At 67.3% G+C, this 57,671-nt stretch carries 54 protein-coding genes (1 of these 54 running past the window's edge); 15 read left to right on the top strand and 39 right to left on the bottom strand.

What is annotated here, in order from left to right:
- The 5 genes from NA11_RS25050 to NA11_RS25030 form a co-directional block, all read right to left on the bottom strand.
- Positions 1 to 720: the 5' end (the start) of a serine/threonine-protein kinase gene (locus tag NA11_RS25050; protein WP_069164434.1), read on the bottom strand. 852 nt of this gene lie to the left of the window's left edge; 720 of the gene's 1,572 nt are visible here — the first part of the coding sequence; it begins with the start codon at positions 718 to 720; its stop codon lies off the left edge, out of view.
- 156 nt (positions 721 to 876) lie between these two features.
- A complete protein-coding gene (locus NA11_RS25045; protein ID WP_069164433.1) occupies positions 877 to 2,625 on the bottom strand; it encodes a penicillin-binding transpeptidase domain-containing protein in 1,749 nt (582 codons plus the stop codon).
- Between the two features lie 54 nt (positions 2,626 to 2,679).
- The gene (locus NA11_RS25040) at positions 2,680 to 3,564 is read right to left on the bottom strand and encodes an arylamine N-acetyltransferase family protein (protein WP_069164432.1); all 885 of its coding nucleotides are present in this window, start codon (positions 3,562 to 3,564) and stop codon (positions 2,680 to 2,682) included.
- A 69-nt stretch (positions 3,565 to 3,633) separates the two neighbouring features.
- Positions 3,634 to 4,626 (bottom strand): alpha/beta hydrolase family protein, encoded by a 993-nt coding sequence (locus NA11_RS25035; RefSeq protein WP_069164431.1) that lies wholly within the window; start codon positions 4,624 to 4,626, stop codon positions 3,634 to 3,636.
- Between the two features lie 25 nt (positions 4,627 to 4,651).
- Positions 4,652 to 5,878, bottom strand: a complete 1,227-nt coding sequence (locus NA11_RS25030) for an MFS transporter (protein WP_084655042.1) — start codon at positions 5,876 to 5,878, stop codon at positions 4,652 to 4,654.
- A gap of 103 nt (positions 5,879 to 5,981) precedes the next feature.
- Between NA11_RS25030 and NA11_RS25025 the strand changes: the two genes are divergently transcribed.
- Positions 5,982 to 6,335, top strand: a complete 354-nt coding sequence (locus NA11_RS25025) for an ArsR/SmtB family transcription factor (protein ID WP_069164430.1) — start codon at positions 5,982 to 5,984, stop codon at positions 6,333 to 6,335.
- Positions 6,336 to 6,446: 111 nt separating this feature from the next.
- Positions 6,447 to 6,932, top strand: coding sequence for a tellurite resistance TerB family protein (locus tag NA11_RS25020; RefSeq protein WP_245746155.1), 486 nt, complete (start codon positions 6,447 to 6,449; stop codon positions 6,930 to 6,932).
- A gap of 37 nt (positions 6,933 to 6,969) precedes the next feature.
- On the opposite strand, the gene NA11_RS25015 is transcribed toward NA11_RS25020, so the two are convergent.
- From NA11_RS25015 to NA11_RS24980, 8 genes are all read right to left on the bottom strand, one after another.
- Positions 6,970 to 8,187, bottom strand: coding sequence for an MFS transporter (locus NA11_RS25015; RefSeq protein ID WP_069164429.1), 1,218 nt, complete (start codon positions 8,185 to 8,187; stop codon positions 6,970 to 6,972).
- Positions 8,188 to 8,249: 62 nt separating this feature from the next.
- Complete coding sequence (locus NA11_RS25010) at positions 8,250 to 9,029, bottom strand: SDR family NAD(P)-dependent oxidoreductase (protein ID WP_069164428.1); 780 nt, start codon at positions 9,027 to 9,029, stop codon at positions 8,250 to 8,252.
- A gap of 32 nt (positions 9,030 to 9,061) precedes the next feature.
- Positions 9,062 to 9,943, bottom strand: coding sequence for a TIGR03619 family F420-dependent LLM class oxidoreductase (locus NA11_RS25005; RefSeq protein WP_069164427.1), 882 nt, complete (start codon positions 9,941 to 9,943; stop codon positions 9,062 to 9,064).
- Between the two features lie 27 nt (positions 9,944 to 9,970).
- Positions 9,971 to 10,552, bottom strand: a complete 582-nt coding sequence (locus NA11_RS25000) for a VOC family protein (RefSeq protein WP_069164426.1) — start codon at positions 10,550 to 10,552, stop codon at positions 9,971 to 9,973.
- A complete protein-coding gene (locus NA11_RS45805) occupies positions 10,549 to 10,794 on the bottom strand; it encodes a cupin domain-containing protein (protein ID WP_167837722.1) in 246 nt (81 codons plus the stop codon). Before NA11_RS45805 ends, NA11_RS25000 begins: the two co-directional genes overlap by 4 nt.
- 173 nt (positions 10,795 to 10,967) lie before the next feature.
- Entirely contained in the window at positions 10,968 to 11,720 is a 753-nt protein-coding gene (locus NA11_RS24990) for a cupin domain-containing protein (RefSeq protein ID WP_069164424.1), read from the bottom strand.
- Between the two features lie 70 nt (positions 11,721 to 11,790).
- Positions 11,791 to 13,134: a glycosyltransferase gene (locus NA11_RS24985; RefSeq protein ID WP_069164423.1), complete on the bottom strand. Its 1,344-nt coding sequence runs from the start codon at positions 13,132 to 13,134 to the stop codon at positions 11,791 to 11,793.
- Positions 13,135 to 13,189: 55 nt separating this feature from the next.
- A complete protein-coding gene (locus NA11_RS24980; RefSeq protein ID WP_245746154.1) occupies positions 13,190 to 14,329 on the bottom strand; it encodes a sedoheptulose 7-phosphate cyclase in 1,140 nt (379 codons plus the stop codon).
- Positions 14,330 to 14,847: 518 nt separating this feature from the next.
- On the opposite strand from NA11_RS24980, the gene NA11_RS24975 reads away from it, so the two are divergent.
- Positions 14,848 to 16,026 carry a winged helix DNA-binding domain-containing protein gene (locus NA11_RS24975; RefSeq protein ID WP_069164421.1) on the top strand — a complete coding sequence of 393 codons (1,179 nt, stop codon included), beginning with the start codon at positions 14,848 to 14,850 and terminating at the stop codon, positions 16,024 to 16,026.
- Between the two features lie 9 nt (positions 16,027 to 16,035).
- Here NA11_RS24975 and nadC read toward each other — a convergent pair whose 3' ends face one another.
- From nadC to nadA, 3 genes are all read right to left on the bottom strand, one after another.
- Positions 16,036 to 16,896 (bottom strand): carboxylating nicotinate-nucleotide diphosphorylase, encoded by an 861-nt coding sequence (gene nadC / locus NA11_RS24970; RefSeq protein ID WP_069164420.1) that lies wholly within the window; start codon positions 16,894 to 16,896, stop codon positions 16,036 to 16,038.
- Between the two features lie 145 nt (positions 16,897 to 17,041).
- Positions 17,042 to 18,601, bottom strand: a complete 1,560-nt coding sequence (locus NA11_RS24965; RefSeq protein WP_069164419.1) for an L-aspartate oxidase — start codon at positions 18,599 to 18,601, stop codon at positions 17,042 to 17,044.
- 260 nt (positions 18,602 to 18,861) lie between these two features.
- Positions 18,862 to 19,923: a quinolinate synthase NadA gene (gene nadA, locus NA11_RS24960; protein WP_069164418.1), complete on the bottom strand. Its 1,062-nt coding sequence runs from the start codon at positions 19,921 to 19,923 to the stop codon at positions 18,862 to 18,864.
- Between the two features lie 89 nt (positions 19,924 to 20,012).
- Between nadA and NA11_RS24955 the strand changes: the two genes are divergently transcribed.
- Positions 20,013 to 20,774, top strand: coding sequence for an NUDIX hydrolase (locus NA11_RS24955; RefSeq protein ID WP_069164417.1), 762 nt, complete (start codon positions 20,013 to 20,015; stop codon positions 20,772 to 20,774).
- A 5-nt stretch (positions 20,775 to 20,779) separates the two neighbouring features.
- Here the strand turns inward: NA11_RS24955 and NA11_RS24950 are convergent, their stop codons facing one another.
- The 7 genes from NA11_RS24950 to bioB form a co-directional block, all read right to left on the bottom strand.
- Positions 20,780 to 20,965: a hypothetical protein gene (locus NA11_RS24950; protein ID WP_069164416.1), complete on the bottom strand. Its 186-nt coding sequence runs from the start codon at positions 20,963 to 20,965 to the stop codon at positions 20,780 to 20,782.
- A 125-nt stretch (positions 20,966 to 21,090) separates the two neighbouring features.
- The gene (locus NA11_RS24945; RefSeq protein WP_069164415.1) at positions 21,091 to 22,212 is read right to left on the bottom strand and encodes an MAB_1171c family putative transporter; all 1,122 of its coding nucleotides are present in this window, start codon (positions 22,210 to 22,212) and stop codon (positions 21,091 to 21,093) included.
- A 1-nt stretch (position 22,213) separates the two neighbouring features.
- Positions 22,214 to 22,717, bottom strand: coding sequence for a CUE domain-containing protein (locus NA11_RS24940; RefSeq protein ID WP_245746153.1), 504 nt, complete (start codon positions 22,715 to 22,717; stop codon positions 22,214 to 22,216).
- Between the two features lie 92 nt (positions 22,718 to 22,809).
- Complete coding sequence (locus NA11_RS24935) at positions 22,810 to 23,343, bottom strand: DUF1353 domain-containing protein (RefSeq protein ID WP_069164414.1); 534 nt, start codon at positions 23,341 to 23,343, stop codon at positions 22,810 to 22,812.
- A gap of 93 nt (positions 23,344 to 23,436) precedes the next feature.
- Positions 23,437 to 24,117, bottom strand: a complete 681-nt coding sequence (locus tag NA11_RS24930) for a DUF2567 domain-containing protein (protein ID WP_069164413.1) — start codon at positions 24,115 to 24,117, stop codon at positions 23,437 to 23,439.
- On the bottom strand, positions 24,117 to 24,344 hold the full coding sequence (gene bsaP / locus NA11_RS24925) for a biotin synthase auxiliary protein BsaP (RefSeq protein WP_069164412.1): 228 nt from the start codon (positions 24,342 to 24,344) through the stop codon (positions 24,117 to 24,119). Before bsaP ends, NA11_RS24930 begins: the two co-directional genes overlap by 1 nt.
- Positions 24,345 to 24,431: 87 nt before the next feature.
- Positions 24,432 to 25,457, bottom strand: coding sequence for a biotin synthase BioB (gene bioB, locus NA11_RS24920; RefSeq protein ID WP_069164473.1), 1,026 nt, complete (start codon positions 25,455 to 25,457; stop codon positions 24,432 to 24,434).
- Between the two features lie 157 nt (positions 25,458 to 25,614).
- On the opposite strand from bioB, the gene NA11_RS24915 reads away from it, so the two are divergent.
- Complete coding sequence (locus tag NA11_RS24915; RefSeq protein ID WP_069164411.1) at positions 25,615 to 26,199, top strand: TetR/AcrR family transcriptional regulator C-terminal domain-containing protein; 585 nt, start codon at positions 25,615 to 25,617, stop codon at positions 26,197 to 26,199.
- A 110-nt stretch (positions 26,200 to 26,309) separates the two neighbouring features.
- On the opposite strand, the gene NA11_RS24910 is transcribed toward NA11_RS24915, so the two are convergent.
- From NA11_RS24910 to NA11_RS24885, 6 genes are all read right to left on the bottom strand, one after another.
- Positions 26,310 to 27,527: an MFS transporter gene (locus tag NA11_RS24910; RefSeq protein WP_245746152.1), complete on the bottom strand. Its 1,218-nt coding sequence runs from the start codon at positions 27,525 to 27,527 to the stop codon at positions 26,310 to 26,312.
- 193 nt (positions 27,528 to 27,720) lie between these two features.
- Positions 27,721 to 29,070, bottom strand: a complete 1,350-nt coding sequence (locus NA11_RS24905) for an LLM class flavin-dependent oxidoreductase (RefSeq protein ID WP_069164410.1) — start codon at positions 29,068 to 29,070, stop codon at positions 27,721 to 27,723.
- Entirely contained in the window at positions 29,067 to 29,846 is a 780-nt protein-coding gene (locus NA11_RS24900) for an ABC transporter ATP-binding protein (RefSeq protein WP_174567726.1), read from the bottom strand. Before NA11_RS24900 ends, NA11_RS24905 begins: the two co-directional genes overlap by 4 nt.
- The gene (locus tag NA11_RS24895) at positions 29,822 to 30,682 is read right to left on the bottom strand and encodes an ABC transporter permease (protein ID WP_069164408.1); all 861 of its coding nucleotides are present in this window, start codon (positions 30,680 to 30,682) and stop codon (positions 29,822 to 29,824) included. The genes NA11_RS24900 and NA11_RS24895 overlap by 25 nt, the downstream gene beginning before the upstream one ends.
- Positions 30,682 to 31,776, bottom strand: a complete 1,095-nt coding sequence (locus NA11_RS24890; RefSeq protein WP_069164407.1) for an ABC transporter substrate-binding protein — start codon at positions 31,774 to 31,776, stop codon at positions 30,682 to 30,684. The genes NA11_RS24895 and NA11_RS24890 overlap by 1 nt, the downstream gene beginning before the upstream one ends.
- A 75-nt stretch (positions 31,777 to 31,851) precedes the next feature.
- Positions 31,852 to 33,021, bottom strand: coding sequence for an alpha/beta fold hydrolase (locus NA11_RS24885; protein ID WP_069164471.1), 1,170 nt, complete (start codon positions 33,019 to 33,021; stop codon positions 31,852 to 31,854).
- A 222-nt stretch (positions 33,022 to 33,243) separates the two neighbouring features.
- Here NA11_RS24885 and NA11_RS24880 point away from each other — a divergent pair, with 222 nt between their 5' ends.
- Genes NA11_RS24880 through NA11_RS24870 form a run of 3 tightly spaced genes read left to right on the top strand, consistent with a single transcriptional unit; the run spans position 33,244 to position 36,157 of the window.
- Positions 33,244 to 34,275 carry a FecCD family ABC transporter permease gene (locus NA11_RS24880; protein WP_069164406.1) on the top strand — a complete coding sequence of 344 codons (1,032 nt, stop codon included), beginning with the start codon at positions 33,244 to 33,246 and terminating at the stop codon, positions 34,273 to 34,275.
- Positions 34,272 to 35,099, top strand: coding sequence for an ABC transporter ATP-binding protein (locus NA11_RS24875; protein WP_245746151.1), 828 nt, complete (start codon positions 34,272 to 34,274; stop codon positions 35,097 to 35,099). The genes NA11_RS24880 and NA11_RS24875 overlap by 4 nt, the downstream gene beginning before the upstream one ends.
- 32 nt (positions 35,100 to 35,131) lie before the next feature.
- Positions 35,132 to 36,157, top strand: a complete 1,026-nt coding sequence (locus tag NA11_RS24870; protein ID WP_174567725.1) for an ABC transporter substrate-binding protein — start codon at positions 35,132 to 35,134, stop codon at positions 36,155 to 36,157.
- 3 nt (positions 36,158 to 36,160) lie between these two features.
- Here NA11_RS24870 and NA11_RS24865 read toward each other — a convergent pair whose 3' ends face one another.
- From NA11_RS24865 to NA11_RS24850, 4 genes are all read right to left on the bottom strand, one after another.
- Entirely contained in the window at positions 36,161 to 36,628 is a 468-nt protein-coding gene (locus tag NA11_RS24865; RefSeq protein ID WP_069164404.1) for an SRPBCC family protein, read from the bottom strand.
- Positions 36,629 to 36,690: 62 nt separating this feature from the next.
- Positions 36,691 to 37,365 (bottom strand): dethiobiotin synthase, encoded by a 675-nt coding sequence (bioD, locus tag NA11_RS24860; protein WP_069164403.1) that lies wholly within the window; start codon positions 37,363 to 37,365, stop codon positions 36,691 to 36,693.
- Positions 37,366 to 37,439: 74 nt separating this feature from the next.
- Positions 37,440 to 38,609 (bottom strand): 8-amino-7-oxononanoate synthase, encoded by a 1,170-nt coding sequence (locus NA11_RS24855; RefSeq protein WP_069164402.1) that lies wholly within the window; start codon positions 38,607 to 38,609, stop codon positions 37,440 to 37,442.
- 45 nt (positions 38,610 to 38,654) lie between these two features.
- The gene (locus tag NA11_RS24850) at positions 38,655 to 39,932 is read right to left on the bottom strand and encodes an adenosylmethionine--8-amino-7-oxononanoate transaminase (protein WP_069164401.1); all 1,278 of its coding nucleotides are present in this window, start codon (positions 39,930 to 39,932) and stop codon (positions 38,655 to 38,657) included.
- A gap of 162 nt (positions 39,933 to 40,094) precedes the next feature.
- On the opposite strand from NA11_RS24850, the gene NA11_RS24845 reads away from it, so the two are divergent.
- The gene (locus NA11_RS24845; protein WP_069164400.1) at positions 40,095 to 41,039 is read left to right on the top strand and encodes a bifunctional helix-turn-helix transcriptional regulator/GNAT family N-acetyltransferase; all 945 of its coding nucleotides are present in this window, start codon (positions 40,095 to 40,097) and stop codon (positions 41,037 to 41,039) included.
- On the opposite strand, the gene NA11_RS24840 is transcribed toward NA11_RS24845, so the two are convergent.
- Positions 41,019 to 41,498 carry a MarR family winged helix-turn-helix transcriptional regulator gene (locus tag NA11_RS24840; protein WP_069164399.1) on the bottom strand — a complete coding sequence of 160 codons (480 nt, stop codon included), beginning with the start codon at positions 41,496 to 41,498 and terminating at the stop codon, positions 41,019 to 41,021. The genes NA11_RS24845 and NA11_RS24840 overlap by 21 nt on opposite strands.
- Before the next feature lie 30 nt (positions 41,499 to 41,528).
- On the opposite strand from NA11_RS24840, the gene NA11_RS24835 reads away from it, so the two are divergent.
- The 3 genes from NA11_RS24835 (at position 41,529) to treY (ending at position 46,779) form a co-directional block, all read left to right on the top strand.
- Complete coding sequence (locus NA11_RS24835) at positions 41,529 to 42,077, top strand: cupin domain-containing protein (protein WP_069164398.1); 549 nt, start codon at positions 41,529 to 41,531, stop codon at positions 42,075 to 42,077.
- Between the two features lie 59 nt (positions 42,078 to 42,136).
- A complete protein-coding gene (glgX, locus tag NA11_RS24830; protein ID WP_069164397.1) occupies positions 42,137 to 44,257 on the top strand; it encodes a glycogen debranching protein GlgX in 2,121 nt (706 codons plus the stop codon).
- 137 nt (positions 44,258 to 44,394) lie between these two features.
- A complete protein-coding gene (gene treY / locus NA11_RS24825) occupies positions 44,395 to 46,779 on the top strand; it encodes a malto-oligosyltrehalose synthase (RefSeq protein WP_069164469.1) in 2,385 nt (794 codons plus the stop codon).
- Here treY and NA11_RS24820 read toward each other — a convergent pair.
- Both NA11_RS24820 and NA11_RS24815 read right to left on the bottom strand, forming a co-directional pair.
- Positions 46,765 to 47,907: a T6SS phospholipase effector Tle1-like catalytic domain-containing protein gene (locus tag NA11_RS24820; RefSeq protein WP_069164396.1), complete on the bottom strand. Its 1,143-nt coding sequence runs from the start codon at positions 47,905 to 47,907 to the stop codon at positions 46,765 to 46,767. The two genes, treY and NA11_RS24820, sit on opposite strands and share 15 nt — an antisense overlap.
- 138 nt (positions 47,908 to 48,045) lie before the next feature.
- The gene (locus NA11_RS24815) at positions 48,046 to 48,660 is read right to left on the bottom strand and encodes an MspA family porin (RefSeq protein ID WP_245746149.1); all 615 of its coding nucleotides are present in this window, start codon (positions 48,658 to 48,660) and stop codon (positions 48,046 to 48,048) included.
- Between the two features lie 152 nt (positions 48,661 to 48,812).
- On the opposite strand from NA11_RS24815, the gene NA11_RS24810 reads away from it, so the two are divergent.
- Positions 48,813 to 51,509, top strand: coding sequence for a helix-turn-helix transcriptional regulator (locus NA11_RS24810; RefSeq protein ID WP_069164467.1), 2,697 nt, complete (start codon positions 48,813 to 48,815; stop codon positions 51,507 to 51,509).
- Positions 51,510 to 51,764: 255 nt separating this feature from the next.
- Here the strand turns inward: NA11_RS24810 and NA11_RS24805 are convergent, their stop codons facing one another.
- A complete protein-coding gene (locus NA11_RS24805) occupies positions 51,765 to 51,989 on the bottom strand; it encodes a hypothetical protein (RefSeq protein WP_069164395.1) in 225 nt (74 codons plus the stop codon).
- An 88-nt stretch (positions 51,990 to 52,077) separates the two neighbouring features.
- Between NA11_RS24805 and NA11_RS24800 the strand changes: the two genes are divergently transcribed.
- Together NA11_RS24800 and ilvA are read left to right on the top strand one after the other, a co-directional pair.
- Positions 52,078 to 52,512, top strand: coding sequence for a nitroreductase family deazaflavin-dependent oxidoreductase (locus NA11_RS24800; protein ID WP_069164394.1), 435 nt, complete (start codon positions 52,078 to 52,080; stop codon positions 52,510 to 52,512).
- 153 nt (positions 52,513 to 52,665) lie between these two features.
- On the top strand, positions 52,666 to 54,021 hold the full coding sequence (ilvA, locus tag NA11_RS24795) for a threonine ammonia-lyase IlvA (protein ID WP_069164393.1): 1,356 nt from the start codon (positions 52,666 to 52,668) through the stop codon (positions 54,019 to 54,021).
- 231 nt (positions 54,022 to 54,252) lie between these two features.
- Here ilvA and NA11_RS24790 read toward each other — a convergent pair whose 3' ends face one another.
- Together NA11_RS24790 and treZ are read right to left on the bottom strand one after the other, a co-directional pair.
- A complete protein-coding gene (locus tag NA11_RS24790; RefSeq protein ID WP_069164392.1) occupies positions 54,253 to 55,500 on the bottom strand; it encodes a serine hydrolase domain-containing protein in 1,248 nt (415 codons plus the stop codon).
- Between the two features lie 160 nt (positions 55,501 to 55,660).
- On the bottom strand, positions 55,661 to 57,385 hold the full coding sequence (gene treZ / locus NA11_RS24785; RefSeq protein ID WP_141717810.1) for a malto-oligosyltrehalose trehalohydrolase: 1,725 nt from the start codon (positions 57,383 to 57,385) through the stop codon (positions 55,661 to 55,663).
- Positions 57,386 to 57,671: the final 286 nt, after the last annotated feature.

Here is a 57,671-nt window from a genome sequence, read left to right as displayed (position 1 = left end):
CAGGAAATCCGTTGCCGGACCGGCGTTTCGCGGCTCGCTCACCTGGCCGTTGGCGGCCGCGTAGAGCACCGCGAGCGGGTTGGCGTTCGCACCGTAGGGCGGCTCGCCTTCCAACGCATGGAAAAGGGTTGCGCCCAAGGCGAATACGTCCGAGGCTGGGGTCGGGTCGGCGCCGCGGGCCATCTCGGGAGCGAGGTAGGCGGCGGTACCGCAGATCAAGCCGGTCTCGGTGAGGGTGGCATCCCCTGCGGCGCGCGAGATACCGAAATCGGTGATCTTCACGGTGCCGTGGTCGTCGAGCAGAATGTTGCCCGGCTTGACGTCGCGGTGCACGATGCCCGCCTGGTGCGCGGCGATCAGCGCGGACGCGACCTGCTCACCGATCCGCGCGACCTGGGTCAGCGGCAGCACGCCCTGCGCCGAAAGCACGCCGGCCAGGCTCTTGGATTTCAGGTACTCCATCACCAGACACGGGTCGCCCATGTGCTCAGTGATGTCGAAGACGACGATCGCGTTGGGGTGCTGGAATCGAGCGGCGTTGCGCGCCTCGCGAATCGCGCGCTGCCGCACCACGTCCCGCTCGGCCTCCGGCAGGCTCGGCTTGATATGGATCTGCTTGACGGCCACCGACCGCTGCAGGCGCTCGTCGATCGCACGCCAAACAACGCCTGTGCCGCCGCTACCAATCCGCTCGACCAGGCGGTAATGCTCCGCGATCAACTGACCGGTATCGATGGCGCCTACTCCGAACCTTCTCGAAATCGTGACATCCCGCATATTGCTTACAGACGCGGTCCGGGGACGAGTGTAGCTGGCCTTAGAACTTCCGTACGCGCCAGCACGGGCATATTCTCCGCCCAGATGGCCGCGGCGACGCTAGCGCACTGCGCGCAGCATCCGTCCGGCCGCCTCGACCGCAGGGCCGGAACTGTTCGCGTCGTTGACGAAAACGGCAAACGCCAGGTCACCGGCGATGCCGACGAACCAGCCGTGCGCGTGCTTGTCGTCGATGAATTCGGCGGTGCCGGTCTTGCCGAGCAAACCGGGAATATCACGCAACTGGGTCGCGGTTCCGTTGGTCACCGTCTCCCGCATCATGGCCTTGACCTGGTCGGCAACGGTGGCTGGCAGCGGCGTCGGCGTCCGATCCGGGGTGCCTGGCATGCCCTTGACGATCGCCGGATTCGGCACCGAGCCGCGCGCGATGGACGCCGCGACCAGCGCCATACCGAACGGCGTCGCCGTCACCTGGCCCTGGCCGATCGCCCATTCCACCCGCTGGGCGGGTGTCTCGGCGGGCGGCACCTTGCCGGTCACGGTGGTCAGGCCGGGTGTGACGTAGTCGACGCCGAGGCCGAGCTGTGCGGCGGCATTCGTCAGCGCGTCGGCGGGCAGTTTCACCGCGAGCGCGCCCATGGTGGTGTTGCAGGATCGGGCGAACGCGGTGTGCAGCGGCACCTGACCGAGATCGAAGTTGTTGTCGTTGGGAATCTTGCGGCCCTCGATGTTCGCTTCACCGGGGCACGGCAGCACCGTGTCGGGCGTGACCGTGCCTGCCTGCAGCGCGGCGGAAACGGTGACCGTTTTGAAGGTGGAGCCGGGCGGATAGAGACCGGTGAGCGCGATCGGGCCTTGCAGGTCGGCGGCGTTGTTCTGTGCCATCGCAACAACATTCCCGGTCGACGGCTGCAACGCGACGATCGTCGCCGGCTGGGTGATCGGCGCGAGCGCCGCCTCGGCCGCGTGCTGCAGATCGATGTCGAGGGTGGTCGTGAGGTCGGTGGTCGGCTTCGGATCCTGGCCGCCGACCCGCTGGGTGCCGTCCGGGGTCTGCGCGCGCACCGCCCAGCCCGCGTTCGCGTCGGCGTTCTGCTGCCACAGCTCGGTGAGCCCCGAAAGAGTCGGCGCGGCAAGGGTTTTGTCGGTGACGAGCAAGCGTGTCTGCGGGGCGAGGGTGACGCCTGCGATGGCCGCGAGCTGCGTCTGGATCGGCGCGAGATCGGCGTCGCGCAGGCCGATCGGCCTGATCGGCTTGCCTTGCGCCGCAGCGAGTTCGCTCTGCAGCGAGGCCGCGGTGATGCTGGGGTCGACCGGCCCGAGCAGCGCGGCGAGCGCCGCGGTGTCGGCGCCTGGACTCACGTCGACCAGCGTGACCACCTGCTGGGTCATCAGGTCACCGCCGCTGGCGTCGAGGATGCGGGCAGGCTGCGGGTACACCGGGCTGTAGGTCAGCGGGCCCGCGCCGAGGCCGGGCGCGACCGTGTCCGGATTCCACTTCACCTTCCAGCCGCCGTTGTCGCTCGCAGTGCCGGTGGTGGTGTAGGTCCACTCGGATTTGCCGTCCTTGCCGAGCTTCCAGGTGGCGGCCAACGTGAAGGTGTCCTTCTCGATCGAGCGCACGTCGAAGCGCACCTCCTTGCCGAGCCCGTCGTAGAGCTTGCCAAGGACGGCCGAGGCCAGCGCCGGATTGTCGGTGAGCGCGGCGGCCGCGGCGACATCGTCGCGGTTCAGCGCGTCGGCGAACTGGCCTGCGACCGTGTCGGGCTGGTCGGGGCCGGAGGAGCAGGCGGCGAGCACGAGCGCGGGTGCGGCGAACAGGACGAGGTACTTCCGGTGGGTACGCACCCAGCCGACTGTAATGGTGCCGCGACCATGCGTGCCGCGGCACCGCCGAGCCGTTTAGCTGGGACTGACGAGATTGTTATGCCGCCATGCCCCGTCGACGAGGGTCGCCGCGTCGGTCGCGTCGAGGTCGATATCGAACGTCTCGGCCAGGATCTTCGGCAGGTCGGGCAGTTCGATCTCGCGGACCTCGCTGGTGCCGTCCGGACGCTCCTCGGTCAGCGTGGTTCCGTCGAGCGTCAGATGCAGATCCGGCAGGAACCGCTGCGCGTAGGGCCGGGCGGTGAACGGCGAGCGCGGCGAGGTGGAGACGAAGTGGTTGCCGACCGCGAAGTCGATGCGGTACTGCGGGTTCGTCGTGAAGGTGTAGCGCTCGATCCAGCCTTCCTTGCCGAACTGATGCAGCACCCACAGGTCGTTGTCCAGCTCACCGACCGTGTGCTCCAGCCGGAACCGCCACGCGCCGAGCGCGAATTCGCCGAGGCCGGTGGTCAATTCGAACGGCGCGAGCGGGCCGGAGCCGAAGCCGACGTCGCACAACCACACTCGGTCGTCGTCCTCGGTCGTCACGCGCAGCAGTGCGTGGGTGGCCGGTCGCAAGCCGGACTCTGCACCCATGCTCACTCGCCCGCTCAATGCGGTGATGCCGAAGCCGAGCCGCTCGAGCACAGCCGCGAACAAGCCGACGTTCTCGTAGCAGTAGCCGCCGCGACGACGGCGAACCAGCTTGTCCTGCAACGTTTCCAGGTCGAGCAGGATGGGCCTGCCGAGGATGATCTCCAGGTTCTCGAACGGGATCGACGTGGTGTGCAGGTACACCAGCCGGTGCAGCGTCGCCACGGTCGGCGCACGGTCACCGTCGAACCCGATGCGCGTCAGATACGCGTCCAGGTCCACCTCCGCGCCGTTCCAGTGGTACGCAGGATCCGTCGGCTTCCCCATCTCACCCTCACTTCATCACTCGGTTGCCTCCAACAACTCGCCGGGCACGCACCGTGTTCCCGGCGCCGGTCAGGCCGCGCATTTGGCGTTCGGCGACGCAGGCGGGGCAGTGACGACGCCGCGGGCGACGTCGACCAGGTAGTCGCGATCCGGTCCGTCGGCCGGTTCGGTGCCGAGCAGCAGCCGCTCGACCACGCAGCCGCCCTCGAAGAAGGCCGGGCCGACGCTGTGGTCGCCGGGGACTACAGCGCCGTTCAGGTCGCGGCCGGTGACGATGGTGTACATCGAGGTCGGCTTGCCCGCAGCGAGCAGCCCTGCGCGCATCTCCAAGGTGGTCGGGTACGGGACGACGTCGTCGCTGGTTCCGTGGATGAGGAACGCGCGCCGCACGTCCATCCGGTTGGCCAGCAACGCGGGCGAGCGTTCTAGATACGCCAGCGGGCACACCACCGGCGAGCAACCGCCCGCGTCGCGTTCGATCTGTGCAGGCAGTTTCGGATCGATGATCGACGATCCGAGCCACATCGTGAAATCGTCTGCGGGACCGTAATTGTCGACCCAGTAGTCGAACAGTCCGCGCGGCCCGTGTGCCACCGCGAGCCCGCTCATGATCCCGCCCTGACTCCAGCCCCACAGCACCGTGCGCGCGATCGAGGGATGCTCGCCGCGATACCACCGGGTCGACTCGACGATGTCACGCCACCCGGCCCACAGATTCCATTCGCCGGTGCGCCACACGCTGGTGTCCGAACGCAGATCCATCGAAAGCACGGGCGTCCCGGTGCGCAGCGAGATGGAGGTCAGATACCCCGCATAGTCGGAGGACGCACCATCGTGCCCGTGCACCGCGACAAGCAACGACACGGGCGTGAGATCGCCTGGCGCACACCGGTACGGCTCGTACACCCGCCCTGTCGCCTCCTCACCGTCGACGGTCAGCGACACCGGCCGGACCTCGACCTGTGGCATGCACTCCGCCACAGCGCGTGGCACGACAGCGCTGGTCGCCGCCGACGCGGCCAGCAGACCCCAGATCACGAGCAGTACGCATGCACGCCTCATCGTCGAATAATGACACGCACGTCGGCTATGCCCGCGCGGTCGCCTGCCCGCCCGGCGCGCGTCGTACGACCAGGACGCCACCGGTGATCGCGGCGGCGATCACGACCACCGCGAATGTCGTTGCCCCGCCGGTCATGCCGATGGCATCACTGAGAAAGCCGGTGCTCAGCGGCAAGAGGGCGGCCGGGAGGTATCCGCCGACGTTCTGGGCGGCGTTCGCCTCGGCGAGCCGGTCGGCGGGCACGCTCGCACTGATCGCGGTCAGGCCGCCGAGTTGCCCGAGGCCCTGGCCGATGCCAGCAAGGACCGCGGCGGCCGCGAAGATCGGGAGCGACGACAGCGACAGCGACAGCAGCAAAGTCAGCATGCTCGCGACCGTCGCGCCTGCACCGCCGAGCAGGACGGCACGCACCCGCAGCCGCCGGACGGCGAACTGAATTCCGGTGGCGCCCAGGAACATCGCGAACACCAGTGCGCCCGCGAGCATGCGGTTCGTGGTGCCAAGCACCTGCGCAAGCAGCGAGGGGCCGAGTGAAAGCACGAACGAGGTCCCGGTGATTCCCGGCGCGAACACCGCGATACCGAGCAGCACAGCCGTCCGCCCGCCGGGCGCTACCGCGGGAACCCTGATCCACGGCCCGCGACCACCGGCGCCTGCGGGCAGGTCGAGTCGGGCGACAACCACGAAAGCCGAAGCGAGCACCACGATCTCGACGACGAAGATGGTCACCGTCGGGCCCGGCGCGGTCTCCGCCAGGATGCCGGCGAGCAGCGGCCCGAATCCGGCGCCGAGCACCATCGCCGCCGACGCGGCCAAGGCCGCAAGCCTTTTCCGCTCGGATCCGCCGATGTCGGTCACCGCCGCCATGCCCGCGGACACCGTCGCGCCCACCGCGATGCCGGTGAGCAGCCGCGCCACCGCGAGCACCGCGACCGAACCCGCGGTGGCGAACAGCACGCACGCGAACATCGCCAAGCCGATCGCGGGCAACAGCACCGGCTTGCGGCCGACCCGGTCCGACACCACGCCCGCGACGAGGAGCGCGCCGAGCAATCCTGCGATGTAGCTGGCAAAGATCGCCGTGAGCACACCCGAGGAGAAGCCGAGTTCGCGCTGCCACACCACATACAGCGGCGTCACCGCGTTGGACAGCACGAAAACCGCGAGCACCGGCCAGGCGGCCAACCACACGATGCCGTTCTTCGGCCGATCCGTGGTCGCGGGCCCCTCCTTCGCAATGAGCGTCGCCATACCATCCTCCTAGTTCGACTTTTCTCGTACTGATACGAACGAAGTCGAACTTAGCATCTAGTACGATAAAATACGTACTGAGCAGTCGAGCCAAGGAGACCCGATGCCATCGGCCACCCGCGCGGCGGACACCGCGGCGCCGGACACCCGCCTTCCCGAACCGGACCGCGCCGACCTGCGGCTCGACCACGTGCTCGCGGCGCTCAGCGATCCACTGCGGCTCACCATGATTCAGAAGCTCCTGCTGGAATCCCCCGACACCGACCGCTCGTGCGGCTGGTTCGGCATCGACCGCCCGAAATCCACGCTCACCCACCACTTCCGGGTGCTGCGTGAAGCGGGCGTGACCAGACAGCAGCGCTACGGGCTCGAGCGCCGCAGCAAGGTCCGCATCGACGACCTCGATGCCCGCTTCCCCGGGCTGCTCGACCTGGTCCGCGACTGGCCAGGGGCCTGATATCGAACCTGTTGCCGCCGAGACTGTTCGGCGTTCGGTCTGCTACCGTCCGGATATTCGTCCTAGTTCGGGTGCCGCGTGCCTGCCCGAACCTTGCTCCGGGAGTCGGTCATGGCCTTCTTGCGCCGCCTGATGTCCAACGCCACCTTGATCAGCACGCTGGTGGAGAACGCGCCGAAGTGGCAGGCGCAGTTGCAGGCCAAGAAGAACGATCTGCGCGGCGGTTCCTTCCGCGACGCGAGCATGGGCATCTGCGCGCTGGTCGCGGCGGCCGACGGCAGCATCGACCAGGCCGAACGGATGAAGGTGGCCAACCTCATCGCCGCCGATCAAGTGCTGCAGAACTTTCCGACCGACGAGTTGCGCGCCCTGTTCGACGACAACTGCAACCGCCTGACCAGCGACCCCGCCTTCGGCCGCGCGTATGTCCTACAGCAGATCGGCAAGGCCGCGAAGAAGCCGACCGAGGCGAACGCGGTCATCCAGATCGGCATCATGATCGGCAGCGCGGACGGCACCTTCGATCAAGCCGAAATCGCCGCCGTCCGCGAGGCCTGCCAGACACTCCGGCTGAACCCGCAGGACTTCGGGCTCTGATCCTTCGATCGGCCGGCCGCACCGTGCGGATCTCGTTCTAGGCGTACGCATGCCGGAAGCGCATTATTCCGGCGAGGGTGCAGGCGGACACCACCAACATCACCATCGGCAGCCAGAACAGTGACGCGCCGACGATGGCGGCGCCGATCGCCGAACCCGCGGCGATGCCGATCTGGAAACACGTGACGTAGACCGCCGAGGCGCGCTCCTGCACGTCCTTTGCGGACCGGATGATCGCCGACTGAAATATCGGAGCTACCGCGGCGGTCGCACCACCCCAAGCGATCATGGCGAGGGTGAGCATGGCGTAACGCACCATGAGGGGTAGGTCGAGCCACCCGAGAAGAAGCCCCAGTGCCGCAAGGCAATAGACCCCGACCATGGCGAATGCCGATCCTTGTGGGCTGGCGTCGTTGTATCGACCGAACAGAACTGTGGCCGCGGCGCCGGCGATGCCGAAGATCGCCAGAAATATCGCGACCGAATCAGCATTTCCCACCACCCGGAAGACGATCAGCGAAAAGTACGTGTACGCCACGAAGTGCGCGGCGACCAGTGTCAAGGTGAAGAAGCAGATGATCCCGGCTCGCACCCATTGATATCGGACGTCGGATCGGCAGTCTTGTGCACGGACTGTGGCATCGACATCGTCAGCGCCGTCACGGATATCGCCAGGAAGCGAGAAATAGAGCCCGACCGTGGTCGCAATCGTGCCGATCGCAAGGATGACGGCGGTCGTGTGCCAGCCGACCATATTGCTGAGCGCAGTGCTCGCGGGAACGCCGACGATAGTGGCGAGCGATACTCCAGCGAAGACAATGGAGGTAGCGAGCCCGATTCTTTCCCGCGGAATGGTCGCGGTGGCAACAGGTATCACCAGCGACCAGAACAGCCCATGAGTCGCGGCCGCCAGCACCCGACTGCCGACCATCTGGTTGTAATCAATCGCCACGGCGGCAAGAAACTCGGAAGCTATCAGGAACCCCAAGGCAAGAAGCATTGCCTGCTTGCGAGATATCCGCGATGCCAATGCAACCGCCGGAAAAGTAGCGGCGGCAGCCACAATCGCGTACCCACTGACAAGCAGCCCGATCTTGGACTCGGAGACCTGCAGATCCGCCGCAATGGTCGGAATGATCCCCACCGGGTACAACTCGAATGTGACGTACATGAACGTAGCGAAGGCAAGCAGCCCCAACTGCGCCCACGTGCGGAGACTGAAAACAGTCGCGACCGCTTCTTTGTAACTGTTCACCAATGACGCTTTCGGATAGATCCAGGATCGTGTCGAATATTGTTGACGGCGTGGCCGTCTGGTCACGTCATCGTCATCCCACCGCTGACATGAACGGTCTGCCCAGTGATGTCGGCAGCCTCCCGTGAACCCAGGTAGGCCACAGCGGCGGCGATGCGATCCGCGGCCTGAAACCTGCCCAGCGGGATGGATCCGAGGGTCCGATCGCGCACCGCACCCGGTGTCTGATCGAGTATTTCCGACTGCCGAAGAAAATCGGCTTCGATAAGATCGGTTTCGATGATGCCCGGGCAGACGGCATTGACACGTATGCGGGGCGCCAGCTCCTTGGCAAGCGATTTCGTCAGACCGAGCAACGCGGCCTTGCTCGCCGAATAGTGCGAAACCAGAGGTTGTCCTTGATAACCAGCTTGGCTGGATACATTGACGATGTTCGCATCGTCCGCGAACATCATCCGAACGCACTGCTGGGTAAGCAGGAAGGTTCCTCGAAGGTTCACCGAAAGCACGGTGTCGAGCTCCTCGAGTGTGATATCCGTGAAGCGGTTGATGGTGGCCGTTCCTGCGTTGTTTATCAAGACGTCCAGCGGGCTTCCGGCACAACCGATTTCGTCGGTCATCGCACGGATCAAATCCGGGTCGGACAGGTCGCAGGCCAGACCTTGAACGTGCCCACCCGTTGCGGCGGCCAACGAATCGGCTGCCAGGCCAACGGAATCGATGTCACGCCCGGTGATGGTGACGTGCCCGCCCTCGATGGCGAGCCGCTCGGCGACTGCGTGGCCGATTCCACGTGTGCCGCCGGTGACCAGACAGCGCAACCCCTCGAATCGACGCGGCATTGTGCCAGGCATACTATTCATTACTCTTTCTCTCAACGGAGCGTTCCGGCGGGCGCGCGCAACAATGATTCGAGCACGCGCAGCGGTCGGCGCGCGTCGGACCAGGGAATGTCGAGGATCAATTCGTCGAATCCGATATTGCGCGCCACATTCGCGGCCGCATGAATCTCGTTGTCGGTGCTGCCCGCACAATTGAGCTTTACCGCCGTGCGGAATCCAGCGGGCCGCCGAGTGCCGATCGAACGAAGATCGGACGCCAGCCTCGCGGAGCCGATGCCGTCGACCCGGACAGCCGCCAGCCAGCCATCGCCAAGGGCGACGGCCCGGTTCCGAGCGATACGGCTCATGCCTGCGACAAGCACCGGCGGACCGCCGACCTGATGCGGCGTCGGGTACATGAGAACATCGGGCGGGATATGGGTGTAAATGCCGTCGAAGGGCGCGACGTCGCCGCGCCAGCACGCGCGCAGGACCCGGATGTCCTCCTCCATGCGGAACCCACGATCGTGGAAGCTGTATCCGAGTAGTTCCATTTCATCGGAGTGCCAACCGGCGCCGACACCGAGCGACAACCGACCGCCCGACAGCACATCGACGGTGGCGGATGTCTTCGCCAGTTCGATCGGATTACGTTGCGGGAGTATCAATGCCGCTGTGCCGAGCCGGATGGTGGCCGTGCTCGCCGCGACGTGCGCGAGCACAGTCATTGCCTCCAGCTGCGGGGCCGCCGGATCCCAGTCGATGGTTCCGTCGGTGCTGTATGGATACGGCGAACTGGGATGCCTGACCATTGCGAGGTGATCATTCACCCACAATGAGGCCGCTCCCATGTCCTCGGCTTCGCGAGCCAGGATCGGCAAGGCCGGACTTCGCGACGTCGAGACCGCTGCCGGCAGCGCCAGCCCAACCTCCATGCTGATTTCCTCCTGTCGAGTGCCGTTTTATCGTTCGTCCCACGACCGGCACGGCCCGAATCGGCGGTACGGCGTGTGTTTTTCGTAAGGCAGCTGTGCGGGGAGCTGGATGAGCTCGAGTTGCATGCCCCATGGGCTCAGGAAGTACACCCACCGGTCCCCTGCGATCGGACCGTGCTCAACCGCCTTCGGATCGCCGAGCACGCGGACTCCGTCTTGGCTGCGGAGATAGTCCGTCGCAAGATCGATGTCGGTGACGAAGAACGCGAGATGGTGTCCACCGATATCGCTGTTGCGCGGCATGGTCTTGCGCTGATCCGGCGCCCGATATTCGAACAGTTCGACATTCAGTGTCGGCCCGAGGCGGAGTGCCGCGATATCGGCTTCGGACTCGGGATGCACATTCAAGGCATCCGTCATCCACGTATCGCCGATGGACCGAACCGTCGGCTCCCGATACAGCAGTTCGGCGCCGAGAACGGTGACGAAGAAGTCGATAGCCTGCTGCAGATCGGGAACGGTGTAGGCGACATGATCGACGTTCACCGCGGTGGGGATACCGCCGCCGGGGAGCTCTCGGTCGGAGGTCGCGTGCTGCGATTCGGTCATCGGACGATGTCCCGTCCGAGCGGCTCGTCCGCGGGGAATTCCATGCACGGCAAGCGCGGGGGCAGGCTGCGGGCAACGGTGTCGGACAACGTGACGATCGCGAGTAGGTGAGTGATATCAGTAGCCGACAGCTTCACCTCGACACCGGGCGGCACGAGGGCTAAATCGTTGTCGCCCAAGCGATGCCGAACACTGCCGTCAGGACCGAGCATCCGGCAGCGTCCGCGGATGACGTACCACACTGTCGCCACTCTCGCCGGCGGGCAAGTGGTCAGCTCTGCCCCGGGGTGCAGTACGAGATGATCGATGGATTCGCATTCACTGAAAAGCATTCCGCGCCGCGCCAGTGAGCGCCATTCCCGCGCAATGCCTTCCGGTCCGGACACTGTGGTTGCCGATCGGAGCGTGGTGACGATCATCGGGTCGTTCCCCGAGACCCGCGGTGCACCGGTCGAAATACCGCGGACACCAACTCCATCTCGTCGTCGGCCCCGACCTGCAGGCTTTCTCCCAGCGAGGTGGTCACTGCCGTTCCAGCCGAAATAGGTAGCGCCGCCACCGATTCACTGCTGGCATAGCCACATCCGCCGAGGACGAACACCACATGCTCGGCTCCGTCGCCGTCGAAGTGGATCGACATGCCGGGCTCGACGGTGTGTCGAGATATCTCCCGCAGTGCGCCCTCCAGGGTGGGACGCGGGTCGACTTTCCCACCTTTGTCGAGTCTGACGATCGAGGTGAGCCCCGGCGGTTCGGGGTTGGCTGCCATCGGATTCCATTCCTTTCCCGCGTTGGCCAGTTCGACGGTCCGCGCAGTCGTGATCTCGATCGTGAGCCAGGCAAGGTCGGTCTCCCCGACGTTGCGCAGCGAATGGGTGGCGCCGAGACCGGTCAAGACGACATCCCTGGCGCGAACAGGATGGGGTTCGCCGTTCAGGGTCATCAGACCGGAACCGCTGAGCACCAGGTAAACCTCCTCGGTGCGGCTGTGCCGATGTTCCCCGCTGAGGCCACCCACCGGAACGCATGCCCACTCGACCGCCTCGTAGGTGCCGGTCAAACCATGTCCGTTGACGATCGAATGCCATTGCGTGCGACCAGCGGCGCCGTGCACTCCGTGGACCTCGGAAGGACAGCCGAGGCTGGCAATCGACAGTTCACCCGGCATCGAATTCGGCTCCTGCCGCTGGATCCGCGCAGCCCGAGTGGACGAGAATGCTGTTGTGACAGTTCATGATTCACCGACTCCCGACATACTGCCCGGAGAGCACGTCGTACAGTTCCGTGTACCGCGCGAATTCTTTGTCGACAACGAATTCGTCGCGGCAGCGTCGACGGGCCGCTCGCCCCAGGCTGCGTGCCACCGTGTCGTCGGCCAGGAGCACAGCAATGGCCTCGGCACATTCATCGATGTCGGCGGGATCGATGAGCAATCCCTCGACCCCTGACCGAATCTGGCTCCGGATACCGCCGACCCGGCTGGCGACGATGGGTTTCGCCTTCCACATGGCTTCGGTGACCGTGAGCCCGAAACCTTCCTGCAGACTCTTCTGGACGACCACCGTCGCCCGTCTCTGCAGTGCATTCACGATCCGGGCGTTGGCGACCGAATTCTTCAGCGACAGCGTCACCAGGTGACACCTGCGGCGTAGCTCGACGGGAAGTTCTTCCCACGCCGTGCGCACCGCGTGATAGATCTCGGCGCCCTCCGGATCGTCGGGAATATCTTGCGGATCGGGTCCCGCAAGGACCAGGTGCGCCTCATGGCCTCGCGAAGCCGATAACGCAAACGCGTCCAGCACCCCGCGCATGTCTTTGAGAGGATCCCACCGTGACACCTGGAGAACGACTTGCGCATTGCGCGGCAGGTGTTCGATCTGTTGCACTGCGGCCAGACCTGATGCTACGAATCCATCATACAGACCTATATCGGCCAATATGCGATCGATATCTCCAGTCCCGAGAAACTGATTCTTCGCACTGTGTGGATCAATCGCAGGAGGGATGATCATCGTCGACATGGCCGCCATGTCGGGTGGAATGTAGGACGGCACCGAGAACGCGCAGGGCATACTCTGCCGAAGGTACGGTTGCAAGAAGAGCCATGCTTCATCGAGCGAGCTGCTGCTGGTAGTCGTACCGATATGACACCGCCATGCTGTCGGTATTCCTGCATCTATCAGATGCGGTGCCATGCCCAGCGTCTGCGGATCGTGCAAAACGCAGATGTCCCCTGGTTCAACGTACTGCAACACGTGCCGCGCCTGCGATTCCGTAGTCCGCTCGTAGCGGGAGCTGTCTGCGGCTCCGAGCCGGCCGAAGGAATCGACGCTGCCGTGGAGCCTGTGGTGCAGACGCTTTGTCAGTGCAAAGAATTCGGGATCGGCTTCAGTCGCCAGCCATCGGGCGGGCACTCGGTTGCGCCGATGCGCACCCATCGTGGCAACAAGCAGTTCGGCAACGCCACCACCTCGCGCCGTACTGTTGACATGCCACACCGTCGGAATTTCGCTGGCGGCTGCTGACAAACTCGCTGTCGTTTCGACGCTGTCCGGAAATACTTCGTTGACCGTGCCGGTCATATTCGTCCCCCATTTCAGTGTGCTCCGAGCCCGACGCCGAACCAATCGGGAAGAGCTATCCTGCCGCGACAGCCGCAATTCCCCTGGCTGCTGTTTGCAGATGATGGACGCCTGCCTGCAGCTCCCCAGCGGTCACATCGTTGACGAATCGGTGCCGGCCTATGCCGACGGGCAGCGGCAGCCTCTGCCTGCCGTCGCGGTGGCGGACGGTCTCCGCGAGCGCCTGCTCGAGGATGCCAGGCTGCGTAAGCACGTCGTTCCAGAGTGGCAGGCCCAAGGTTGCCATGACGGCATAGATTCGATCGGCCTCCGACGGCGTGACGTACCCGCGCAGCAGCGCGATGGCGGTCGTGAGGGCCATGTCGATGCAGACTGCTTCGCCGTGCAGCAGCGCAGGCAGGGTATGCATCTCGATGGTGGGACTGAACGTATGCCCGTAGTCGACGCAGCGTTCCAGGTCCGCTTCCCACAGGTTGGGTTGCAGTTCCTCGAGCATCAAATGGATGGAGTCGGCAATGATGCTGCGGGCCGCTTCGTCCAAGTTCGGTGTGCTGCCTTGGAACTGGTCGAGCCGTACGTCACGGCCGCTGGACTCGAGAAGAACGAACAGCTCTTCGGACTTGATGAGCGCCATCTTCAGTATCTCTGCCAGACCGTTGCTGATGTGACGGTCGGGAAGCGTGCGCAAGAACATGCGATCGAGGAGAGTCATCGTCGCAGGCGCGTAGGTGCCGAGCCGGTTCTTGCCCAGTTGGTAGTTGATCCCTGTCTTTACGCCGACTCCGGCGTCGACGAGTCCGATCAGGGTGGTCGGGACCCGAATATAGGGCGTGCCGCGCCGGAAAATGCTGGCTGCGAAGCCGACAACGTCGGTAAGGACCCCACCACCGACCGCGATGACGGGCTCACGGCGACGGTCGATACCGAACTCGTCCATCGCATCGAGCACGTCGACGACTGAATCCCACCTTTTGACGGTCTCGTTCGCAGCGACCGGAACGATCTTTGCCGCGATATCGTTGCGCAGGCAGAAACTCCTGAGCTGTTCGCCGTAGATTCTTTCCACTGTGTCGTCGATGACGATCAGCCGACGCGCCCCGACCCCCAGGCATTCTTTCAAATCACTGTCGATAGGCAGATCGACGGTGTCGAAAAGATTATCGACGAGCCGCACTTTGTATTCGACCTGTTTCACGGCCTCAACAGTCCATGTGTGCGTACTGCCCGTCACACAGCTCAATCCGTGACGGTAGTGTAGTGTGCTCCGCATTTAATTACCAAACTTTCGTCGTAGAGCGCTTCGACGGAAGGTCACGCATAGAAATGGCATGCCAAATAGCATTGGAACTATGCCGCTTCGATTCGATATCGAGTTCTCACGCACGTGCCCCCGGCTTATCTGAGCAATTCTCGATCGAATACCGCTGAGTAACTTGTTGATCCCCCTAGGACGCATCACTTACAAGGGGAATCTTACCGACCGGAATCAAACCGTCAAGCGGAGTGATCGGGATTACATCACGCACGGTCCACTATGAAGGTTGCAGCGTGTACGCGTACTTTGTGCACCTTTTCGCGCTACCAGGTTTTGCAATTCGCGGCTCGATGTAGTAAGTCGAACGACATCGGGATGTGCAATTCTGCTGTTCCGTGAGTGACTAGGAACCGTGTTCGCAATTCGACACCGGCTGGTGGGGCACTAGACTTTCGCCTATGCGTTCGATTGATGTTGCCGAGCGGCGGGCCAGGCTCGCGGTCCGGCATCGGCTCACGCCGGCTACCCGGGCTGATCAGGTCACCGAGATCGCGCGGTCGCTGGTCGCGTTGCATGCGACCGATCCGGCGACGGTGTTTCTTTCGGTCGGGGCGCGTAGCGACACGCTCACCCCGCCCGATATCGAGCGGGCGCTCTATGACGACCGCACGCTGCTGCGGATGCTGGCGATGCGGCGCACCATGTTCGTCGTCCCGGTCGGGCTGGTGCCGGTGCTGCAGTCGTCCTGCGCGGAGGCGTTGGCGCACAAGCAACGTCGCACCTACGGCCGGTATCTGGAGCTGGAAGGCATCGGCGACGGCGATGTGCAGAGCTGGCTCTCGGCCGTGGAAGCCGAAACCCACGATGCGCTGCTCGCCAAGGGCGCGGCCACCGGTGCACAGCTGAGCAAGGAAGTGCCTCGGCTGCGCACGCAGGTGAATCCCGCGCCGGACAAGGCGTATTCGAAGCCGACGAACATCACGACCTGGGTGCTGGTCACGCTCGGCTGTGAGGGCCGCATCGTGCGCGGGCGCCCGAACGGCAGCTGGTCGAGCAGCCAGTACACCTGGTCGCCGATGGAATCCTGGCTGGCCGACGGTGTTCCGGCGATCCCCGCCGAGCAGGCGCGCGTCGAATTGATCCGGCAGTGGTTGCGCGCGTTCGGCCCCGCGCCGGTCTCCGACATCAAATGGTGGACCGGCTGGACGCTCGGCGAGGTGCGCAAGGCGCTCACCGACCTCGAGCTGGTCGAGGTCGATCTCGGCGGCAGCACCGGGCTGCTGCTCGCCGACGACACGGAACCCGTTGCGGCGCCGGAGCCGTGGGCCGCCCTGCTGCCCGCGCTCGACCCGACGCCGATGGGCTGGCAGTCCAGGGACTGGTATCTCGGCCCGCACGCGCCGATCCTGTTCGACCGCAACGGCAATGTGGGGCCGACCATTTGGTGGGACGGCCGCATCGTCGGCGGCTGGGCACAGCGCAAGGACGGCGAAATCGTCTATCGCCTACTGGAAGACGTCGGCGCCGACGCCATCGCGATGATCGAAGCCGAGGCAGCGAAGACCGGCGCATGGTTCGGCGACGTCCGGCCCATCCCCCGATTCCGCACTCCGCTGGAGCGCGAACTGACGGCGTGAGCCGCTGTGCTACATGTCGAGCCCGAGATCGAGCACACGCACCGAGTGGGTGAGCGCACCGACGGCGAGGTAGTCGACACCGGTCCTTGCGTAGTCGGCGGCGACCTCGAGGCCGAGCCCACCCGAGGATTCCAGCTTGGTGTTCGGCGCGACGGCGTTGCGCCGCTGCACGGCCGCCTGGGTCTGCCACAGCGGGAAGTTGTCCAGCAGCACCAGTTCCACGTCCTCGGCGAGCACGGCGTCCAGCTGTTCGAGGCTGTCCACCTCGACCTCGCAGGCGATGTCGGGCGCCAGCGCACGAACCGCCCGCAACGCCGCGACCACCGAACCCGCGGCGACGACATGGTTGTCCTTGATCAGCGCGGCGTCGCCGAGACCCATGCGGTGGTTCACGCCACCGCCGAGGCGGACCGCGTACTTCTGCAATGCGCGCAGCCCGGGCAAGGTTTTGCGACTGTCCCGGATCTTGCAGTCGGTCCCCGCGACCTCGTCGACCCAGGCGGCGGTCGCGGTCGCGATGCCGGACAGGTGACAGACCAGGTTGAGCATGGTGCGCTCGGCGGTGAGCAGTCCTCGCGTCGGTGCGACGACGGTCAGCACGGATTGCCCAGGGGCAACCCGGGTTCCGTCGGCAACCCGCCCGGTGACCTCGTAGTTCCCCGCGCCGATCACCTCGTCCAGCACCAGCAGACCCACGTCGAGCCCGGCCACCGTGCCCGGCTGCCGCGACACCACCGACGCTTTCACCACCGCGTCGGCGGGCACGGTCGCCGCGGTCGTGATATCCGGCCCGTACCGCAGATCCTCATCGAGCGCCGTCCGGATGAGCGTCAGCACCTCATCCCGATCGAGCCCACTATCCAGACCCATCAACTCACTCCTCAGCTAGATACGCGCGCAACCACGCGCCCAGTTCGTCCACGAGTGGCACACCATGGAGAGGCCTTCTCGCACTTTGCCGCAGCCATGTGCCACTCGTCGGTCGGCCTGCGACTGTTCGACTGCATACGCTCGCTCATGACGCCGCCTGCGGGCGTCCGCGCTCGTCGAGGGTGAGCGAGATGCTGTGGCGGAGGCGAGGATCGGCGTCGGGGTGGTCGGATCGGGTGTGGCAGCCGCGGCTTTCGGTGCGGGCACCGGCGGCTAGCAGCAGAGTTCGGGCGGCCAAGGTGAGTGCGGCGTCTTCGATCCCCGCGATCCGTTCAGACAAGGTCGACGCGGTGGTCGACGGTGTGACCGCGTCCGCCAGTCGCTTGAGCGCCTCGGCGAGGCCTGCGCCGTCCCTGACGACGGAGGCATGGGTGGTCATCAGCTCTTGCAGCACGTCGCGGTCCACGTACTCGGTTGTCCGGGTGGACACTTCGGTGACGCGGGTGTGCGCACCGAGCCGCTCGGCCGCCGCGGCGCCGACCCGTTCGCCGACGACGAGACCCTCCAGCAAGCTGTTGGACGCCAATCGGTTCGCACCGTGCAGTCCGGTGCGTGCGACTTCACCCGCGGCATAGAGGCCGGGCACGGCGGTGCGGCCCGAGGTGTCGGTCACCACGCCACCGCATTGATAGTGCGCGGCCGGAGCGACCGGGATCAGGTCGGTACTCGGATCGAGGCCGGCCGCCAGACAGGAGGCGGTGATCGTCGGGAACCGTTGGGCAAAGCCATCGATCGCCCGCGCATCGAGATAGACGTGATCGGTGCCGAGCGCGCGCATGCGAGCGGCGATGGCCCGCGACACCACATCGCGCGGCGCCAGATCGCCGCGCGGATGGATGCCGGCGGTCACCGAATCTCCTTCGGAGTCAACGAGGATCGCGCCTTCGCCGCGCACCGCCTCGCTGATCAGCGGCCGCCGCCCGACGCCGCCCGGGGTGTACAACACGGTCGGATGGAACTGCACGAACTCCAGGTCGGACACGCTCGCGCCGGCCCACAGCGCGAGCGCGATGCCGTCGGCGGTCGCGCCGGGCGGGTTGGTGCTCAGCGCGTACAGCTGGCCGAGACCGCCGGTGGCGAGCAGCACCGCAGGCGCGTGCACGACACCGAACCCTTTGTCGGACACCGCGAGAACGCCCTGCACACCGTTGCCATCGGTCAGGATCTCGCACGCTGCCGCGCCGAACAGCACCGGCAGCCCTGCCGCGTTCAACGCCCGCTGCACTTCGGCACCGGTCGCGTCGCCGCCCGCGTGGATGATGCGCCGCGTGCTGTGCCCGCCCTCGCGAGTCCGCGAAATCTGCCCGTCCCGGCCCAGATCGAAGACCGCGCCCAGGTCGGTCAGCGCCGCCACCGCGGCCTGTCCGCCTTCGACGATGGACCGGACGGCGGCGGCGTCACACAGCCCGGCACCGGCCTCCACCGTGTCCTGCACGTGGGATTCCACCGAATCACCGTGCGGCGCAACGACAGCGATCCCGCCCTGCGCGTACTGCGTCGAGGTGTCGGTGGCGCCGCCTTTACTCAAAGTCAGTACCCGCAGTCCTCGCAAGGACGCGGTGCGCGCCGCCGTCAACCCGGCAACACCGCCACCGATCACCACTAGATCGGCGTCGGCTTCCCATTCGATCGACATGTGGGTCATCTGCTGACCCCTCTCTGTGCGTTCGCGACACGAGCAGGCGTAACGCGGCCGACCGGCGATCGGGCCCTACCGCTGCCGATCATCACGTCGGCCCCGGTGTCTCCATCGATCGATATCGGAGTCATCCGCACACGCCTCTCTGCGCGTTCCACGGCGAAAATCGTTGACCGCGTGGCCGTCCCGGCTGCACCGGGCCGACCGTACCGCTCGCGTTCCCGCCGACTAACTGTCCGACCACCGCCACCAGGGCAGCGGTCGGGTCATTCACCACCGCCCGGACTGCCGATCTCGATCATGCGTTGTACCGAGTTGCGGCCGCGGGCTGCGGTTTCGGGGTCGACGTGGACCTCGTCCCGGTTCTCGACCAGGCAGCGCAGTAGCGCAGCGGGGGTGATCATCTTCATGTATTTGCACGAGGCCCGGTCGTTGACGGCTTGGAAGTCGATGCCGGGGGCGGCTTTACGCAGCTGGTGCAGCATGCCGATCTCGGTGGCCACCAGCACCTGCGTCGACCCACCCGCACGGCGTTCACGTACCTCACGGGCGGCGTCGATCATCCCGCCGGTGGACAGGATATGGACCCGCTCGGCCGGGAACGCACCCTCCCCGGCCAGATACAACGCTGAAGTAGCACAACCACATTCGGGGTGCACGAACAACTCCGCGTCCGGATGGGTGCGGGCCTGCTCGGTGAGCTCCTCACCGTTGATACCCGCGTGCACATGACACTCACCGGCCCAGATGTGCATATTCGCCCGCCCGGTGACCCGTTTGACGTGTGCACCCAGGAACTGATCGGGCAGGAACAACACCTCACGATCGGGATCGATCGAAGCGACCACCTCCACCGCGTTCGACGAGGTGCAGCAGATATCGGTCAACGCCTTCACTTCGGCGGTGGTGTTCACATACGACACCACCACCGCGTTCGGGTACTCGGCCTTCCACGCCCGCAACTGCTCGGCGGTGATCGAGTCCGCCAGCGAACAACCCGCCCGCTGATCAGGAATCAACACCGTCTTGGCCGGGCTCAGGATCTTGGCGGTCTCGGCCATGAAATGCACACCACAGAACACGATCGTGTCCTCAGCCGCCTCGGCCGCGATCCGCGACAACGCCAGCGAATCACCCACGTGATCGGCCACGTCCTGAATCTCGGGCAACTGATAGTTATGCGCCAGAATCGTCGCGTTCCGTTCGCGAGCGAGTCGCTTGACCTCCCGCGCCCACTCCGGGGTCGCCTCGACACCCGTGAACCCTGATGGCCCGTCGAACACCTGTCCCATCAGCGGAGGCGCCAGTTTCGCACCCATCGTCGCCATGATGGCTCCCTTCGTCGTGCGGTCGACTTCATGCCCCGTGCACTTCGCCGATTCGCACCTAACCAGGTTTTCGACTTATAATCGAAAACGTGCCCCATAGTAGCACCATCCACGAAACGCTCACCGCGGTGTTCCAGGTTCGCCGCTTCCCCGCAAACGTCGCCGCAGGTCAACGACCTGCCGACGGCAAAAACACGATCATCGGCCGTTGTCCACCTGGTCAACGGACCGAATTGGCGGTGCTGCTGTGGGAGCGCGCACTCGACCCACAGAAGGGCACCTGGTCGCTCCCCGGCGGCCGTCTTCGCGACGACGAGGACCTCGACACGTCCGCGCGCCGCCAGCTCGCAGAGAAGGTCGACGTGCGCGAGCTGGCCCATCTCGAACAGCTCTCGGTGTTCAGCGCGCCCGATCGGGTCCCGGCGCCGCGGCGCATCGCCTCGGCGTACCTGGGTTTGGTCCCCCTCACAGCAGACCCGCAGCTACCCTCCGACACCGCCTGGCATCCGGTGTCCGCGCTGCCGTCACGGATGTCGTTCGACCACGGCACGGTCGTCGACCACGCGCGCACCAGGCTTGCCGCCAAGCTCTCCTACACGAACATCGCGTTCGCGCTGGCGCCTGCCGACTTCACCATGTCCACGCTGCGTGAAATTTACTGTGCGGCACTGGGTTACGACGTCGACACCACCAACTTGCAGCGAGTTCTGTCGCGCCGCAAGGTGATCACGCCCACCGGCGAGACCCGAGCTCCCGGCCGGGCGGGCGGTCGTCCGGCCGCCGTCTACCGCTACACCGACTCCGGCATCCGGGTCACCGACGAATTCGCCGCATTGCGGCCACCGACCTGACCGACCTACGAATCGATGGTGGCCTTGCGGTGCTTGCTCCCCCGCCGGTACCGCCGCTTGTTCGGCAACGGCTGCGCGGCATTGCTGCGCCGCAACGCATCCCGGCGCCGCCAGGCCACCAGATCCGCGCGCTCGCCTGCCTGCCCGCGGGCGAGGTCCGGCACCGATGCCGCCCGCTTGTCGTCACTCATCCCGGACCTCCCTTCTGCTCTCCGATCGGGTCCGGCCGCCAACGGTACGGGCGCGGACGCCGCCGGACCAGCGAATTTCCGCGCGCTGTCGACAACAACGCCGACCGCGTCGGCTATTCCGGGACCTACCCCATTGTCCGCTCGTAGCCCGCGACCGCGCGAGCCCGTTTCCACTGCGCGGCAAGCGCGGTGAGCTCGTCGATCTCCGCCTCGACGTCGCCGGCGGTCGAGGGCAATGCGTAGGCGCTGCCGACGGGCGCCGCTCCGGCCGATTTGGCGCGACAGGCCTGGGCGAGCCGCACCGCGTAGTCGGCCACCGAATGATCGTCGCCGCGGTCGCCCTCGGTGTACCGCGACAGCGCGTGCAGACAGTCCCTGATCTCGATCACGGTGCGGTGCAACAGGAATCGGCTACCGAGGCCGTCGACGACCGGGTCGCGGTAGACGACTTCGGGACAGACGGCAGTCAGATCCGCCCACAGCGGAAGCAACCGTTTACGACTGCGCGAGGCCTCGTCGAGGCCGAGCCGCGTGGCGACCCGCAGCAGTGACGGCACGGTGAGCCCGAGTGCGATGACGGCGGCTTGATAGATGAGGCTGTCGCGGTCACCCGCGGCGAGCACCGAGGCGAAGATGGTGTGCTCGTTGCGAACCAGGAACACCGCCGCGATCGGCGCCGCGCTGAACGCGATGAGGTGGATCAGCGGGAACAACGCGAGCCCCGCGTGCACCAGATACTCGCGGCCGTCGGGCTGCTTGCGCAGTTCCGCGAGACACACTTTCAGCATCAGGACGTCCAGCCAGACCGTCATCGGCAGCAGCGCCAACCAGAAACCCAGTTGGCCCCAACCGGTGACGTCCTCGATGGCCACTCCACGCGCGCGGGCTTCGGCGCCGCACAGGGACGCGATCAGCGCACTGGCGAGCGCGAGGCAGTGCACGAGCACCGGTCGATAGTTGCGCCCGAGCGCGGCGGCGAAGGTCAGCACATTGAAGCCGACGGCAGCACCCATCAAGATCATCGCGAACTGGAAGTAGAACGCGGGCGACAATCCCGACAGTGACACCATCGCGCCCTGCAGCGTCGGCTCGCGCATGCTGCACGTCAGGGCAAGTATCCCGAGCGCGAAGGTGGCGGCGCGATCGAGGGCCGTCGCGTGAAAGCTGAACACGCGCAAGACAACCAGCAGCCAGAGGTAACCGACCAGCGCAAGTGACAGCGCGGTCGGCCACGACGAGTGCAGCACGTCAGTCGGGGAACATCGTCCGACGGAACGGCGAACCCGCTGGCGCCGTGCGTGATTCGGACATCACCAGCGAGGCGAACAGCTCCGCCTGCCGTTCGGCGGCGTCGTCGTAGTCGCTGCGCTGCAGCACCCGCAGCACGGTATCCGGATCAATATCGGGGAACAGGAGCTCGAGGGTGCCGCGCTGGGTGCGCGCCCCCGCGTCGGGGCCGTGGTCGAGCAGCAGATGCCCGATCTCGTGCAGCACAATATGATCCGCGTGATAACCGGAACTCTCCGCGTCGTACGCGATCACGATGTCCTCGATCTGCTCGACCACCAGCCCGCACGGCAGCCCACTGCGATCGGGCAGCGTCACCAGCCGAATCCGCTTGCCGACCATGCCGGGAATCTGCTCCAGAAAAACGGTGAGATCCCAGGGTTCCGGAACCACCAGCGCATCCCGCATCCGGCGCACCTGCTCGACCATCGGATCGGCGCGTCGTCGCCATATCCGTTCTCGCACGCCGAAAACGGTACCGCAGCAAGCGTTGTTCACCGAGGCTCGTACCGCAGTCGTTACTTCCGAACACTCGTCACAAAAGCAACGATGTGCGGTCAGGCAGTCTTCAGTTGCGGGTTCGGCGGCGGGGCCGTGGTGCGGCGGGTGAGCCGGGACGCGCTCCAGAAGGCCAGTTCCACGAACCAGAACAGCAGCAGAAATGTCTGCACCACGATCACCGGGACGGCCAGGAACACCACGGAGGGCACGGCGATCACCAGCCAGATCGCGATATCGCCGATGCTCGCGCCGCGCAGCCCACTCGCCAATCGCACTGCGGCCCACATCATCCAGCGGCGCGGCAGCGAGACACCGAACTCGTGCAGGCAGCGACGGAAGAGCCCGTCGGCGTCGACCGTGCTCACCACGTCGGTGTTGCGCAGGAAGTCGTGCAGGATGGCGGCCCTGGTGTAAGCGCCGTAGCGCGGCACCAGCCAGACCAGTGCGCGTGGCACGGAGGCGAAGTCGGTACGGAATCCGGCGGGGATCACGAATTCTTCGGTGTCACCCTGGTAGACGAGTGGGTTCACCACTCGCCAGAACTTGGCATCGAGCTCCTCGACGACCAGCCCGCTATCGACGAACGCCACGACTCGTTCCTCTCTGAACGCACAGCGTGTCCCATAATTCTAGGCTTTTCCGGGACGACTGTACTGTCCTGCGGGCAACAGTTCGGCCAACGCTCAGCGACGGGGCCGAGACTCCGGCATCGAACCGGAACCGGCTTCCCTGGCCGGCTCGTACTCACCGTAAGGCAGGGTGCCGCCTGCCGCAGGGTACGGCGACGAGATCGCGTCGTCCTGCGGATACGCGCTGGCCCCGAATGCGCCTGCCCGGTCGTATATTCCGGCCGGTGCGACAATGCCGGTGCCGAGATGCTCGGACGGGTTCAGCGCCGCGAAGAACAGCATGACCAGCGACGCGATCAGCGGCTGCATGATCAGTGCGAGCCAACCGCTCACCTCGACCGGCAACGAAACGAACTGTCCGACCGGCGGATTGTGCGGCCGCGGATGCAACCACTCGGTGACCTGCTCGCCGAGCAGCTCCATCGCCACGGCGCCGAGGACGGACCCGAAGAACACCCCGGCCTGCATCAGCGGCCCGCGCACCGTGCGCCACCGCCACGCGGCCACCGCCGTCAACACACCGACCACCGCGCCGAAGCACAGGAACATCGCCAGCCCGTCGAACTGGTGGGTGCTCTCGCCGGTCAGCAGCGCGCCGCGCCCCTGCTCGACCACGAACAATTGCTCGGTGGGCGCGACCAGTCCCCATCCGATGCCGGCGAGCGCGCTGAACAGCACGGTGGCGACCGCGATCAGCACGGCCGCCCGCGCCTCGCGCCGCAATTGCGCGTCCACTAGCGCCGTTCCAGGCTGGTGGCGTCGATCACGCCGTGCCGGGAGCACTTGGCCCACCAGCCGTCGGGGCTCACCTGCACGACCATCCGTCTGCCGCACTCCACGCAGAAGCGTGGCGGCTCGAGACCGAGCGCGGCGGCTGCGGGCACGGCGTCCTCGAGCCCGGGCACGATCCGCTTGCCGGTGAACGGGTTGTAGCGCTCGTCCATGCCCATGACATTACTCATGGGGCACGTCACGACTACACGTCGCTGCCGCCCGGTTCCGTCGTGCCACGAGCACGCTATGCCTGTGGTTCGCTCGCTGACGCTCGCTCACAGGGTTTCGTTGAGCGCCTTGATCGGCATCTTCAACTCGCCGAGCAAATCGAGATCCGCCTCGGCGGGCCTGCCGAGCGTGGTCAGGTAGTTGCCGACGATCACCGCGTTGATGCCGCCGAGGATGCCCTGCTTGGCGCCGAGGTCGCCGAGGGTGATCTCGCGACCGCCCGCGAAGCGAAGGATGGTGCGCGGCAACGCAAGCCGGAACGCGGCAACGGCGCGCAGCGCGTCGGCGGCGGGCAGCACCTCGAGGTCACCGAAGGGGGTGCCCGGCCGCGGGTTGAGGAAGTTCAGCGGGACCTCGTCGGGCTCGAGCTCGGCCAGGTTCGCCGCGAATTCGGCGCGCTGCTCCAGGGTTTCGCCCATGCCGAGGATGCCGCCGCAGCAGACCTCCATGCCTGCCTCGCGGACCATGCGCAGGGTGTCCCAACGTTCTTCCCAAGTGTGCGTGGTGACCACGTTGGGGAAATAGGAGCGCGAGGTCTCCAGATTGTGGTTGTAGCGGTGCACGCCCATGGCGGCGAGCTGATCGACCTGCTCTTGCGTGAGCATGCCGAGCGAGCACGCGACCTGGATGTCGACCTCGTTGCGGATGGCCTCGACGCCCGCGGCGACCTGCGCCATCAGCCTGGCGTCCGGCCCGCGCACGGCGGCGACGATGCAGAACTCGGTGGCGCCGGTCTTGGCCGTCTGCTTCGCGGCCTCGACCAGGCTGGGGATGTCGAGCCACGCGGCCCGCACCGGCGACTGGAACAGGCCGGACTGGGAGCAGAAGTGGCAGTCCTCGGGGCAGCCGCCGGTCTTGAGGCTGATGATGCCCTCGACCTCGACCTCGGGGCCGCACCACTTCATCCGCACGTCGTGGGCCAGCGCGAGCAGCTCTTCGAGGTGGTCGTCGCTGAGGCGGAGGACCTCGAGGACCTGGTCCTGGGTCAGGCCGTGACCGCGCTCGAGCACCTGTTCCCTGGCGAGTGCGAGAATCTCGGGGTTGCCGGGCGGCTGCGGGGTGGGTGCACTCACCTTCGCCTTGGCCGGGAAGGTCGGTGAAGCGATGTCAACGGGAGCCTGGGTCACTGCGCGAATCCCTTCGTTCGGCCGACGTGGCCGCCCAACTTGAACGGTGTTCAGGCTAGGGTAGTGGTACCAATGAGTCAAAACATCGGTGGGAGGAATTCGGGTGCAGCTGCACAGGGCGGACGTGGTCGCGGGCGCGATCGCGATTCTCGATCAGTACGGCTTCGCCGACCTGACCATGCGCAGGCTCGCAGGCTCGCTTCAAGTGCAGCCGGGCGCGCTGTACTGGCACTTCCCCAATAAGCAGGCGCTGCTCGGCGCGGTCGCGGACAAGATTCTCGCGCCGATGGAGGACCCGATCACCGCGACCGAATGGTCCGGCCAGATCAGCGAACTCGCGCACCGGCTGCGCGACTGCCTGCTCGCCTACCGGGACGGCGCCGAACTGGTCTCGGCCACTTACGCTTCCCGCCTCACCACCAGCAAGGGCCGGGAACGCATGGCGAGCGCGGCCATTCGCGCGGGCATGCCGCGGCACGAAGCCGAGAATGCCTCGTTCACGCTGCTGTACTACGTCCTCGGCCAGACCGTCGACGAGCAGTCGCGGATGCAGATGGATTCGGCAGGCGCGCTAGCCGACGACGAAACCCCCCTCGACAACACCCCCGATCCCACCGCCCGCTTCGACTTCGGCCTGCAACTGTTCATCGCAGGCATCCACCACCTCCTCGGCACCCGAGTCCGCTGAGCTCCTCCGCACTCTGCTGGAGTCGGTCGACCGATCACTGGGAACTGACGGCGGCATCGCCCGAGAAGCCACCGCCATGAGTTCCCACTCGGCGCCGGATTCGCACGCGATCACGCTGACGTCGGGTCGGGTTGTGCCAGGTGGGGGTGGTGTGCGCCGGGGAACCAGCGGTACATGGCAGCGGCGCCGACGGCGGCGGCACCGGCCAGGGCGAGGGCCGAAACACTCAGCAGCGCAACGGCACTGATCGCACCCGCCACGAGCGGTCCGGCGAACATTCCGATGTCGTGGGTCAACCGCCATGCGCCGAGAAACTCGGCCCGGCGGCCGTCCGGGGCCGCGTCGGCGCCAACGGTCATGATCACCCCGTTGCTTACGCCGTTGGCGAGCCCGAGCAGCACGGCGACCGCGCCCAAGCCGAGGATCGACGAGGTGAGCGGCAACACTCCGAATCCGATCGCGAACAACACCATTGCCGGAACACCGACTGCCCGGCTGCCGCGACGGTCCAGCCAGATGCCCGCCGGATAGGACATCAGCACGTCCACCGCGCCCGCAATGCCGAACACCACGCTCGTTGCCGAGGCGCTCAGCCCGATATGCGCCGCCCACAGCGGAAGCACCGCGACCCTGGCCGCCCGTACCGCACCCATCAACAGCGCCGCCGACCCCAAAGTGCCGAGCACTCCGATGTTTTCGACGACCACCGAGCGCAGCGTGTGGCCGCCGACGACCTGGTCGCCGTCCGGCGACGGTATCGCCACCATCGCCGCACCGGAGAGCACCGTGGTGACGAGCTGCAACCACAGCGCACCACTCGGTCCCATCCCGTGGACGAGCACGGCACCGAGGAACGGTCCGCAGAAGTACCCGAGCCGATGCGAGCCCGCCAGCGTCGACATCGCCCGGCCCCGGTCTGCGGCGGGCACCACGGCCACGATGTAGGTCTGGCGAGCCAGACCCCACACCGCACCGGCCGCACCGTTCAGCGCCATCCCGATCGCCAGCATCCACAAGTTCGGCGCGAGGATGGCCAGCAGCACACCGATGACGCCGAGTGCCGAGCCGACGCCGATGGCGCCCCGCTCCCCCATCCGCGCAACGATCCGCCCGGCAGGCAGATCGGCCACCACCATCCCCAGCCCGCTCAACGCGACCAGCACGCCTGCCAGCCCGATCGACGCACCTAGATCCAGCGCGCGCAATGCGTACATCGGAGTCGCCGCGCCGGCTCCCGTGCCGTACAACACCATCGGCACGAACACCGTCCAGGTGAGCGAACGCAGCCGAACGGGCTGGACAGCCTCGGTTTTGACCTCGGCGCTCACCGGTTCGACGCCGGATAGGCGTTGGCGAGTTGCCCAGCGCCCGAGCCGCGTTCGCTGAGCACACCTGTTACCGAGCGCCGCAGCCGTGTCGCCGCGACGGATCGCGCCGCGACACAGCGCGATCCATCGGACATCGTCATGCCGCAGCGCGCGGACCGACTCGAATGGGAAGGGAGATAAGCGGTCTCGCCCCTCACTGTGCTAGCGCGGGGTGGCGGGCGAACCGGCTCTCGGGGCGAGGCAGGCCGAAGTGGTCGCGCAGGGTGGTACCGGTGTACTCGGTGCGGAACAGGCCGCGCTGCTGAAGGATCGGCACGACGGTCTCGGCGAAGACCTCGAGGCCGCCGGGGTAGTACGGCGGCATCACGTTGAAGCCGTCGGCGGCGCCGTTGCGGAACCACTCCTCGATGGTGTCGGCGACCTGTTCCGGGGTGCCCGCGAAGACCCGGTGTCCGCGCGCGCCCGCGAGGCGATGCAGCAGGCCGCGCACGGTCGGCCGTTCCCGCTGCACGATTCCGGCGACGACCTGCAAGCGACTGCGGCCGTTGTCGGTGACATTGCCTGCGTCGTCGAACAGGTCAACGGGGACGTCCCCGTCCAACGGGAGATGCCGCAGACTCTTGCCGACAATGTTCTCCAGTTGCGTCAGACCGTATTCCGGAACCGTCAGCTCGTTGAACTCGCGTTCCAGCCGCTTGGCGGCCTCCTCGGTGTCACCGATGAACGGGCTGATGCCCGGCAGGATCTTCACGTGTTCCGGGTCGCGCCCGAAACCCTGTGCCTGAGACTTGATATCGGCGTAGAAGGTCTGCGCGTCCTCCAGCCGCTGGTGTGCGGTGAAGATCGCCTCCGCGTATTTGCCTGCGAACGAACGACCTTCGTTGGACGCCCCGGCCTGCACGAGCACCGGATATCCCTGTGGCGTGCGCGGCGCGTTGAACGGCCCACGGACCCGCAGGTATTCGCCCGCGAAATCGATCGGGTGAATCTTGTCCGGGTCGGCGTACACCCCGCTCGCCTGGTCGAGCACGATGGCGTCGTCTTCCCAGCTGTCCCACAGCGCGACAACGGCGTCCACGAATTCCCTGGCCCGCGCGTAACGTTCGGCGTGATCGGGGTGCTTGTCCAGGCCGAAGTTGGCGGCGGCCAGGTCCGTGCCCGTGGTGACGATGTTCCAGCCTGCCCGGCCGCCGGAGAGGTGATCGAGCGTGGAGAACAACCTGGCCAGGTTGTACGGCTCGTAGTACGTCGTCGACGCGGTCGCGATCAGGCCGAGATGTGTTGTCGCCGTGGCGATCGCGGTGAGCAGCGTGATCGGCTCCAGGCCGGAGCCCGCGTTGTGCTTGACGTTGGTGCGCAGCGCGGGACCATCGGCGAAGAACACCGCATCCAGCTTCGCGGCTTCGGCGGTGCGGCCGATCTCCTGGTAGTAGGCGGCGTCGTAGATCCGATGCGGCTGGCTGTCGGGATGCCGCCACGCCGCCTCGTGATGACCGGACGGATAGATGAACGCATTCAGGCTGAGCTGACGAGGGCTACTCATGAGGCTTGTTTCTCTTCTTCACGGTGGGTCGGCTGGTCGGCTGGACCGACGCCGAGGCTGGCCAGCAGCAGGGACCGGTAGTTACTGAAAGCCGGATCGCTGTGGTGGCGTGGACGTTCCAGGTCGATGCGCAGATCGACCGCGATGCTGCCCTCGTCGAGCACGAGCACCCGGTCGGCGAGCAGCACTGCCTCGTCGACATCGTGGGTGACCAACAGCACGGCGGGCTTGTGCCTGGCGCACAGGTCCTGCAGCAGCGTGTGCATCTTGATCCTGGTCAGTGCGTCCAATGCGCCGAACGGTTCGTCGGCGAGCAGTAGTTCCGGCTCGCGCACCAGCGAGCGGGCCAGCGCGACGCGCTGCTGTTCGCCGCCGGAAAGCTGTTTCGGCCAGGCCTTTTCGCGCCCGGCGAGGCCGACCTCGCTCAGTGCCGCGCGGCCGCGCTCTGCGGCGTCGGAGCCGGTCAATCCCAAGGTCACGTTCTCGAGCACCCGCGACCACGGCAACAGCCGGGAATCCTGGAACACGACGGCCCGCTCGGCGGGCACGGTCAGCTCGCCGGAGCCTGGCACGTCGTAGTCGAGTTCCGCGAGTGCCCGCAGCAGCGTGCTCTTGCCCGAACCGCTGCGCCCGAGCAGCGCGACGAATTCCCCGCGCGCGATGTCGATATCGAGGTCGCGCAGCACTACCCGCTCGCCGAAGCCGCGGCGCAGCGCACGGGTGCGGACCACGCTCGAGCCGACCGCGCCGCTCAGTCGCCCAATGTCTGTCGCCATGACAGCGCCTTCCTTTCCACCGCGCGCACGGCGAGATCACCGAAAAGTCCGAGTAGTCCATAGATCACGAGCCCGACCACGATCACGTCGATCTGTCCGTAGGTGCGCGCCTGCGTCATCAGGTAGCCGATGCCGCTGGTGGCATTGACCTGTTCCACCACGACCAGCGCCAGCCAGGAGATGGTCACCGCCAGTCGCAATCCGGTGAAGAAGCCGGGCAGCGCCCCCGGCAGCGCGACCCTGCGAATGAAGGCCAAGCGCGAGAGTCCCACCGTCTGAGCGAGTTCCACATATCTGGCGTCGACGCTGCGCAGGTGCGCGTGCGTGTTCAGATAGATCGGGATGGCCACGCTGGTCGAGATGACCAGCAGCTTCATCTCCTCGCCGATGCCGAACCAGACAATGAACAGCGGAATCAGCGCGAGCGTCGGAATCGCGCGCTTGATCTGAATCGGCCCGTCCACCAGCGCTTCACCGATCCGGCTCAACCCCGCGATCAGCGCGAGGACCAAGCCGACCACGACACCGATGCCGAGCCCGATCCCGGCCCGCTGCACCGAGGTGAGCAGATTCGACTGCAGCCTGCCGTCGGAGATCAGGTCACCGGCGGTCTCGGCGACGGTCCACGGCGCGGGCAATGTCTCCGGATCCAGTGTGCCGGAAGCGGATCCGAGTACCCAGGCGACGATCAGCAGGGTGGGCCCGATAGCGACACCGAACGGAATGGGGTGGCCTGGGCCGAGTCGCGGCCGGGCAGGCTTGCGTTTGCCGAGCACGCGCGCCGGTGCGCTGCCGCGACCGAGCCTGCTCAGTACGCCGGCGTCAAGCGTGGCCATCAGCGTTCCTTCGGGGCGAAGGCGGCACCGCTCGCGGTGACCGCCTCGGTGATCGGGGCGTCGAAGCGCAGGTCGAAGCCCTTGGCGGCCTGCACCTTCTTCGGCAACTCGCCCGCTTTGTCGATGGCGTCGATGGTGGCCTGCTGGCGCGCGACGAGCTGCTCATCCAGGTGCGGGAAGGTGAAGGTGCCGAGCGATTCCACGATGCGCTTCGCGTCCTCGGCGCTGACCTTCTGGTTCTCCACGTAGTACCGGCGGGCCCACTCGTCCTGGTGGGTGTTGATCCACTGGTTGGCCCGGATGTAGGCGGCGACCAGAGCCCGAGTCGCGGCGGCCTTGGCCGGATCCTGCACCACGGCACGACGGGCGTACAGGTAGGCGAGCCCTGGATAGATGTCCTTGGTCTGGTCGGCCGGGATCAGGGAGGCGCCCGAAGTCCGCAGGAAGCGAGTGATATTCGGTTCGATGAGCGGCGCGACGTCGACCTGACCGGTGCGGATCGCGTCGGGGAACTCGCCGAGTTGCAGCCGGATCAGCTGCGCGTCAGCGGGTTTGAGTCCCGCCTTGTCGAGTGCCCGCAGCACTGCCGCCTGCTGGGCGGTGCCCTCGGCGTAGGCGATCTTCTTGCCCTTCAGCTCGGCGAGAGTGGTGATCGACTTGCCAGGAGCCACCGCGAGTCTCAAGGCGGTGGTACTGGTTTGATAGGCGGCGATGATGGGCACGTCCTGGCCCGCGACCAGCGCGTGGATCGGTGGCACATCGCCGACGGAGGCGACGTCCGCGGCCTCGGCACGGAACGCCTCCAGAACGGCAGGTCCGCCAACGAAATTGGCGAACTCGACCTTGAACGGGAGCTTGTCGAGCTCGCCGGAGAACCGCAACACCGACTGCAGGCGTTCGGACTGGTCGGCGAGGACGAGCTTGGTGCCCGCCGGAATCTCGGTGGGCAGCGGGGTATCCGCGGCGACGGGACCGCCCGACTTCTCGCTGTTCGAGCAGCCGGTGAGTCCGAGGGTCGCAACGGTTGCCACGGCGAGCAATGCGGCGGCGGTGCGGCCATGGCGGCCGAACAGGGAGGTGCGTGGTCGGTACATACTCGGATTCAAACAAGACAAAACCGGCCCGAACACCGTTTGTCTCAGGCTGGTTCGAACTGCGGTGCCGAGGCGCTAGCGCGGTGCCGCTGAGGTCGAGGTCGCTCGAAGCTGCTGCTGATAGCGCTGCATGAACGGCAGGATCTGCTGTTCGATCACCGTGTTGTACTCGACCGGGCGTTGCATCGGATTGGCATGCCCGGTGTTGCGCGCCAGCACCACCGACAGGGTGCCGTCCACGCCGCCCGACACATCGATCAGCACCCGATGCGAGTACTCGACATCGACAACCCGGTCCCGATCCGGATCCCTCGGGCGAATGAAAACGATGGCGGGCCGCGGCTTTTCGTCCTTGGGCTCGGCGAGTGCGCGCAGGTCACCGGCCGCGCCGCCCGCCACGATCGCGGTGAACTGCGCCTCGATCAGGCCGTTGCTCGCCGCGTTGCGCGAGAAGATCTTCTCGCGCAACACGTCTCTGAGCACGTCACGCAACTCGGCGAAGCGGATGCCGGGCGGGACGCCGTTGCCGCCGTCGGAGACGAACCGGTCCCGTCGCGCGTAGGTCTCCACCGCGATGCGCAGCAGCCGGCTTTCGCGCGCGCCGGGCAGCCAGCCCATCCAACGGACCATGTCCTCGCCCCGGCCCCGGCTCTCCGGCCGGACCGCGTTCAGGTCCACCGGCGTGCAGTCCAGGATCACCCCGACCACGCGGCGGTCGCTATGGAGGTGGATGTGTTTGGCGACCTCGAGCGCGATCACGCCGCCCATGCTGTGCCCGGCGAGCACGATGTTGCGCAACCCCGACAGTTCGGTGGCGCGGATGATCAGGTCGGCGATCACCTTGGTGTCGATACCTTCGTTGTCGTATCGGATCGCCCACACCACACCCATCCGGCGCAGCGCAGGCAATGCGCCCGCGGTCGCGCTGGCGTCGAGCACGCCGAGCCCGACCATGTCCACCACGACGGTGTCCCAATCCTTGGGGTCGACGGGCGGGCCGACGGGCAGGATCGCGGGGTCGGTGCGCGCGAGCCGTTCCTGTTCGGGTTTCACGTCATGGGTCAGGTACTGCGCATAGCCGATGAGCACGGCAACGAGCAGTACCAGCACTCGAACCGCGACGGACCTGGTGCGGCGCAACGTCTTCCACTCATGCCACGGGCTGGTGTCCCGTAGCCGGGCTCTGCGTCGCGCGTCGTCCCAGTCCGCGATGGTGGACGGGTGCCGATCTTGCAGCGGCGACATCTTTTCCACTGTAGGCACGGCTGTGGACGATTGTCATTCCACAACCCGACGATCGGATGAACCGGACCGAACGGTAGAGTTCCGCCGTCCTACCTGGCAGGTGCGGGAATCCGGTGCAATTCCGGAACGGTCGCGCCACTGTGATCGCCGCCCGGCGAAAGTCAGACCTCCCCTGCCGCGATCACTCTGGAGAGGCCGCGACTTGCCTGTGGAGCACCACCGATGACCCGTGTCCGCACGGCGATCGTCCTCCCCGTCCTCGGGGCGCTGTTGGTCTGCGCGATGATCCTCGCCACCGGTTTCGGCGCCGAGACGCTGCCGGTCTCGTCGGTTCTCGAGGTCTTGCGGCACCGCGTCACCGGACAAGCCCCCACCGATTTCGGGCTGGACACCATCGTCTGGCAACTGCGAGTGCCGCGCACAGTGCTCGCCGCGATCGTCGGCGCGGGGCTGGCGCTGGCGGGCGCCGCCATGCAGACGCTGGTGCGCAATCCGCTCGCCGACCCCTACCTGCTCGGTGTTTCGTCCGGGGCAGGCGTCGGAGCTGCCGCGGTCATCACCTCCGGGCTGTTCGCAGGCGCGGGCGTCTGGGCGTTGTCCGGCGGGGCACTGGTCGGTGCGCTGGCCGCCGCGGCGCTGGTGTTCGTGATCGCGGTCGCGCAGGGTGGGCTGACACCGCTGCGGCTGGTGCTGACCGGCACCGTGCTCGGCTCCGCGTTCGCCGCGTTGAGCAGCTACCTGATCTTCCGTCGCCCTGATCCGTCGGCCGCGCAATCGGTACTGTTCTGGTTGCTCGGCAGCCTCGCTGGCGCCGATTGGACGCGCATCGCATTGCCGCTGAGCGTGGTCGCGTTCGCCGTTGTCGCACTGCTCAGCGCCAGCGGCTGGCTCGACGCGCTGACCGTCGGCGCCGATACCGCCGCGTCACTCGGGGTTCCGGTCAAGCAGCTGCGCATCGGCCTGTTCCTGCTGCTCTCGATCCTCGTCGGCGTGCTCGTCGCGGTGTCGGGCGGCATCGGCTTCGTCGGCCTGGTCGTCCCGCATGCCGCCCGGCTCCTGGTCGGCCCGCGCCACCGCATCCTGTTGCCCGCCAGCGCGCTCTGCGGCGCCTTGTTCCTCGTCATCGCCGACGCGGCGACCAGAATCGTGGTGCGCCCCACCGAGATCCCCGTTGGCGTCCTCACCGGTCTCATCGGCGCCCCCGCATTCCTGATCCTGATGGGCAGGCGGCGCTACCGGTTCGGTGAATCGTGAACCGCGCCGAGAGCGCAACGCGCACAGCGAAGCGGCCGCCGACTGCCGGAGCGGTGGTGGTCGAGGGGCTCGCGTGTGCTGCGGGACGACGGACCGTGGTTGCCGACGTGAGCTTCGCGGTGCATGGCGGGGAGACGATCGGGATCGTCGGGCCGAACGGGACAGGGAAGACGACGCTGCTGCAGGTACTCGCCGGAGTACGCCGACCGGCGCACGGCCGGGTGCACGTGGATGGTCTTGTGCTGCACAATTTGTCGTCGCGGCAGCGAGCACGGACGGTGGCGCTGGTCGCGCAGGACGAGCGACCGCCCGCCGATCTGCGCGCCGGTGAGGTGGTAGCGCTCGGGCTCACCCCGTACCTGCCGCCGTGGGGCGCCGGTTCACCGCGCGAGCAGCAGCAGATCGAGAAGGCCTTGGCCACTGTCGATCTGGCTGGTTTCGCCGAGCGTCCAGTGCACCATCTTTCCGGCGGTGAGCGGCAGCGGGTGCTGCTGGCTCGCGCGCTCGTGCAGGACACCCCGGTGCTGCTGCTCGACGAGCCGACCAACCACCTCGACATCACTCATCGCCTGGAACTGCTCGCCCTGGCTCGCACGCTTGATCGCACCGTCATCATGGCGCTGCACGATCTGACGTTGGCCGATCGCTATTGCGACCGAATCCTGGTGTTGCACAACGGCGCAGCCCACCCCCTCACAGCACCGGAGACGGCCCTCGCGCCCGATGTCGTCGACACGGTCTTCAACGTCCGTGCCTTGCGCGTCGCGCACCCGGAGACCAATCACCCGCATCTCTTGATCACCCCGAGAGAGCCGACCCCATGACTAGCGGTCTGTTGAATTGGAAAGGCGAACGAATGAGGCATGTTTCCCGGGTGCTTGCGGCGGTTGTCGTCGCGGCGGCACTGGCCGGATGCGGCGCGGACAAGGCGGCCGGTGGGAATCTCACGGTCCGCAATTGCGAAGAGGACGTGCAGTTTCCGACGCCGGCCAAGCGGCTGTTCGTGAACGACGGGAACCTGATCTCGATGGCGCTCGCGTTGGGCGTGCAGGACCAGGTGGTCGCGGTGTCCAGCGTGCAGCGGGACGCGGACACGTTGCGCAGGCACTACGGCCCCGCCGTCGATCAGCTGAAAGATGTTGCACCCGAATACCCCTCGCGGGAAACGGTGCTGGCGCAGGGCCCCGACGTGATGGTCGCAGGCTGGAGTTACGGCTACGACGAAGCGAAGAACCTCACCCCCGACTCGTTGCGCAAGGCCGGTATCGCGGCCTACACGCTCACCGAGAGCTGCCGTCAGCGCAACGGCGAACGGCCGCGCGGCATCGTCGAACCGTGGACCGCGTTGCGCACCGACCTCACCAACCTCGGCGCCATCACCGGCCGCGCCGACCGAGCCGCCGAACTCACCGCCGACCTGGATCGACGACTTGCCGCGCTGAGCGCCGCGCCGCGCGGCGAGCGCACCCCCACCGTCTTCCTGTTCGACAGCGCCACCGATTCGCTCATGTCGAGCGGGAGTTTCGGTGCGCCCCAGGCGATCCTGGATGCCGCGGGCGGCCGCAACGCGCTGGCGGATGTGGCGGACACCTGGACGCGGGTGTCCTGGGAGCGACTCGCCGCCGCCGACCCCGACGCGATCATGTTCGTCGACTACCCGCCGCAGACCTTCGCCCAGAAGGTCGAGGCGCTGCGCGCGAAGCCGGGCATCAACCAGCTGCGTGCCGTCACCGAAGGCCGCTTCCTCAACCTGCCCTACGCGATGTGGACCAGCGGGCCGCTCAACATCGACGCCGCCGAGCAGATCCGCAAGCAGCTCGAGAGCTGGCACCTGGTGCCTTCCTCCAGCATTGCGCCGAAGGCCGACGACGCCATCCGCTGACGATCAGTCGACGGCGCGGTTCTCCGCGAGGGCAGCGAGCTTGGTGAGCGACATGCGCCAGCCGATCTCGTTGTCCTCGGCCGAAACACCGTCGGGCAGACCCTCGTGCGCCGCGGCGATATCGGTGCCGCCGTCGGCATCGGAGAGCGCGTAGGTGATCGTCTGCTCGCCGGTGACCGTCGGGTCGTCGGTCTCGAATTCGACGAGTTGCACGACCTCTTCATCCGGGACGAGCCGCGCGAACCGACCGTGGAACGTGTCGGTCTGCGCGGTCGTCTTGCCTGCCTCGGTCGGGTTGTCGTAGGTGAGCGAGATGCGGAACGCGCCGCCCTCACGGGCGTCGAACTCGTGCACCTCGCTGGTCATGCCGGTGGGCACCATCCACTGCCTGACCGCGTCGGCATCCAGAATCAGGCGATACACGGTCGCCTTCGGTGCCTGCACGTGCCAGTGAAGTCGAGTTGTGGCCATGCCGCCACGATAGATCGATCGGCCGCCGGCCTATCGCCATCTCGGAGAAGTAGCGGTCGGTATCAGGCGAAGGGTGACCAGGTCGGTTCGAACCAGCCCGGCGCCGCGGAGGCGAAACCCTCCCTGGTCCAGGAACCCGCGCCCGCGGGAATCGCACCGACGATGTCGACGCCGGTGACGCGCGGCAGGTCGACGCGGTTGCACGCGGCGGCGAGATCGGGCTCGACCGGCCAGGAGCCGATGACCAGCCCCGAGCACCGCACGCCCGCCGAATGCAGTGCGCGGGTGGTCAATTCGGTGTGGTTGAGGGTGCCGAGCCCGGCCGCGGTCACCACGACCACCGGAGCGTCGAGCTTCTCGGCAAGATCGAGCAGGGTGAAATCTCCGAGCCGGACCAGCAATCCGCCCGCGCCCTCGACCAAGGTGAGGTCCACGTCGGCGAGCGTGTCGATGGCGGCAACCGTTTCGGCCAACGTCAACTCCGGCAGGCCTGCACGCCGCGCGGCGGTATCGGGCGCAAGTGGGTCCGGGTAACGCGCCACCTCCAACGTCCGGGTAACGCCGCTGAGCTGCTCGATGGCCGCGATATCGCCGGGTTCACCAGGGCGGACACCGGTTTGGCCCGGCTTGCACACCGCGACCGTTTTGCCTTCGGCCAACGCCGCTGCCGCAATCGCGGCCGTGACGATGGTCTTGCCGACTTCCGTTGACGTCCCGGTAATCAGCAGAACACTCATACCCACACCTCACTCAGTTCGACTCTTGATCCTTCGCCGCGGGCAAGTAATCGGCAGCGCCCGCGGGTTACCTCTCACACCGGCACGGTCACCGACTCCGTGTCGGCCGCGCTCCGCGCCTCGGCCAGCACCTCACCGAGAACCGTTGCGATGGTGTCCAGTTCAGCAGAGGTCAGGTTCGCCCTCGCGGTGAGCCGGAGTCGCGACGTGCCCTCCGGCACCGAGGGCGGACGGAAGCACCCGACATCGAGGCCGCGGGTCCGACAGGCCTGGGCCGCCTCGAACGCAACCTGCGCCTTGCCGAGGACGACCGAAACAACCGCCGAATCCGGCTTGTCCACTGCGGCAATGCGCGCGATGTCCGCGGCGCGGTCCAGCACTCGGCTCGCCAGTTCGGGTTCCCGCCGCAGCACCCCGAGCGCGGCGCGGGCGGCACCGACGGCCGCGGGCGCTAGGCCGGTGTCGAAGATGAAGGTGCGTGCGGCGTCGATCAGGTGGGCGCGCACGCGCTCGCTGGCGAGGACGACACCGCCCTGCGCGGCAAGGGATTTCGACAGCGTCGCAGTGATCACCAGATCCGGCTCGCCCGCGAGCCCGAGCTCGTGCACCAACCCACGCCCGCCGTCGCCACGCACACCGAGCCCGTGCGCTTCATCGACGACGAGCACCGCTCCGCGCGCCCTGGTGACCCGGTGCAGCGCGATCAGCGGCGCGAGATCACCGTCGGCGCTGAACACCGAGTCGGTGAGCACCAATGCCCGTTCCTCGGTGCGCGCGGCCAGGATTCGGTCGACCGCGTCGACATCGCCGTGCGCGGCGACCTCGACCCGCGCGCGAGACAGCCTGCACGCGTCGACAAGTGAGGCGTGACTGCCCGCGTCGGACACCACCAGCGCGCCGCGCCCGGCCAGCGCGGTGACCGCGCCGAGGTTCGCCGCATAGCCGCTGGCGAAGACCAATCCCGCCTCGGCGCCGACGAATTCGGCGAGCTCGCGCTCCAGCAGCTCGTGCTCGGCCGTGGTTCCGGTGACGAGGCGCGAACCGGTCGACCCGGCACCCCAGCGCCGAATCGCCTCGACCGCACCGTCGATCACCTCGGGGTGGCGAACCAGCCCGAGGTAGTCGTTGGAGGCCAGATCGATCGACGGCGACTGCGCCGCCCTCGGCCGCAGTTCGCGGCGCAGCCCAGCGGCCACCCGCGCCGACGCGCGCTCATCCAACCAACTCAACGGATCGGTAGTCACAGCTCCGCAGCATACTTGAACACCGTTCAAGGTGCATAGCGCGCGCTAGGCAGACTGCGCGAGCACGGCCGCGCGGATCCCCGCCGCGATCGTCGCGATCTCCGCGGAGCTGCTGATGAACGGCGGCATGGCGTACACGAGATTCCGGAACGGCCGCAGCCAGACACCCGCCGCCACCGCCGCATCGGTGGCGCTGCGCATGTCCACCGGCCGGTCCAGCTCGACGACGCCGATCGCGCCGAGCACCCGCGCCTCGACGACGCCGGGCAGCCCTCGCAGCGGGGCAAGTCCGGCCTCGAGCTCGGCCTCGATCCGCGCCACCTCCGCACGCCAATCGCCCGCCTGCAGTAGCTCGACGGAAGCCACCGCGACAGCACAGGCCAGCGGGTTGCCCATGAAGGTCGGCCCATGCATCAGCCCGCCGTGGCCCGCACTGATCGTCTCGGCGATCTGCGCGGTGCACAGTGCGGCGGCCAGCGCCAGGTAGCCGCCGGTCAATGCCTTGCCGACGCACATCACGTCCGGGCGAACGCCGGCCTGATCGGCCGCGAAAAGCGTTCCGGTGCGGCCGAATCCGGTCGCGATCTCATCGAAGACGAGTAGCACGTCGTTCGCGTCGCACAGCCTGCGCAGGTCGGCGAGATAGCGCGGATCGTGCCAGCGCATTCCGCCCGCCCCTTGGACGACCGGTTCCACGATGACCGCCGCGAGGTCCTCCGCGTTGGTGCTGATGGCCCGTTCGAGCTCCGCGACGTACTCGGGCCGATAATCGCTCGGCGGCATCGGCGCGAATACCTGATCCACCAGCACATCGGTCCACAGCGAATGCATGCCGCCGGTCGGATCGCACACGCTCATCGGCGTGAAGGTATCCCCGTGGTAGCCGCCGCGCCAGGTGAGCAGCCGCCGCTTCTGCGGCCGATCCAGCGCCCGCCAGTACTGCAGGCACATCTTCACCGCGACCTCGACCGACACCGACCCCGAATCGCACAGGAACACCTTGTCCAGCCCGCCCGGCGTCAGCTCGACCAGCAACTCGGCCAGCCGGGCCGCCGGTTCGTGGGTGAGCCCGCCGAACATCACGTGGCTCATCCGCTGCGACTGCGCCACCAGCGCGGCATCGAGCACGGGGTGCCGGTAGCCGTGGATGGCCGCCCACCACGAGCTCATGCCGTCGAGCACCGTGCGCCCGTCGCCCAGCGTCAGCCGGACGCCCGAGGCCTCGGTGACGACCAGCGGTTCGGTGGTCGCGGGGAACCCACCGTAGGGATGCCAGACATGCTTGGCATCGAGGGCGGTGATCTCGTCAGGAGTCAGTGTCACAGGAATCCTCGCGGTCGCGCAGCACAGCTTGAACGGCGTTCAAGTTACCAGTCGGGCCCGCGACGGAAAGGCGTCCGTGCGAATTTCCGGACGCGATGCGATCACACGCCGTATTCTTTGACTTAGTCAACGATTGCCGGGCCATCGAGAAAGAGAGCCGTCGTGACCGTCGCCGCTGCCGCCGATATCGCCGCCGTTCGGGAGTTCAACCGCCGCTACACCCGCATCATCGGTGTGCTCCGCGAAGGACTACTCGGCAGCGAATATTCGCTGACCGAGGTGCGAATCCTGTTCGAGCTGGCCAACTCCGGGATCACCGAGGTGGTCACACTGCGCCAGGCACTCGACCTCGACGCCGGCTACCTGAGCCGGATCCTGGCCCGCTTCGAGAAGGCGAACCTGGTCCAGCGCAACCGTTCCGACAGCGACGGCCGCCGCCAAGAGGTCCGGCTGACCGCACGCGGCAAGGAGATCTTCGCCGTGCTCGACCAACGCTCCAGCGACGAGATCGGCTACCTGCTCAACGCCAAACCAGCGGCGTCACGGGCCCGCCTGGTCGCCGCGATGCGCACCATCGAGCAGATCCTCGACCATCCGGCCGCCGCGGCCGCCGCGCCCGCGCTCGTCGTCCGGGCGCCGAAACCGGGCGACTACGGCTGGGTCATCGAGCGGCACGCCCGGCTCTACCGCGACGAATACGGTTGGGACGGAACGTATGAGGAGTTGATCGTCCGGATCGTCGCCGACTATCTGAACGCGCACGACGAGCAGCGCGAGCGCGCCTGGATCGCCGAATCCGGCGGCCAACCGGTGGGCAGCATCTTCTGCGTCGCCGAGAACGAGACCACCGCCCGGCTGCGCCTGCTGCTGGTCGAGCCGACCGCCCGCGGCCTCGGTGTCGGATCCGCACTGGTCGAGGAGTGCCTGCGCTTCGCGACCGCCGCCGGATACCGGGAGATGGTGCTGTGGACCAACGATGTCCTCAGCTCGGCCCGGCGCATCTATCAGCGCGCCGGATTCGAACTCGTCGAGGAGAAGCCGCACCACAGCTGGGGCGCGGACCTGGTCGGTCAGACCTGGCGCCGCTCACTCGGCCCTGCCGACTGACTTGGCTTGTGCCCCAACGGGTTCGTCGGCGAGTTCCGCGCGAACCGTGACCAGCGCGCGGCGGAGGTCCGCGAGGCCATCGGCGCCGAGCGCCTCGGCGAGCGTGCCTTCGATGCGCCGAATCTGTGCGGCCGCAGTGCCGAGCGCGGCTCGGCCTGCTTCGGTCAGCAGCACCAGTCGCGCTCGCCGATCGGCGGGGTCGACCTGCCGTTCGACCAGTCCGCAGCGTTCCAGATGAGTCACCAACTCCCCCATCGACTGCTGGGTCATATACGCCGACTCCGCCAGTGCCGAGATCCGCGAACCGGCCGGGTCCAGGTGGCGGAAGACGGCGTAGTGCGCGGGGCGGAGCTGATCGTCGAGGCGCGCCCGCAACTCCCGGTCCAGCATGCGCTCATAGGCGGCGGTGGCCTGGAACAACAGCTTAAGCAGGGTGGCGTCCGAGTCGACCGTTGACATATTACGAAGGTTACCTTTATATCTTGAGTCATGGAAGACGAAACAACGCTCACCTTCCGCAACGGGCACCAGGTCACGCTCGTTGCCAGGGGCACGGACGAGCGAGGACCGTACCTGCGGCTGTGTCACACGCTGCCGAAGGCCGAACGCCAGGCTGGACCGCACTGGCACCCCGAACTCACCGAGTGGTTCACCATTCGCCAGGGCCGCGCGCGGTTCAAGATCGACGGAGTCGAGACCATCGCCAACCCTGGCGACACCATGACCGCGCCGGCCGGCGCCGTGCACGAATTCTGGACCGAGGCGCCGAATACCCTGTTCGACCACGAGATTCGGCCGCCGCTGCGGCACTGGGAGATGTTCCAGCTCTGGCACAAGCTCGACGTCGCAGGCAAGACCACCCGCTCGCGCCTGCCCCGCAATCCACTCGCGCTGGCATTGCTGTGGGATTACCAGGACGGCTATCTCGGCGGCGTGCCACGCTGGGCACAACACCTCGTCCTCGGCGGCCTGGCTCGCCTGGCCACCCTGCTCGGCTACCGGCGACGGTGGGCGCCTGCACCGCCGGTTCCTCGGTGACCCGCCCGATCTCCACCACCCACGCCGAGTGATAGGCCGCTGCCGCTAATGTCGTTGCTATGGCTCAGCCCGACACAGCGTCCGGTGACGCGACACCACTCGGTGTGTGGCCCGGCACCGCCTACCCGCTCGGCGCGACCTATGACGGCGCAGGCACCAATTTCTCCGTGTTCTCAGAAGTTGCCGACGCCGTCGAGCTGTGCCTGATCGCCAGGGACGGCACCGAATCCAGGGTCGTGCTCGACGAGGTCGACGGCTACGTGTGGCATGCCTACCTGCCCGCGGTCGGGCCTGGCCAGCGCTACGGGTTCCGGGTGCACGGCGCCTACGACCCGGAGAGCGGATTGCGTTGTGATTCGAGCAAACTCCTGCTCGATCCGTACGGCAAGGCCTTCGACGGCGCGTTCGACGACGACCCGTCGCTGTACACGTACGGCCTCGATTCGCTCGGCCACACCATGACCTGCGTGGTGATCAATCCGTACTTCGACTGGGGCACCGATCGCGCGCCGAACCGGCCTTATCACGAGACGGTGATCTACGAGGCGCACGTCAAGGGCATGACCGCCACCCACCCCGATATCCCGGAAGAGTTGCGCGGCACCTACTCCGCCATCGCGCACCCGGCGATCATCGAGCATCTGAAAGGCTTGGGCGTCACCGCGATCGAGCTGATGCCGGTGCACCAGTTCCTGCAGGACCGCGTGCTGCTCGATCAAGGACTGCGAAACTACTGGGGCTACAACAGTTTCGGCTACCTCGCCCCGCACAACGAATACGCCGCGATCAAACGCGCCGACAGCGCGGTGACCGAGTTCAAGGCGATGGTCCGTGCACTGCACGCCGAGGACATCGAGGTGATCCTCGACGTGGTCTACAACCACACCGCCGAAGGCAACCACCACGGACCGACCATCGGCTTCCGCGGCATCGACAACGCCGCCTACTACCGCCTCGTCGACGACGACCCTTCGCGCTACATGGATTACACCGGCACCGGCAACAGCCTGAACGTGCGGCATCCGCACACGCTGCAACTGATCATGGACTCGCTGCGCTACTGGATCCTGGACATGCACGTCGACGGCTTCCGCTTCGACCTGGCCGCCACGCTGGCCCGCGAACTGCACGACGTCGACCGGCTGTCCACGTTCTTCGATCTGGTGCAACAGGATCCGGTGGTCAGCCAGGTGAAGCTGATCGCCGAACCGTGGGACGTCGGCGAGGGCGGCTACCAGGTCGGCAACTTCCCCGGCCTGTGGACCGAGTGGAACGGCAAATACCGTGACACCGTGCGCGATTACTGGCGCGGCGAGCCTGCGACGCTCGGCGAGTTCGCTTCTCGGCTCACCGGCTCCTCGGACCTGTACGAGGCCACCGGCCGCAGGCCGAGCGCCAGCATCAACTTCGTCACCGCGCACGACGGCTTCACGCTGCGGGACCTGGTGTCCTACAACGAGAAACACAACGAGGCCAATGGCGAGGACAACCGGGACGGCGAGAGCTGGAACCGGTCGTGGAACTGCGGCGTCGAAGGCCCGACCGACGACCCGCACATCCTCGCGCTCCGCGCGCGGCAGAGCCGCAACCTGCTGGCCACCCTGGTGCTCAGCCAGGGCGTGCCGATGCTCGCGCACGGCGACGAGATGGGCCGCACCCAGCACGGCAACAACAATGTGTACTGCCAGGACTCCCCGCTGGCCTGGATGGATTGGTCGCTGATGCACACGAATTCGGACCTGCTCGAATTCACCCGCAACGTGATCGCGTTGCGCACCGAGCACCCCATCTTCCGTCGCCGCCGCTTCCTCGACGGCAGGCCGGTGCGCTCCAAGGACCGCGCCCGCGACATCGCCTGGCTCACCCCGGAGGGTGCGGAGATGACCACCGCGGACTGGGACAGCGGATTCGGCAAGTCACTCACCGTGTTCCTCAACGGCAAGGGCATCCACGAACCCGACCCGCGCGGTGAGCGGGTCACCGACGACTCGTTCCTGCTGTGCTTCAATGCCCATGACGAGGCAATGGACTTCACCTTGCCCGACACCGACTACGGCCTGGAATGGACTGTGGCACTGGACTGCTCGACACCGACCGGCCTGACCGAGGCAAGCTACCCCGCCGCGGCGACGGTGCCCGTCGAATCCCGTTGCCTGCTCGTCCTCCGTAACGTCGCATGACCCGAACGCCCATGCCGACACCGGAATCCGCCAAGACGCATGTTACCGAGCGCAGCGAGGGAACCAATCAACACAGCACCATCGGTCGCAGCGGAACCGAGCGCCAGCGAGGTGGAGCTGTGACCGACCCGCTGTCGATGCGCCGCACGCCGGCCAGGCAGACCACGGTCCGCAGCACCTACCGGCTTCAACTGCGTCCCGACGCGTTGACCTTCGACGATGCCCGTGCGATCGCGGAATACCTGCAGCAGCTCGGCATCTCGCACCTGTACCTGTCGCCGATCCTGACCGCGACGCACGGGTCGACGCACGGCTACGACGTCACCGATCCCACCACCGTGTCGGCGGCACTCGGCGGCCCGCTCGGGCTCAAGGCGCTGGCCGACGAGGTGCGCAGCCGGGGCATGGGTCTGCTGGTCGACCTGGTGCCCAATCACGTCGGCGTCGCCGATCCGCGGCAGAACCCGTGGTGGTGGGACGTGCTGCGCAACGGCCGCGAATCCAGCTTCGCGCATTACTTCGACATCGACTGGAGTCCGGCCAACGGCGCGGGCGGGCGCCTGGCGCTGCCGGTGCTGCAGAGCGAGAACGACCCGGCCGCACTCACCGTCGACCGGTCCGGCCCGGAACCGACACTGGCACTGCATGATCTGCGCTTTCCGATCGCGCCGGGCACCGACGGCGACAACGCGCTGCGCATCCACGACAAGCAGCACTATCGCCTGGTGAGCTGGAAAGCGGGCGTCTGCACCTACCGTCGATTCTTCGCGGTCAGTAGCCTCGCCGCGATCCGGCAGGAGGACCAGGAGGTCTTCGACGCCACTCATCGCGAGCTCGCCGCCTGGTGCGAGCACGACCTCATCGACGGCGTGCGGATCGACCATCCGGACGGATTGTCCTATCCCGCCGCGTATCTGGCGAAGGTGCGCAGGCTGATCGGCCCGCACCGGCTGCTGCTCGTCGAGAAGATCCTGGCCAACCGCGAGCCGCTCGACTCGACCTTGCCGGTCGACGGGACCACCGGCTACGACGCGCTGGCCGACTACGGCAACGTGCTCATCGATCCGGACGGCGAGCAGGCGCTGACCGAGCTGTCGCGGCGCATCGCCGGGCACGGCAGCGACCGCTCCTGGATCGGCGAGACCGAGCACCGGATCAAGCGGGCTGTCGCGGAAAACCTGCTGGCGCCGGAGATGCGGCGGCTGGTCGCGGCGATCAAGCGGGACGCGAACGCGGCGAGTTTCGACACCATGGCGCTGACCAACGCCACCATCGAGGTGCTCGCGTTCATGCCGGTGTATCGGGCCGACTACGCGCCGCTGGCAGGCATGATCGGCGCGGTCATCGCCGAGGTGGAGAAGCGCAACAGCGAGCTCACCGCGCCGCTCGCGGTGCTGGTCGCCGCGCTCGCCTCCGACGGCGAGGCCGCCGCGCGGTTCAGCCAGGTCTGCGGCGCGGTCACCGCGAAGGCGGTGGAGGACACCATGTTCTATCAGGCCGCACGGCTGGTCTCGCTGCAGGAGGTGGGCGGCAACCCGGCCCGATTCGGCCACTCGCTCAACGAGTTCCACCTGTCCAACAGCGAGCGCGCGCAGCGCTGGCCCGCCACCATGACGACGCTGTCCACCCACGACACCAAGCGGGGCGAGGACGTGCGGGCCCGCATCGGCGTGCTCTCCCAGGCCGCCGACACGTGGGCGCGCAATGTGGAGTCATGGACGGAGACCGCGCCGGGACCCGACGCCGCGACCACACTGTTCTTGTTACAGAACATGTTCGGCGTCTGGCCTGCGGACGGCAGGCCCGCCGCCTCGGTGCCCGGCCTGCGCGAGCGGCTGCACAGCTTCGCCGAGAAGGCGATTCGCGAAGCCGACCGCAAATCCTCGTGGGAGGAGCCGGATGCCGACTTCGAGTCCGCGGTGCACGCCTGGATCGACACGGTGATCGACGGCCCGGTCGGCTCCGAACTCGGCGACCTGGTGCACGAGCTCGCGCCGCACGCGTGGTCGGATGCGTTGTCGCAGAAGCTGCTCCAGCTGTGCGGGCCCGGCATCCCAGACATCTACCAGGGCTGCGAGCTGTGGGAGGACACCCTCGTCGATCCCGACAACCGCCGTCCGGTCGACTTCGCGGTCCGCGCCGGCATGCTGCAATCACTCACCGGCACACCGGCACTGGACACCACCGGTGCGGCGAAGATGTGGATCGTCGCCTACGCCCTGTGGCTGCGCCGGGAACGCCCCGACTGCTTCGTCGGCGGCACCTACCTGCCGCTGTTCGCCACCGGCGAGCAGGCGAGCAGGTTGGTGTCCTATGCCAGAGGCCGCGTCGGCGAGGCCCCCGAGGTGATCGTCGCGGCCACCAGGCACAGCGTCGACCTCGCCGAAACCGGCTGGGCAGACACCACGTTGGATCTGCCGCAGGGCAACTGGACCGACCGGCTCACCGGCCACACCTTCCAGGGCCGGGCGCGACTGGAGAAGCTCTTCGCCAGGCTGCCCGTCGCCCTACTGGTGCGCTGAGACCGGGCTGACCTTCTCCAGCAGCTCCTCGGGGAACATGCCGCCCAGCCGCGTGCGCCAGCGGCGCAGGTTGGGCGGGTCGTAGTCCGCATTCTCGTTGACCAGCGTGGCCAGCCGGATCCCCTGCTCGTGGCCGTTGGCCAGTTGCCGCCAGGAGTCCAGGTAGAACCGGGTGCTGCGCGGATGACGCAGCGTGCGAATGACATTCAGGATGCGGTAGCCCAGGCCGAGCGAGGGATGTGGCCGCATGTGATCCGGACCCGCCGCGCGGCAACGCTCGGACAGGTGCTCGAGCCGCTCACGGTCGAAGGCGAGCCCGACGGACTCGGCCTCGCGCACCATCCAGCGCAGGGTGATGTCGGAGAGCCCGCATTCCTGGTACCCACCGCCGATATCGCTGTGCACGCCCTCGAACCAGACCTGCTTCACCCGCTGGAATCCCCTGCGGTACTTCACGTTCGGTTCGATCGGCACCTCCCAGAGGCACGGCTCGAAATTGCGCCGCCGCTCGTCGATGGCCAGCGCCTGCCTGGCGCAGAACACGCTCGGGGCGAGTTTCACGTCGTGGAACTTGTACCGCAGCGAGGTCAGGCCTGGCACGCCGAGCGCACCGACGGTGTCGAAGACGCCGAGAAAATCGATCTTCGGCGCCTGCTCGTGGCAGTTCTTCTTACGAAAGTCCTTCCACGCCTGCGGAATCGAGCCGTCGGCGGGCGGCACCTCATGATGGATCCGCAGTGCCTCCGGGTACTTGCCGCTGATCATCGCCTCGGGTGTCAGCAGCCCGATGCGGTCGATCAGGCCCGCCAGGCTGCGCGCGGTGAACGCGCCGCGGCTGAAGCCGAAGATGTAGATCTCGTCGCCCGGCTCCCAGTTCAGGGCCAGGTGCCAGTACGCCGACGACAGGTTCGCCTCGAGGCCGAGGCCGAAGGCACCGCCCAACACGCGGTCGGTGAGGAAACCGCGCGCGCCGGGCCCTGAGACGTAGGTGACCCACTGCTGGATCTTCTCCCCCGTGGGACCGGGCGCGTCGAACCGGATCGTCTGCGCGATCTTGATGATGTTCGAAACCGTTGTGCTCGACTCTGCTTTCCAGGTGCCGTCACAACACACGACCAGGCGTTTCATGGACCCAATCCTCCCGCCGGAATCCTGATGAAACCCGCGTACTCGACTACTCGAATCATCGAGCAGCGGCTACGCGACGTTAATGAAAAACGTCTGTTTCAACAGTTTTCGGCGCGGGATGCCGGTCCGAACTACCCGTCAGAGCCACGTGGGGTCACCGAACACGGCGCCGGAGTCATCGACCTCCGGCGACTTCGCGTCGACGTAGGCGTACTGCCGGATCATGACCGGGCCGGTGCAGGAGTTCACCTTGATGTGGAAGTCCCGGACGCTCACCTGGATCAGCTTGCCCGGAATCATCTCCTTCTCCGCGAGCGCGATCTCGCCGACCTCGCCCGGGGAGAGGTTCAGGGTGGCGAGCGGGTTCGGATTGAAGGCGGGATTCTGCGCGATGATGATGTCAGGCGACATACCCATGGTGCCCGCGCCGATTGTCACCGCACAGCCGACGTGGTAGCCCATCCGCAGCTTGCCACCCGTCGCACCGTTGAGCCGTCCGTAGGCGACCGTGCTCACCAGCGCTTCACGAGTGGTGCCCATGAAGTTCAGCGGCGGGATCCGGTTGATCGTCTCGTCCCTGCTGCCGACGGTGAACTTCATCGCGGCTTCACCGGGCGCGGTGAAGGTCCGCTCGTGCCCCGGCATGCTTAGGATTTCGGCGTCCACCGACGGCGTGAGGGCAGCAACAGTCGCGCAGGCCACGGCTGTACCGGCCAGTGCCCGCGCAGCACTCTTCACGTTCATCGACGCCATAGCCGAGACTGTAGTAGCCGATCGCTATGTCAGTGGCGCACGACACGGCGTTGATCGCGAAGAGATCACGCCCGCGACCGGCAGCTCGTGTCCCGAACCTCGCTGAGGACGACCGTCCGATCGCCTATCGGGTCGACGGCTACGGTGTGGACATGCTCCACGGACGCGAAGCCGAACAACAGCGGATCGACCAGCTGCTTGCGGCGGCACGCGACGGACACAGTGGCGCGCTGGTCGTGCGGGGCGAACCGGGGATCGGGAAGACGGCGCTGCTGGATTATGCCGCTGCGCAAGGAATTCCGACCGTACGCAGTGCGGGGATCGAGTCGGAGGCGGAGTTGCCGTTCGCGGCGCTGCACCTGCTGGTGCGGCCGGGCATGGCGCTGGTGGACACGCTGCCCGAACGGCAGCGGGCCGCGTTGCGCGGCGCCTTCGGGCTCGGCGCGCAGGATCCTGGCGATCGGATGTTGATCGGCCTCGCGGTGTTGTCGCTGCTCGCCGAGGAGTCGGCGGACGGTCCGCTGCTCTGTGTCATCGACGACGCGCACTGGCTGGACCGGGCCACCGCGGAGACGTTGCTGTTCGCGGCGCGACGGCTCGATGCCGAGGGCGTGGTGATGATCTTCGCGACCCGCACCGGCGCGGACGACTTTCCCGCGCCCGGCCTGCCCGAACTGACACTGACGGGCCTGCCACAGGCGGCCGCGGCCGCGCTGGTGGACAGCCGCGACCCCGACCTGTCCCCTGCGCTGCGGTACCGGCTGCTCAGCGAGGCGGGTGGCAATCCGCTGGCGTTGCGGGAACTGCCCGCCGTGCTCGCGGCGGAATCGCCTGGCGCAGGGCCGAATCCGCTGCCGTTGACCCAGCGACTCCAAGTCGCCTTCCACGGGCAGGCGAGCAGGCTGCCCGCGCGCACCAGGCTGCTGTTGCTCGTCGCCGCCGCCGCGAGTACCGCCGATCTCGCCACGGTGCTGCGCGCAGGCGCTGCCCTCGACGCGAACCTGCCCGATCTGCAGCCCGCCGAGGACGCCGGACTCGTGCACAGCGACGGCCGGACGCTCAGCTTTCGTCATCCACTGCTGCGTTCGGCGATCTATCAGGGCGCGCCACTCACCCAGCGCCTCGCGGTGCACCACGCCCTCGCCACCGCGCTCACCGCACCCGAGGACGCGGACCTGCGGGCCTGGCACCTGGCCGCCGCGGCCACCGGCCCGGACGAAAACACCGCTGCCGCACTGGAACACACCGCCGACCGGGCCAGGCAGCGCAGCGGCTATCACGCCGCCGTCGCCGCCTACGAACGTGCCGCCGGGCTGAGCACCACCACGGTCGACCGGGCGCGCAGGCTGGTGCTCGCCGCCGAGACCGCAGGCGAAACCGGGCTCCCCGAACTCGCGGGACGATTAGCCGACCGCGCCGCCGCGCAGACCACCGACCAGCAGGTGCTCGCCCGCCTCGACCAGGTTCGTGGTATCGCGGAATTCGGTGCGGGCAAGCCGCTTTCGGCCCATCGCCTGCTGCTCGGCGCTGCCGCGGCGGTGCGCGAGTCCGATCCGCTGCGGGCCGCGCGCATTCTCATTCAAGCGCTGCACACGGCCTGGTATCTCGGGTCGGCGGAGCTGGCGGAGGCCGGCGATTTCCTGACCACACTCGCGCTGCCCGACACCGAACCGATGGCGCCCATCACGCGCTATGTGATCGCCGCAATGACGGGCACGCGCACCGTCGACCTGCGGACGGCCGCCGCCGCGGCCAGAGCCGCAGGCGCGGACAGTCCGCGCGACCTCGTGCAGATGTGCGGGATGGGCCTGGTCGTCGGCCAAGACGACCAGGCCGCCGAGCTGGCGGGCGAGCTCATCGCCGAAGGCAGAGAACAGGGCAGGATCGCCCTGCTGCCGACGCTGCTGTTCTTCCGTGCCGAGGCCGAGGCGTTCCTCGGCAGGCCCGGCGAGGGCAGGGTGGCCGCGACCGAGGGTTTGCAGATCGCCACCGACCTTGGGCACGGCCAGTGGATCAGCCAACTGTCCGCCTATCTCGCATATCTGGCCGCGCTGGAAGGACGGGCGCAGGACTGCAGGGACCTGGTCGACCGCGCGCTCGCCGAGGAACTCGGCGGCAGCGCGGCGCCCGGCGCACCGTGGACCCAACTCGCGCTCGGCCTGCTGGAACTGGGCGTCGGCAAGATCGAAGGTGCACTCACCCGGCTGGACGTGCTCACCGTTGAGCCCGCGCGGCATCATGTGGCCGGCCTGCGGGCGCTGCCCGAACTGATCGAGGCGGCAGTCCGGCTCGGTGCCCCGGACCGGGCGGGTGATGCACTCGACCGGCTGGCCGCGTGGTCGGCGAGCGCCGGGCAGGATTGGATCGCGGCGCTGCTGTCCCGATGCCGCGCGCTGACCGCGGCGGACGCCGACGCCGAACCGCACTATCTCGCGGCGCTTCGGCTTGGCGGCAGGCCGTTCGAACAAGCCAGAACTCAGCTGCTGTACGGAGAATGGTTGCGCAGGACGCGCCGCAAGGCTGACGCGCGGACCTATCTGCAGTCTGCGCTGGAGACCTTCGAGCGGCTCAACGCCGAACCGTGGGCTCAGCGTTCCCGCACCGAACTCGGCGCGCTCGGCTTGCGCACGAGTGGCGCGGCCACGCCCGCGCAGGGTGCGCTGGCCCGGCTCACACCGCAGGAGCTGCACATCGTGCGGCTGGCCGCCCAGGGCATGTCCAATCGCGATATCGCGGCGCAGTTGTTCCTCAGCCCGCGCACGGTCGGTCATCACCTGTACAAGGCGTATCCGAAGCTGGGGGTGGTGTCGCGGGGTGAACTCGCGGAGTTGCCACTCGACGCGTCCTAGGCCTCTGTCGGTGCCCCGGTCGGATGCGGACCTACTGTCGCCCGACGCGACCTAGGGCCTTCGTCGACCTCCCGGTCGGATGCAGGCCTACTGTCGCCCGACGCGACCTAGGGCCTTCGTCGACCTCCCGGTCGGATGCAGGCCTACTGCCGGTCGACGCGACCTAGGGCCTCTGTCGACGCCCCGGTCGGATGCGGGCCTACTGTCGCTCGACGCGACCTAGGGCCTTTGTCGACATCCCTGTCGGATGCGGGCCTACTGTCGGTTGGCCGCACGCCGGGTGGCTGCGACGCCGACGAGCCAGCGGCCGACGCCGACCGCGGCGGCGACCAGCACCGCGAGCTGCGGCGAGCCGGTGATCATGGCAAGAATCAGGCAGGTCACCAGCCCGGCGGCGAGCGCCTCGAGCTTGTAGACGGGCCACGCGCTGCCCGCGATCTCAACCGTCGCGGAGCGGACCGAAGGGTGAACAACTGCCATCTACTGAGGATAGACGCACAGGGAAGTTCGGTCCACCGAACTTTGTGTTGCCGGGAACACAGCACCCCGCGTCGGCGTTAGCGGGAATATGCCATTGACAGGAGAGTACGCACCGAGCACGTCCGGCTGGGCCCGCGAGCAGGCCGAGGCGTATGAGAATTCCGGCGGTACCGAGGGCACCATCTTGCAGGGCAAGCCAGTCATCCTGCTCACCACCAAAGGTGCCAAGACGGGCAAGTTGCGCAAGACCCCCCTCATGCGGGTCGAGCACAACGGCGAATACGCGGTGGTCGCCTCGCTGGGCGGCGCACCGAAGCACCCCGTCTGGTACTACAACATCAAGGCCGAGCCGCACGTCGAGCTGCGCGACGGCGAGGTGAACAAGGACTACACCGCCCGCGAGGTCGTCGGCGAAGAGCGCCAGCTGTGGTGGGACCGGGCCGCCGCGGTCTGGCCCGACTACAACGAATACACCAAGAAGACCGACCGGGTGATTCCGATCTTCGTGCTCACGCCGCGGTAAAAGCGGCCCGCAGTTCCGCAGTGAAACAGTGCGAGCGCTGTCGCATTTCGACGCGCGCGCCGCAGCAATTCGCCAGCGCGACGGCACGGCAATTCATCCCAGCACTACCACCCGCCGCATCCACCCGATGCGGCGGGTGGCAGCATATTTCGGGTGTCCAATCCGCTTGATGTCATCGACGCACTGTCCGCTTCTCGTCCCGCGCTGAGCGCGGACGAGATCGACGCTGCCACCAAGCGCATTGCCGACATTATCGAGCCGACTCCGCTGCAGCGCAGTGAGCGGCTTTCCCGGCAGACCGGCGCCAACGTTTATCTCAAGCGTGAGGACCTGTCCGCGGTGCGCTCCTACAAGCTGCGCGGCGCATACAACCTGGTGATGCAGCTGACCGCCAGTGAACGCGCCGCCGGTGTCGTCGCGGCCAGCGCCGGGAATCACGCGCAGGGCGTGGCATTCGCCTGCCATGCGATGGGCATCAAAGGCCGCATCTACGTGCCGACCACCACGCCGAAGCAGAAGTGCGACCGGATCAGGGTGCACGGCGGGGAATTCGTCGAACTGATCGCGGTCGGAGAAACCTACGATGCCGCCGCCGCGGCCGCCGCGGCCGATGTCCAGCGCACCGGCGCGACCATGGTGCCGCCGTTCGACGACGCGCGGACCGCGGCCGGGCAGGGCACCATCGCGCCGGAAATCCTGGAGCAACTCGGCACCTCGCCCGACCTGGTGATCGTTCCGGTCGGCGGCGGCGGCTGCCTCGCCGGCGTCGGCACCTACCTGCGGGATCGGTCCCCAGGCACCTCGCTGCTCGGGGTGGAACCTGCGGGCGCGGCCTCGATGGCCGCGGCGCTGGTCGCGGGCGGTCCGGTGACGCTGCCGGAGATCGACCCGTTCGTCGACGGCGCCGCGGTGCGGCGCATCGGCGCGGTGCCGTTCGCCGCGGTCGCCGGGTTCGGCGGCCGGGTGGTCTCGCACGCTTCGCTGCCGCTGCTGACCACCACCCAATCCCCCAGCGGCGCAGGGTCGTTCCGGATGATGCAGGTCGACGAGGGCGCGATCTGCACGACCATGCTCGACCTGTACCAGAACGAAGGCATCATCGCCGAGCCAGCGGGCGCGTTGGCGGTCACCGCACTCGACGAGATCGCGGTCGAGCCCGGATCGACGGTGGTGTGCCTGGTTTCCGGCGGCAACAACGACGTCTCCCGCTACGGCGAGATCATCGAGCGCTCGCTGGTGCACCGCGGCCTGAAACACTATTTCCTGGTGGACTTTCCGCAGGAGCCCGGCGCGCTGCGCCGCTTCCTCGACGAGGTGCTCGGGCCCGACGACGACATCACCATGTTCGAGTACGTCAAGCGCAACAACCGCGAAACCGGCTCGGCGCTGGTCGGTATCGAGCTCGGCGCCCCGGATGGGTTGGGCCCCTTGCTGGAACGGATGGACGAGTCGCCGATCCAGTGCGAACGGCTGGAGCCAGGCTCACCCGCCTACCGCTATTTGACCTGAGCTGTGCCGATCGGCGTCGTTCGCGGCCCCTCCGCGGTAACGCTGCGCTACCGCCTCCGGGCCTGACGCGAACACCGCTGCGCCCCATCGGCGTCGTTCGCGATCCCTCCGTAGTGACGCCGCGCTACCGCCTCCGGGCCTGACGCGAACACCGCTGCGCCCCATCGGCGTCGTTCGCGGCCCCTCCGTAGTGACGCCGCGCTACCGCCTCCGGGCCTGACGCGAATGCCGCTAGGCCGCCACCTCGCGGGTCTCCTGAACGGGGACGCGCCGGGTGGCGCGCAGGCAGTTCATCAGCATCGGCAGCAGCCAGAATGCTGCGGACTGGTCGTAGCTCAGCTGGCCCGCGGAGAGGCGGTTGTGCACGAACCCGACCGAAAGGCCCAGTCGCGGTTCGGCCCAGCCGAAGGACCCGCCGAGACCGATGTGGCCGAACCCGGCGCGCGCACCCGGCATCGGCAGCGAGTGGTAGCCGAGGCGCCACATCATAGGCGCGTAGAACAGCGCGGAATCCAACCGGTACGTCTGAATTCGCCTGATCGCCTTGATGGTTCGCCTGCTGAGGTACTGATGTCCTGCCGCCATACCGTCATTGGCGAGCGCGCCGTACATGGTGGCGAGTGCGGGCGCGGTGCAGACCCCGTTGCCCGCGCCGAGCTCGGTCCGCAGGATCGGCGGTTCCTCGCCCGCCAGGAGACCTTCCAGTCCTGGCAGGAACAGGCAGCGGGTCGCGGCGCCGAGCGCGCCGGGAATCAAGTGGCTTCGGCCCAATACCATTGCGCTGACGGGATTTCCGAGCGCCGTGAGTTGCGTCCCGGCCAGCGGCGCGTAGCTCGTCGCCGCCTGCGCAGGCGGGCTGCCGAGGTGGATGCCGTCGATACCGAGCGGGTCGGCCACCTCGGTGCGGAACAGCTCCGCCATGCCACGGCCGGTGATCGCGCGGGCCAGGCCCGCCATCAGCCAGCCATAGGTGAGCGCGTGATAGGCCGGAACACCGAGCAGACGATCAGGTTTGGCCTCGGCGAGCCGCTGCTCCATCAGCTGATGGTCGAGCACGTCGTCCATGCCGGTGGCGATCGGCGCCAGCGCGGACAGGCCTGCGCTGTGCGTCATCGCCTGGCGCACCGTGATCTTGTCCTTACCGTTCGCGCCGAACTCGGGCCAGTATTCGGCGATCGGGGCGGCATAGTCGAGCAGGCCGCGGTCGGCGAGCCGGTGGATGACGGTGGCCGTGACACCCTTGGTCGCGGAGAAGATGATCGACCCGGTGTCGTGCGTCCACGGGGTGCTTCCGGTGGATCCGGTCCAGATGTCGAGCAGTGGTTCCCCGTGCAGATGCACCGTCAGCGCGCCGCCCGCGCCCTTCCGATGTCCGAAGGTCCTGGCGAAAGCGCGTACCAGTGGGGCGAATTCGGCGGTGGCGTGGCCTGCCATCCCGGCGGGGATCGGCGCTAAGTCCCCGGAAGCGTCATTGCTCATCTTTCTACGGTAATGGCGAGGGTCACCCCGGGCAATGCATCTGTCTCGGACAGTGACGCATTGTGATGTCGCCGCAACCGGATTCGACCCCCGCTGCCTGGACGTCGCTGATGGTGTGCGGAATCCGTTACCCGAATGCGGCGCTACCTCACCACACCGGTTATTCGACCGAGAGGATCGCGAACGAGTGTGCGGGAATCGTTGTCGCCTTCGGGCCCAAAGTCGGCGGCTCCCACGACAGCAGCGAAACGCCGGTGACCGGCACCGTCACCTGATCTTCGGACAGATTGCACACCAGCAGCAGCGCGCCGCGGCGCAACACGATCCAGCGGGCGTGCTCGTCGTAGTCGACCGACACATGGGTGAGCCAGGGATGGGTGAGCTCCGGCCTGATCCGGCGCAAGGCGATCAGTTTGCGATAGCAGTTCAATAGCTGAGCGTGCCTGGCCGACTCCGGTTCGGCCCAATCCAGTTTCGAGCGAAGAAAAGTCGCGGGATCCTGCGGGTCGGGCACCTCGTCGGTGTGCCAACCATGTTCCGCGAACTCGGCTTTACGACCGCTCGCGGTGGCGGCGGCGACCACCGGATCGGTGTGCGAGGTGAAGAACAAGAACGGGGTGCGCGCGCCCCATTCCTCCCCCATGAACAGCATCGGCGTGTACGGCGAGCACAGCACCAGTGCGGCTTTGATCGCCAGCTGACCGTCGGTGAGATAGGCACTCGGGCGGTCACCGACGGCGCGGTTGCCGATCTGATCGTGGTTGCAGGTGTAGGCGAGCAGCGCGCTCGCAGGGATCAGGCTCTCATCGATCGGGCGACCGTGGATGCGGCCGCGGAAGCTGGAAAACGTTGCGGCGTGAAAGAATCCGTGCTTCAACGTACTCGCCAAGCACCGCAGCGAACCGAAATCGGCGTAGTAGCCCTGACGTTCGCCGGAGACGGCGGTGTGGATCGCGTGGTGCAGGTCGTCGTTCCACTGCCCGGTCAGCCCGTAACCGCCTGCGGCGCGCGGCGTGATCAAAGTCGGGTCGTTGAGGTCGCTTTCGGCGATCAGCGTGAGTGGGCGGCGGACGTGCGGGGCCAGGCGTTCGGTTTCGACGGCGAGCTCGGCGAGCACATGAGTGGCGGTGCGGTCGACCAGGGCGTGCACCGCGTCGAGCCGCAGTGCGTCGATGTGGAAGTCGCGCAGCCAGCGCAGCGCGTTGGCGATGATGTGCTTGCGCACCTCGTCCGAGCCGGGACCGTCCAGGTTGAGGCTCTGCCCCCAGGTGTTGCGACCATCGGTGAGATACGGCGCGAACCGGGGCAGATAGTTGCCGGAGGGTCCGAGATGGTTGTAGACAACGTCGAGAGCGACCGCGAGGTTGCGCGCGTGGCAGGCGTCGACGAAGCGCTGCAAGCCGTCGGGCCCGCCGTACGGTTCGTGCACCGCATACCAGAGCACGCCGTCGTAACCCCAGTTGTGGGTGCCGTCGAACGCGTTCACCGGCATCAACTCGACCACGGTGATGCCGAGATCGACCAGATGGTCGAGGCGTTCGATGGCGGCGTCGAACGTGCCTGCCGCGGTGAAGGTGCCGACGTGCATCTCGTAGAACACCGCACCCGCCAACGGCCGCCCGGTCCAGTCGCCATCGGTCCACACCGAGGGATCGAGGCGGTGCAGCGCCGACCGTTCATGCACTCCGTCGGGTTGCCGCGCCGACCGCGGATCCGGCAACACCGTCGAATCATCGTCGAGCAAGAACCCGTACCGCGCCCCCGTCGCGGCCGTCACCTCCGCCCGCCACCACCCGCCCCGCGCCCGCTCCATCGGATGAATCGCGCCATCCACCTCCACCCGTACGCGCTCCGGCCGCGGCGCCCACACCTCGAACAAGGTCACCAAGCCAGCATTCCACGCCCACCCCCACCTCGCCCGCCCCAATCCCCCACCCCAGGCAATCCCCCTCCATAGATCCACACCTCTTCTGGAGTTGGTCGGTTGATCACGGGGCACTGGTGGCGGCATCATCCGAGTAGCCCCGCCACCAGTGCCCCCTCAGCACGAAACCAACCCTTCTGATCCCACATACCGAGATCGCAGGCCTCCCCGAGACCAGCACCCGTGGCAAGCCGTGCCTCAACACCGAAATCCGCACCCCTACTGCGCATTCGCACCGGTTGCGGAG

This window comes from Nocardia altamirensis NBRC 108246, assembly GCF_001612685.1.
GTDB lineage: Bacteria > Actinomycetota > Actinomycetes > Mycobacteriales > Mycobacteriaceae > Nocardia > Nocardia altamirensis.
This window is presented reverse-complemented; position numbering and strand designations above follow the sequence as displayed.

Bases quoted from the DNA above. Each gene is read 5' to 3' on its own strand.
- NA11_RS25040 (WP_069164432.1), bottom strand. From the start codon at position 3,564: ATGGGGAAGCCGACGGATCCTGCGTACCACTGGAACGGCGCGGAGGTG.
- NA11_RS25035 (WP_069164431.1), bottom strand. From the start codon at position 4,626: ATGAGGCGTGCATGCGTACTGCTCGTGATCTGGGGTCTGCTGGCCGCG.
- NA11_RS25030 (WP_084655042.1), bottom strand. From the start codon at position 5,878: ATGGCGACGCTCATTGCGAAGGAGGGGCCCGCGACCACGGATCGGCCG.
- NA11_RS25025 (WP_069164430.1), top strand. From the start codon at position 5,982: ATGCCATCGGCCACCCGCGCGGCGGACACCGCGGCGCCGGACACCCGC.
- NA11_RS25020 (WP_245746155.1), top strand. From the start codon at position 6,447: ATGGCCTTCTTGCGCCGCCTGATGTCCAACGCCACCTTGATCAGCACG.
- NA11_RS25010 (WP_069164428.1), bottom strand. From the start codon at position 9,029: ATGCCGCGTCGATTCGAGGGGTTGCGCTGTCTGGTCACCGGCGGCACA.
- NA11_RS25005 (WP_069164427.1), bottom strand. From the start codon at position 9,943: ATGGAGGTTGGGCTGGCGCTGCCGGCAGCGGTCTCGACGTCGCGAAGT.
- NA11_RS25000 (WP_069164426.1), bottom strand. From the start codon at position 10,552: ATGACCGAATCGCAGCACGCGACCTCCGACCGAGAGCTCCCCGGCGGC.
- NA11_RS24990 (WP_069164424.1), bottom strand. From the start codon at position 11,720: ATGCCGGGTGAACTGTCGATTGCCAGCCTCGGCTGTCCTTCCGAGGTC.
- NA11_RS24985 (WP_069164423.1), bottom strand. From the start codon at position 13,134: ATGACCGGCACGGTCAACGAAGTATTTCCGGACAGCGTCGAAACGACA.
- NA11_RS24975 (WP_069164421.1), top strand. From the start codon at position 14,848: ATGCGTTCGATTGATGTTGCCGAGCGGCGGGCCAGGCTCGCGGTCCGG.
- nadC (WP_069164420.1), bottom strand. From the start codon at position 16,896: ATGGGTCTGGATAGTGGGCTCGATCGGGATGAGGTGCTGACGCTCATC.
- NA11_RS24965 (WP_069164419.1), bottom strand. From the start codon at position 18,601: ATGACCCACATGTCGATCGAATGGGAAGCCGACGCCGATCTAGTGGTG.
- nadA (WP_069164418.1), bottom strand. From the start codon at position 19,923: ATGGCGACGATGGGTGCGAAACTGGCGCCTCCGCTGATGGGACAGGTG.
- NA11_RS24950 (WP_069164416.1), bottom strand. From the start codon at position 20,965: ATGAGTGACGACAAGCGGGCGGCATCGGTGCCGGACCTCGCCCGCGGG.
- bsaP (WP_069164412.1), bottom strand. From the start codon at position 24,344: ATGAGTAATGTCATGGGCATGGACGAGCGCTACAACCCGTTCACCGGC.
- NA11_RS24905 (WP_069164410.1), bottom strand. From the start codon at position 29,070: ATGAGTAGCCCTCGTCAGCTCAGCCTGAATGCGTTCATCTATCCGTCC.
- NA11_RS24900 (WP_174567726.1), bottom strand. From the start codon at position 29,846: ATGGCGACAGACATTGGGCGACTGAGCGGCGCGGTCGGCTCGAGCGTG.
- NA11_RS24895 (WP_069164408.1), bottom strand. From the start codon at position 30,682: ATGGCCACGCTTGACGCCGGCGTACTGAGCAGGCTCGGTCGCGGCAGC.
- NA11_RS24890 (WP_069164407.1), bottom strand. From the start codon at position 31,776: ATGTACCGACCACGCACCTCCCTGTTCGGCCGCCATGGCCGCACCGCC.
- NA11_RS24885 (WP_069164471.1), bottom strand. From the start codon at position 33,021: ATGTCGCCGCTGCAAGATCGGCACCCGTCCACCATCGCGGACTGGGAC.
- NA11_RS24880 (WP_069164406.1), top strand. From the start codon at position 33,244: ATGACCCGTGTCCGCACGGCGATCGTCCTCCCCGTCCTCGGGGCGCTG.
- NA11_RS24870 (WP_174567725.1), top strand. From the start codon at position 35,132: ATGAGGCATGTTTCCCGGGTGCTTGCGGCGGTTGTCGTCGCGGCGGCA.
- NA11_RS24865 (WP_069164404.1), bottom strand. From the start codon at position 36,628: ATGGCCACAACTCGACTTCACTGGCACGTGCAGGCACCGAAGGCGACC.
- bioD (WP_069164403.1), bottom strand. From the start codon at position 37,365: ATGAGTGTTCTGCTGATTACCGGGACGTCAACGGAAGTCGGCAAGACC.
- NA11_RS24840 (WP_069164399.1), bottom strand. From the start codon at position 41,498: ATGTCAACGGTCGACTCGGACGCCACCCTGCTTAAGCTGTTGTTCCAG.
- NA11_RS24835 (WP_069164398.1), top strand. From the start codon at position 41,529: ATGGAAGACGAAACAACGCTCACCTTCCGCAACGGGCACCAGGTCACG.
- glgX (WP_069164397.1), top strand. From the start codon at position 42,137: ATGGCTCAGCCCGACACAGCGTCCGGTGACGCGACACCACTCGGTGTG.
- treY (WP_069164469.1), top strand. From the start codon at position 44,395: ATGCGCCGCACGCCGGCCAGGCAGACCACGGTCCGCAGCACCTACCGG.
- NA11_RS24820 (WP_069164396.1), bottom strand. From the start codon at position 47,907: ATGAAACGCCTGGTCGTGTGTTGTGACGGCACCTGGAAAGCAGAGTCG.
- NA11_RS24815 (WP_245746149.1), bottom strand. From the start codon at position 48,660: ATGGCGTCGATGAACGTGAAGAGTGCTGCGCGGGCACTGGCCGGTACA.
- NA11_RS24810 (WP_069164467.1), top strand. From the start codon at position 48,813: ATGCTCCACGGACGCGAAGCCGAACAACAGCGGATCGACCAGCTGCTT.
- NA11_RS24805 (WP_069164395.1), bottom strand. From the start codon at position 51,989: ATGGCAGTTGTTCACCCTTCGGTCCGCTCCGCGACGGTTGAGATCGCG.
- NA11_RS24800 (WP_069164394.1), top strand. From the start codon at position 52,078: ATGCCATTGACAGGAGAGTACGCACCGAGCACGTCCGGCTGGGCCCGC.
- NA11_RS24790 (WP_069164392.1), bottom strand. From the start codon at position 55,500: ATGAGCAATGACGCTTCCGGGGACTTAGCGCCGATCCCCGCCGGGATG.